The organism is Erwinia sp. 198 (assembly GCF_003937915.1).
Taxonomy (GTDB): domain Bacteria; phylum Pseudomonadota; class Gammaproteobacteria; order Enterobacterales; family Enterobacteriaceae; genus Erwinia; species Erwinia aeris.
The window spans coordinates 113430-171100 of sequence record NZ_RHUM01000001.1 but is presented as its reverse complement, the minus strand read 5'-3'; the positions used below and the strand labels follow the sequence as shown (position 1 = coordinate 171100).

Here is a 57671-nt window from a genome sequence, read left to right as displayed (position 1 = left end):
TGCTTTCCGGCTTATCGCCCTTTTTGGTGAGCGCGCCAGGCGTGCCGATGCGGCCCTGTACGTCGTCAGCTTTCAGCAGCACGGCATAAGCGCCCTCGCCAGAAAGCAGAAAAGGCGTCGCGCCGCCTTTAAATTCGACTTTACCGCTGCCTTTGACGGCGTCGAGTAACGCTGACGTCTGGCTGGCCGACAGCCGCCAGTTCTCGCCAGCCGCCACGAGATCGCCCGCTGGTTTCCCGTCGATCCATAGCGTCAGCTTTTGTACCGGCGCGCTGTCTTCTGCGCCGTCGGCCAGCGTCACCTCGCCCGTCGGCACCGTTCCGGGGCCGGCGGTACGGGTAAGCAAGACGGAGCCGGACGGATCGTCTTCTCTGGCATAACCCGCAACGCGGCAGGTCAGCGTGTTGTCGCAGGCTACTTCCCAGTCTTTGTGTTCAAAGGTTACGCCGCTCTGGCTGGCCAGGGCCGACAGGGAGAGCGTCGCCAGCGCAAAAAACATCGGTTTAGGATTCACTTTATCCCCTCACGTTTTATTTCTGATACCAGCGTGGGTATCTCTCTGTTGCCCAGGGTGCGGGGAAACCAGCAGCCATCGTTGATGGTTGCCAGGCTTTGACGAAACGCGGTGCCATCCCAGACCCATTCTTCTTTGGTCGCGCAGCTGCCGGCACTGCTTCCCATAATGACATTGGCGATCACGCCATCGTGCCAGGTTTGCGCGTCAGTGGTCACGACAACGGGCTTCGCTTTTAGCTGGCTGTCGGTGACCCAGTAACCGTATCCCTGGTTATAGGCCGCCCCCCAGCACTGAGTGGAAAGCAGCGTGTGCGTATCATCCAGCGGCGTGGCGGTAATATCGCCGCTGATAATATTGCCATTAACGTCCTTTTCCCCGACAGAGGTCAGATAATCGCACTGCTGCTCGCTGGTTAAGACGGCAAGCAGCTGCGGCCTGAGCGCTTCAGCCGCTTTTTGGGTTAAGACAGAGGGTTGAGCCTGACTGACTTTCGCCGCCTGAATTACCGGCATGGTCACGGCCTTAGCGACGCGGCTTTCAGGCCTGTCGCCTTTTTTAACCCAGGCGCCTGGCGTGCCGATACGGCCCTGCACGTCATCCACTTTCAGCAGCGCCGCACAGGCGCCCTCGCCGGAAAGCTGGAAGCTTTCGCGATCGCTTTTGAACCCGACCGTGCCGCTGCCTTTAACGGTATCGATCAGCGCCAGCGTTTGCGCTTCTGACAACCACCAGCGATTCGCCTTCTGCGTCGCTTCGCCCGCAGGCTGGCCGTTCAGCCACAGCGTCAGTTTTTTTACCGGCGCCTCGTTTTCCCTGTCTTCCGGCAGGATAATTTCGCCGGCGGTAGCCGTATGCTCGCCAGGTGCCCGCGTCAGCAGCACGCCGCCTGCATTCTCCTGTACGCTATGGCCGCCGATACGGCAGGTTAAGGTGTTATCGCAGGCCACTGCCCACGCCTTATGGTAAAAGGATACGCCGCTTTGCTGGGCGATAACCGGGGCGGCAAACGCTGCCGTAATCATTATCAGCTTTTGAAGAGGATTCACGCTACTTCCTGTTTCCTGAATATCGGGTGGGTGAAATCACAATTTGCTGATAAGCCTATTGCGAGAGTTTGGATCGGGCTCAACGATAGCGGCTATCGTGTAACCGTTTCTTTTTTATTACGCGCTTCAGTCAGCACGCTGTGCAGCTGACCAATGAAGATATCGCGGATAACAGGAGAAGGAATACCGCACGGTCGTCTGCAAAGGTAAGCAGGATCAAAAAAACCGCTACCTTCGCTATCTAAAAGATATTCATTTCCTTTATTGCATATCGGCCAGAAGGAATATCTGATAAGCAATACGATAAAAGCTAACGGCAGCAGGTTGGCAACAGATGGCAAAATCCGATGCATATAAATGACTCGGGCTATCCGGATATTTTCTGATTATATCGAAGAAGACAGATCGCCGTTATCCGTTTTTACCGTCCTGGCCAGCGCTTTCGCCTGCACCGGCCAGCCAGCCGCCCATATCCACAGGCGCTGGCCTCGCCGCACACGACTTTCCTAAACGAAAGCTCAGAAGGGATTTCCCGCCAGCTGCCCGAGCAGCTGCGTCAGCCTCTGCTGAACCTCTTCTTCCGGCTCTTTGCTTCGGGCCTCTGCCAGCATTGCAACGGCTTCCACCGGCAGCAAAGCCTGCGGCCAGGCTTCCAGCGCATTCAGCGCCATATGACGGTTACGCGTTACCGGGCTTTTTAAACCGGTTCGGATCAGCGTCCAGCCCTGTCCGGGAAAACGTTTTAAATCCTGCAGGATAAAGTCGAGCGCCGAATGCTGCTGATACTGTGGCCCCATCCCCAGGGATTTTTGCGGTCCGGAGGCGATGGCGGTCAGATCCAGCTCGCTTTCCGCCAGCGCGATAACCTGCGCGATATAATCCGGATTGTCGGTCTGCATCAGCTGATACCAGAGGCCGCTTTCCCGCCGTTCACGGTACCGATGATAAATAGCCGGCCACGGATCGCCGCCCTGCGCTCTGCAAAGCTGAAGCGCCGTATGAAAAATCATGGCGTCATCATGATGCAGCCCGGCCTCAATCAGCGCGGGCCACTCGGGTAAGGCACGGATCTGTTCGCACAGCGCCGTCAGTCGTTGCCGCTCCGCCTCGTCAGCAAACGCTTCTTCACGCGCCAGCCTGCCGATTTCGCCTGCCACCTCATAATGCAGCAGGTCGGCCGCTGTACCAGGCAGGATATGCGTGAGGTAACGCTCGCAGGCCAGCGCGGCGAAGGGATATTCATCAATACCGGGGCCGGGGTGACCGCTAATCATGCCGCGCAGGATTTCAGCGGCGCCCTTAAGCAACTCTGCATCAACCTCGCCCGCCAATGCTTCGTGCAGCATTCCATGCGCGGCGCAGTGCCAGGCGGTATATTCCACCATTACGGCATTGTTATAGCCCTCCCTTAACAGCCACTGACGAACGGCCCGATCCGGCGCGTCCGGCAGCCGCTCGATCAGCTGGATACGTCCCCAGCCTGTCGTGCGCTTTGCCAGCGCCAGCCATTCCTGCGCGAACTCCTCCGGCGGCAGGATGGCCCGCATCGCCACCGCGGCATAGAGGGTAAATTCATCGTGGCTGCCTAACGTTCGCAGAAGGTCAACGCTTTGCTGGTACGGGAAAAAAGCCAGCAGCGCCATAGCTAATTTCACCACCTGACGATCCGGCGCCTGCGTTGCCAGAAACACCGCCAGCGCCCGAAGGCGGCGAGCGTCAATAGCCTCAGAAGCGGCCATCGTCTTCAGCAGATCGTCAATAAAATTCAGCGGCGTATCCTGTTTTGCCAGTTGATAAAGCGCCTGCATGTTTTTCCTGCTGCTCCGCCGCAGCACGCGAACGATCGCCTGCGTCACCTGCGTCGCTTTGTCCCGATCGCTGCCGTGCGCGATATGATGTCCAAAGGCACCGTCCAGCGCGCCAGGCGCCCAGCGCAGCGTTTCCTCATCTTCTTGCGGCGCAGGCTCGTCCGGCAGCGTCTGTGCCGCTTCAGGCAGCACGCCCGTTTCCTGCGACCACTGCGCCAGCCAGCCATAGATGGCGCGCTGCTCTGTCGGCCATACCACCGGAAAACGCTGGTCGTCAGGCTGGCGGAAGATGTTGGCGATCCACTCTTTCATTTTTTTATCCCCTTTTTAATAAGTTACGCCATGCTCAGCACGGTTTTCAGCAGCAACGCGTCCAGATCGCGGCAGTCGCGCCGCTCGCTATCCGGCAGATCTTCGCTGACGCGGTTCTCGTCCAGCTGCTGGCGGATAAATGCATGGATGCGCTCCTGACGCTCGCCGTATTCCGCTTCGCCTGCGCGCTGCTTGCGCGCCAGCAGCCGTTCAATTTCGGCCAGCAGCAAGGGATCCGTTACCGTCCCTGCCAGCAGCTCTTCAAAACGCATCGGCGGCGCGCCTTTTCCGGCCTCTATCCACTGCACCGCCAGCAGCGGACGCAATACGTAGAAGTACTTTTTCAGCCGCACGCTGTCGCCCTGCAGATAGCTGTAAAAGTTTTTTCTTGCCATCGAGAGATAGTGCCAGCGCGCCCGCAGCGGCGAAAACCAGTCCGGTATTCTTTCCCGTAAATCGGCGACGATGGCCGTTTCCTGCTGGTAGATCACCGGCGAATCCAGCCATTCGATTAGCGTTGGATTGGCTCGTTTCAACAGGGCCAGCGCTTTGCGCCACTCCCAGCCGCAGACGTCCAGCGTATCGTCGATCGGCAGCTCGATAACGTCGCGCGGCGGCTCGATACGCAGATACCACTCCGGTTGATGTACATAGAGAAAACGCACGTCGTAATCGCTGTCCGGTGAGGCAAAGCCCCAGCCGCGGCTGCCCGACTCGCAGGCGTACAGCACTTTTACCGAGTGCTCTTCTTCTATCTGGCGCAGCACGCCCCGTACGCGCTCGCGCATTGCGCTGTCCACGCCATGTAATCCTGTTCTCATCTTTTTATCCTTTTACGCAAACTACCTGCGACAGCGTATGTACCACTTCCACCAGCGAAGACTGGGCGGCCATGACGGCATCGATATCTTTATAAGCCATCGGGATTTCGTCGATGACCTCTTTATCTTTTCGGCACTCCACGTGCGCCGTCGCGCGGCGCTGATCCTCCACGGTAAAGCGGGCTTTCGCCGCCGTGCGGCTCATGGTGCGCCCCGCGCCGTGGCTACAGGAGCAGAAGCTCTCTTCGTTACCCAGGCCGCGCACGATAAAGCTCTTCGCGCCCATCGATCCGGGGATAATGCCCATCTGCCCTTTTTGCGCCGAGACCGCGCCTTTGCGCGTCACCAGCACCGACTCGCCAAAGTGCGTTTCCCGCTCCACGTAGTTGTGGTGGCAGTTCACCGCTTCCAGATGCGTGGTAAAAGGCTTGCTGATAACGCGCGACATCGCCGCCAGCACCCGCTCCATCATGGCTTCGCGATTGTGACGAGCGTAATCCTGCGCCCAGCTCACCGCTTCCACGTAGTCGTTAAAATGCCTGCTGCCCTCTTCAAAATAAGCGAGGTTGCGATCCGGCAGATTGGCGATATGCCGCTGCATATCCTTTTGCGCCAGCGCGATAAACAGATTGCCGATGGCGTTCCCTACGCCACGCGAGCCGCTGTGCAGCATGACCCAGACCTGTTGGCTTTCGTCCAGGCAGACTTCAATAAAGTGGTTGCCCGTTCCCAGCGTTCCCAGATGCTGATAGTTGTTAGTTTTGAACAGCGACGGGTGTTTTTGCGTCAGCGTTTTAAAGCGCGGCGCCAGTCTGGCCCAGTGGCGATCCACCTCCTGCGGCGGCGTCTGCCAGGCGCCCTTATCGCGACCGGAACGGTTATTGGTGCGACCGTGCGGCACCGCCTGTTCAATGGCGCTGCGCACGCCCGACAGATTGTCCGGCAGATCGCAGGCCATCAGCGAGGTGCGCACCGCAATCATGCCGCAGCCGATATCCACGCCGACCGCTGCCGGGATAATTGCGCCTTTGGTCGGGATCACGCTGCCGATAGTAGAGCCTTTGCCCAGATGCACGTCCGGCATCACCGCCAGATGGCGAAAAATAAACGGCATTTTCGCCGTGTTCAGCAGCTGCTCGCGCGCTTCCGGCTCCACCGGCACGCCGTTGGTCCACATTTTTACCGGTACGCCTTTCGCCTGCTGTAGAGTCTGATAGCTGTTTTTCATCATCGTTTTCCTCGTTGCTGTGCCTTAACTATTGCGAATGCTGTGCCAGAAGAGAACAACGCCGCATAATAAATTCTATCTAACTGATTATTAATATAATTTATTGCTGCGTCGTGCCTGCGCATTGCTATTACCGACAGAGCGACTTATCCTGTCGGATAAGTTATTTATCTTATGAGATAAGCATGAAAGCTAACGTAGCGATCGGCGTGCTGGGCACGGTGCTGGATAAACGCGGCAAGCGGGCAAATCGCTGGAGCAAATGGCGGCCAACCGTCGCGCTTTGCCAGCAGGAAGACTTACAAATCGACAGGCTGGAGCTGCTTCATCAACCACGCGATCTCAGTATGGCGCAGCAGGTGGCGGAAGATATCGTTCAGGCCTCGCCCGCTACCCGGGTAGTGCTGCACAGCGTGAAGCTGGAAGATCCCTGGGACTTTGAAGAGGTCTACGGCAGCTTTCTGGATTTTGTCAGCCGCTACTCTTTTGATACCGAACATGAAGAGTATCTGGTGCATATCACCACCGGCACCCACGTGGCGCAGATTTGCTGGTTTCTGCTGACCGAAGCCCGCTATCTGCCCGCGCGCATTTTGCAGACCTCACCGGCCAGCAAGGGTTCGGAGACGCCAACCGCGCTCGGCCACTATTCCATTATCGATCTCGATCTGAACCGATACGCCACGCTGACCAGCCGCTTTCAGCGCGAACAGCAGCACTCCACCTCGTTTTTAAAATCCGGCATTGAGACGCGCAACCCGACGTTTAACAGCCTGATCGAGCAGATTGAGCGCGTGGCGCTGCGCTCGGACGCCCCGATGCTGCTGACCGGCCCAACCGGCGCGGGCAAATCTTTTCTTGCGGAGCGCATCTATCAGCTGCGCCATGCCCGCCACCGGCTGACCGGTAAATTCGTGGCGGTTAACTGCGCCACGCTACGCGGCGACAACGCGATGTCCACGCTGTTCGGCCACGTTAAGGGCGCGTTTACCGGCGCACAGCAGGCGCGCGGCGGTCTGCTGCGGGAAGCCGACGGCGGCATGTTGTTTCTGGACGAGATCGCCGAGCTGGGGCTGGATGAGCAAGCGATGCTGCTGCGCGCCATCGAGGAGAAATGCTTCTTCCCGTATGGCTCGGATAAAGAGGTCAGCAGCGATTTTCAGCTGATTGCCGGCACGCACCGGGATATGCCGCAGTGGGTTGCCGAAGGCCGCTTTCGCGAAGATCTGTTTGCCCGCATCAATATGTGGACGTTTCAGCTGCCGGGCCTGGCCGAACGCCGCGAGGATATCGAACCCAACCTGGATTTTGAGCTGGAACGTTACGCCCGGGAACAGCAGACCCGGGTGCGCTTTGATAAAGAAGCGAGAAGCCATTTTCTGCGTTTTGCCTGCTCGACAGAAGCCAGCTGGCGAGGCAACTTCCGCGAGCTGGGCGCTGCCGTTACGCGGATGGCAACGCTGGCGGAACAGGGAAGGATCTCGCTGGAGCTGGCGGAGGAAGAGATCGCCCGGCTGCGCGCCAGCTGGCGTACTACGGCATCGACAGCTGCCCTGCCTGAACGTTCCGAGTCGCGGTACGATCTCTTTGACGAGTGCCAGCTACAGACGGTGCTGAGCGTCTGCCGCGCGGCCGATTCGCTTTCCGAAGCGGGACGACGCCTGTTTGCCGTCTCCCGCCAGGGAAAAAAACAGCCCAACGACGCCGATCGCCTGCGTAAGTATCTGGCGCGATTTGGGCTGAACTGGGAGGAGGTTAAAGGGTAAAAACGGCTAAAATTCTGTATCGCCTAATGGCCTGTAGCATTGGAAGAACCACGGAAGATTATTCAGCTACCCTCGGTCAAAATGAATATTCAAATACGGCTATTTTGCCCGTGATTAGTCATATAACCATTTCCCGGCTTTTGCTGATTCTATTAACATATTGATCGTGAAGTCGGGTACATCTACCGGTTCGGGTTTCCTGAATGGGTTCCAGGAGAAATTAACCTTGGGGTAATAGTTTTCAAGATGAAAATCAGACATGTCTACGTTGAACGCTTTGGCATAGTCTTCGATCAGTTCTTCAACATCATCCTGATCTAACCACACATCAAAATGGATGCTGGAGGATGCTGTATAGGTGTCGTATTTTTTCTTTCTGAACATGTAAACACCGCTATGATGCGTCACAAGAGTAATTACACGCTGTTCAATGTCGTCTAACATAATTTATCGTGACCTCGTGCTATGGCGTTATAGTCGCGTACAGAGCAGTAAACAATCTGTGATACATCAACGACAAGAACAACTTCACCGATGAGGGGGAGAGTTCGACCAACAAACGTGCTTACCTTCCTGAGCATCTTTAGTTTAACGATCCAGGGCGTATATCCCCCTATCCAGGTGGGCATTTTGATGCCGAAAGGAAACATCGTATTTTTGAGTAACTTTCTGACGCCTTTAGAAACTCCTGAAGTGCCGGGTATGGCGTCGGCAGGTTTGACTCGAGTGGACTGATTATTAACGCTGCTATATAAAGCAGCCACGGCGACAACATCTTTTATCCCGAATCGATCCGCAGTATTTATCACCAACACCATGGAAAAGAGTTCCGCCGCGCTAAGGTTAGCGCGCCCTGCATAAAAATAAGTGCCATTTAGTTCTTCTACTGTATCCACTTCATAATCCCTTATGATTAGCGTGTGAAATGCAATCATAACGGCTACTTTTCGCACAGTCCACGATCTCTTATTTGATTTCACGTAACGAGGCTTTACGCACCTGAAACGCTGGCAGAGCTTAGCTTTACCGCGCAGATGCTGTTGGCTTATTTACCTTTGTCGGCCCTGTTTTCAGAGTTAAATAAAACATTGGCTCTATACCGCGCGGCCGATTCGCTTTCCGAAGCGGGACGACGCCTGTTTGCCGTCTCCCGCCAGGGGAAGAAACAGCCCAACGACGCCGATCGCCTGCGTAAGTATCTGGCGCGATTTGGGCTGAACCGGGAGCAGGTTAAAGGGTAACGTAGCCGACGACAGCCGTAACGCTTTTGCAGCCGGGCCTGAGGCTGCACGGCTGCAAGAGCGGGTAATGCGCTATTGTCCTTCGAAGCCGTAGTATTGCACCGGAAGCCGCTGGCCGTTCACTTCCAGATCGCGCCACGGCTTAACTACGGTTTCAGGTATTTTATCCCGGAGAGCCTGCTCCAGCCTTGCCGACAGCGTCACGCTGCCAATCTGATTCCAGCCTGTGGCCTGGTGGGCATAGAGAGTAATGCTCTGCTGATTGCGGTTATAGAGCAGCACTTCCGGCGTGCCGTCGTTATTCACATCCTGCATCCATACCAGGCAGGAACCGGTATCCACCAGGCAGATACCCGACTCCGGCTCAAGGTGTTGCATCTGCCACCAGCTTTCCGGCGGCGCTTCGCTGCCTGCCCGCAGCGGGATGCTGCGCTGAAGATCGCTAACGGTTGGGGTAGCGCTGTTAGCGTCGCGTTCTGCCAGCAGCCGCACCAGCACGGCTTTTTGCCGGACAGGGTCGTCAAGCCACTGCGGATGACGGCTTATCTTCTGTAACGCCTGCTTCCCCCGACGTCCCGCATCACTGAATAAATAGAGATCCATGTCATCCACTTTTGCCTGGCCCTGCGCAAAACGCGCCAGCTGATTTTTCACGACAATGCGCCACGGATCGGCTACCGGCGTATGCAGTAAAAACCAGCCGCAGGCCGTCAAAGTCAGCATCAGCGCGATAAAAGCGTTCATGCTGCCCGCGCCCTGTGACCGGGCGCGGCGCTGGAACCCTGGCAGCAGCAGCGAGCCAGCCACCGCAAGAAGCGCAATCATAGCGGCGTAGATCCGCTCCACCGTCCAGCCATACTCCGCGACGCGCAGCCACAGCGCCCAGACAGCCAGCCCGGCCAATAGCGGAGTCAGCGCCTGCGCAACCAGCACCAGGCGCGCAACAACACGCTGCCAGCGCGGTACGCCAGGCGAGCTTTCGCCAGCGATGGCGCTGAATGCCAGCATCACCAGCGTCATGGTCAATAACAGCGTGGTGGCTGAAAAAGCTTTGGGAATGATAGCCAGCCCGGTAAAGGGCAAACAGGCCAGAAACAGCAGCAAGGCGACCGCGTGCAAAGGCAGCAGCACGCTTACAGCCCGCGTAACCAGATGCCTGTACAGACCGGCAGCGCCCGGCAGGCGTCGACAAAACACAATGGCCGCCGCGATGACCGCGCCGGTCGCTATCGGCGGGAAGAAACGGTTATCAAAGAAAAGCTGCTCAAACAGCGTGATGCCGATGATGCTGAAGAGATTGCTCCACAGCATCAATACCAGCCAGAACAGCCCGGTCATTACGCCGGTGACCGCCAGGGTAAACGTGTTGCGCCACAGCGTTTCGGCGACGGCTCTGCTCCACGGTGCCCCGCCCTGCTGCTGCTGCGATTTAGTGCAGAAGGCGACCAGCATGGGCATAGCCAGGTTGAGCATCACTATCACGGCGCAGATATTTTTAAAGTGAAATTCGCCCAGCGGCAGCGTGGGAAAATTCCAGCGATACCACCCCGTCATTAAGGCAATAATCGGCAATATCAGCAAGGCGCAGAGCCAGGGCCTGACGGCGCGGAGACGATAAAGCGTGAAGGCCAGAATGCTGGCCATCGCTAACGAGAGCGGCGGCAGATACAGAGAATAACGTTCGTGCAGGCTCAAACCATCCGGCAAAGCCCAGAGCAACCCGGCTATCATCCCGATAACGATAATGGCCCATTTAGTACGGTGAGGGAAAACGTCCTTTTGCAACATAGCGATTCCTTGCTGTTGTATGGGTTGAACAGAAATACCCAACCTGATTTGGATTAAACAGTATTTTTTGTAAAAGCGTTAATGGCAGGCGGCGATTATTTCCCGCGCTGGCGTTTTTTTTCCGCCTTGATCCTGGCTTTTTCTTCGCGAGCGCGAACCTTAAGGATTTTTCGCATACGGAAGGCCAGCTTCATCAGGCGTAGTTCGGTGCTGACGGGAAGATTGCGCCCTTTAGCATGCATCCACAACAATACTGCCAAAATAGCGAGCGTGATGGATAAGGTGATTAGCAGCGCGACCGGATCGCTATCCCGCAGCATAAAGAGCAGCATCATGATGAAGAGAGTGGCCATACCTTTCAGGCTGGTGCTGTCTTCAGCCATCTGGGTAATGGATTCCAGCAGATCGACATCCTTCGTCAGGTCAGGATGGTAGCGCTTTTTAACGATCTTCATATTTGTTTTGAACGCGCTGTAATCCTTCAGCGTAAAGCCATTGGTAAGGATTTGCTGGCGTATTTGCGTTTTTCTGTCCATTAGTCGTCCCTGTTGACCATGCGCAATCTGTGAGAATACGGCCTTTGAATATAAACACGGGCCTTGAAGCGTGGTATTGGCTGCTGAAGCTTAATAAGCGTTGCAGGAAATTAAGATTGTTAAGAAGAGTACAAGCGACTGTACTAATCGGTGGATCTTAAGGTACCTGCTGCGGCATTTATATGCAAAAAAATCTGTATAAAATACCTGACTATTATAACTATTACGCAAATGGAAATTCTTTGAAGTATAAGCCTCCCGAGCCCGGCTGAATATTCATAAGCTGTAGAGCAGAGAATATGAAAAATCCGTCCAAATGCGTTTCGCCAGGCGTAATTCCCTACCCCCTGCGGCAGGATTACCAGAGCGGTGGATTATTTTTCAGGTCTGTTCGATTCCTCACTTACTCCTCCTGATGAACGCTGTCGCGGGCGGTGACCAGCGCTCGATGCAACTGCCCTATTGTAAGATCCCGAATGACCGCTTTGGGAATACCACGCAGCCACTGGAAAAAACGACAGATCCCCAACAGGTCCAGCCCTTCACTGTCGAAAAGATATTCGTTTTCCCTGAGCGCAAAGGCATTATTGAAGCCCTGAGCTGAACTAATATCTACCCTGAACGTTTTTTCAGCTTTCTCCAGAAGTTCTACGCCATCATCGCCGGTAATGCCCAGATCCGCCTCAAGAAAGGTGTTTTGATGGATGGAAGCCAGAGGCGCACAGCAAAACTGATGTACAAAGATAATGACCTGAGACAGTGATGGACTCATCTGTTTAGCTCTCCCTGTTTGAGGGGCTGACGCCAGCCCTTACTCTTTCTTTTGGGCAGTAGGTTACCTTTTCTTTCCACCTGCTTCGATGACTTTTGCTGCGTAATAAAGCTATGCAACGCTTTCTGTTCGCTACCTTCATACTGTCTTTGCGGTTTACATTTATCTACTTTTGTTATGTGATCCTGTTACGTGAATTTTCGAGCCGTCTCGCAAAACAGGATCCTGCATGCGCTTTTACCAGGCCGATCCCCGCCTTGAAAACTACTGGCGCGGCGTTATTCTTTTTGGCAAAAATGTCGCCTCCTATAAATTTGCCCTTGCCCATGCGCTGTACGACCTGAAGCAGCCAGACAAAGATCTGGTTACGCTGGAAGAACTGGCTGTGCCTTTTGTGCGGCATTTATGCGCCCACCTGCGCCATGCCCCAAAGCAGATCACCAGCAAAAGCAGCGAGTTTTTGGAGGCGTGCAGGCAATTCAACGCGGGCGAAATCAACGAAGAACGATTAATTGCCATTACCGTTAAACGGGGTTTCGCTAATGTCATCGATGCCTTTCATAATGTGAATTACGCCGAGATCGACAAACGCTTTTTTCTGGATGAACGCCGAAGTCATAAAGGCATTCGCCTTACGGATAATTTTTATCAGCTGACGGAAAGCGAACAGTTTGCCAGCCTGACAGAGGAAACGGATGCAAGATGGCGGCTGGTTGAAGAAGCCTGGGCAATGAACGTATCACGCCACCTGATCGCCGTGGATTACGACGATAATGACAAGATGCTTTTCAGCCGACAGAGCGGTCGCCGCGTCACCATTACCAGCTGCCGCAGCAGCCTGAACGGCTATCAGAAAGGCCGGTGCTTTTATTGCTTCCGGCCCATTGGCGTGGCCGGTGGCGAGGAGAACCTGGCTGATGTCGATCACTTTCTGCCGCTGATGCTCAGCGAGCAAATCGGCAATCTCAACGGCGTCTGGAACCTGGTGCTGGCCTGTCAGACCTGTAATCGTGGCGTCCAGGGTAAGTTTGCGCGTATCCCTGCGATAACGCTGTTGCAGCGCCTGCACCATCGTAACGAATACTTTATTAACAGCCATTTACCTTTGCGAGAGACTTTACTCCGCCAGACCGGCAATACGCCGCAGCTGCGGCACAGCTTTCTGCAAAAAAACTGGAGTACGGCAAAATTTGCCCTGCTCCACGAGTGGCAGCCAGCGGCACAGGGAGACAGCCTCTTTTGATAAACGAAAACTATTACCGGCAGAACGCCCGGCGGTTTTTTACCGATACGGTAAATGTGGATATGTCTGCCCTTTACCAGCCTTTTATTGTCTGCCTGCCGCCGGGCGCGCGCATCCTTGATGCCGGCTGCGGCTCAGGTCGTGACGTCAAAGCCTTTAGCGAAATGGGTTTTGCCGTCGACGCCTTTGATGCATCGGCGGAGCTGGTTGCGCTGGCTCGTCAATTATCCGGAAAGCCTGTGGAGAGGATGCGCTTTCAGGATGTTGATGCGGCTGAAAAATATAACGGTATCTGGTGCTGCGCGTCGCTGTTGCATGTGACCGAAGCGGAACTACCTGAAGTCATGACCAGGCTGGCTATGGCGCTGAAGCCTGGCGGCATATGGTATCTCTCTTTTAAATATGGCCGCGGCGAACGGGAAAAGGATGGGCGTAGATTTACCGATATGGATGCGGCTGGTTTGCACAGGTTAGTAGACGGGGTTAATGATATTGGCGGTGAAATTTTTGCTGAAAATAAATCGGGGACGAAAAGACAAGCTGGTTATAAGCACAGAAAGAGGAATAACTTCGTTCTTGAGGCAGAAGAAATATGGCAGACCGGTGATTTACGTGTTGGACGCGGTGATGAGGTATGGCTGAATGCGATTATCAGGAAAAAAATTATTTAGTCAATTGATTATACAATAATATATTCCTTATCTGTAAGCAGTTTAAAAAATATAACGATCCGCAGGAAATAATGAAACTAGCCTACAGTTTACATTAACTATCAGAGACGCGTTCCGTTTTTAAATTTTCACCGTCAATAAATCAGGAAAGCAGTCAGTAAAGAGATATAATAACAGGGTTATTTAGCGCAGGCTGAATGTGCGGGAACACATTCAGCCTGCTGACCACAACAACTAACAGGACTAGTTATTATGGCTGAACAGGATTGTAATGCAGCTGCGGCTGCAAAAGAAGTGACGGAGACCACGCTGCGTCACTATACGGTGAGTTATGCGAGCACCTTCCCGGATTATGAGCGTATTCCTTTACTCGCCTTTAAGGGCAAATGGCTGGATGCGGCAGGGTTTGCGACAGGCACGCCGGTTGATGTCAGGGTAATGCCGGGTTGCCTGGTAGTGACCGCTTGCGAGCCGGAACCACAGGAACCGGAACTGATGAAGTCACTGCGCAAGGTGTGTAAGTTTTCTGCGAGGAAGCAGCGCCAGGTGCAGGAATTTATTGAGGTGATCTCAGGTAAGCCAATCCGTTAAGGTGCGAATTTCTTGTGCTGAATTATACCCAGCATCAGGCGGTTTTATGTTGAGTACGTTGATGCTGGTTGCTTACAAGATGTACAAACATTAAAACAGTCATCACCAGATCGGCGCACGTCCCGACTATTTGGATTTTATCAGATCGTCGGTTCAGGGTCTGGCTCCCTTAAAAAACTTTCATTTTAGGAAGTTGCTCAAAAACAATATTATTTTTGTTATCTGACTCAAGGATAAGAGGCCAGGGATGAGTAAACGTTCAGAAATTACAGATGGCAGGCGTACTTCAACTGAAAGATATGGAATAGTTATACCGAAGTACCTGGCTGGATTGACCCTGGCCATGCTCAAGGGGCTGACATTAAAAATTTATTGAGAAACATATCCAGAGGTGAGCTTTCGAAAAAAGAACATTATGATATTACCTGTTCTCAAGGCATGACATCTCCCGGGAGCGTATTCAGAACAGGAAAGTTTACAACCTGGCGTATTAAAGGTGGCCGCCCACATTGGCAACAAATCAGCATAGCGCTGGCAATGATGATGTCAGTGGCACGGGATTTTGAGGATTTCCAGAATTCGTTTCCTAATAACATTATTACCGACAGCGGGTTTAGCGGTGAAGATTTTGTATCCGATCTGTCAGGTTTTTACCGGGCAACTTTAGTACCTGATGCATTTCAAATGTTGAGGCCGGTAAGTAAAGAGAAGGCCCTAAAACACTGGGATTTTTATGGAAAAATTGGGGCTTTCAAGGTTAAAAAATTTACTCCTCTTTTATTTCCAGATCCTGAACGGTTTCCCAACGCCCGACCACGTAAGGGCATTTTGCCGCCGTTTATGAAATCGGTCGTGCCCTATAATGATTTCTTGTCTGGCAACGTGATCCTACCTCCTCGTAACCGGACTTTTATGACAACAGGATCAAGCGGGAGAATGGGGCTTTGAAAAGGATGGTGAAAGGAGCGTTGGCTGTTGCCATCGTCATTGCTGCAGCGTTCGCTTATGGATGGCCATATTTGCGAACGGAGTTAGCCACTAGCGCTTATTACACCGAGCAAGAAAAAAAGAATACGAGTACTACACTCCCGAACTCCTTAAAAATATGCCACGGATTTCAGATGCGTATTCATTTGGGTTCGGCAACGTTAGTGGCCCGGAAGCCCATGTTTATACCATACGGTTTAATGGCGCAAGCGACCAAAGACAGGTTCAGGCTTATCTGACGGCTGCCGGATACAGGCAGCAGTCTGCCTGTGATGTTGAAGCCGAATGCTGGCGTTCGCCGGACACAAAAGATATCGTCACGCTGATTACGTACACCTCACCAGATAGCGTGGTGGTGCAGGTCTATCGTAGTCCTTATGGGGAGTAGATATCCGGGGAAATCACACTAGCTGGTGTGCTGGCTACCCTGAACTGTGTAGGCCAGCACCTGCTTTTGAGGTTCAGGCTGCCATAGCAGCGCCGATTCACTGCATCCGTACTACAGGTAGTAGTGGGATATTCCTACCCTTCCGGTTCGGTCAAAACTCATATTTGACGCCGCCTTCACGAGTCCGCCAAATCATCATAAGCACTTTTTTGTCTATGCAGTTTTGGGGAGGTTTTACATCACGAAAACACAGCCGATCTTCTTTTCCCTCTTCTTTGTAGCCATCTCCGAATGCATATACGGTTATCAGGAATGGCCCTGCATTACCGGAAGGAATATGATATTTATCTCTAACCTTAATTTCATTGCGCAGCCACCATTGGATCTTTTCTGAGTCAGTGAAAGGCAGCTTGTTAACAATGACCTGAGCAGTGCTTCCATCATAATGTGCATCCATAACACAAACAGCCTCTCCTCTGGTAAACAGACAGTAAAAAAGGGCTGATGCTATTGTGAGTGCTGCAATAATAAACATTCGCATCAGCGATTTCCCTCTATATCAATTACGGCATCCATATTGGTTAAAAAAGGCCGAAATCCAAACTTATCATACCGTTGCAGTACAAACCAAATCCTAAAAAATTGAAACTGGTTAAATTTTTTCTTAAGTATATCATCAGTATCCAGACCAAAATGATCCTGGCCTGTAAATTTTACCTGTGCTTTCCATCCGTGCTTATCTACAGTGATACTGATTATATCTACCCTGGTTGCATATACATCATGAACGCAGATGCCTGTTCCATTGATTTTATCAACCGCAATCGAATCAAATTTAGGAAGCACAGAACCCTTAATGGCCGATCTTAGATCATTTAATCTATCCTGCGGAAAGCCCCTGGTATCATAATCAATAAATAAATCGATAGTTTTCTGCATAACAGATTTAGTTTTTTTAGCTGCATAATCTGAGTAAAGCTTGTCACGATAGGCAGCACTCAGTTGAGCATCAAAAAAAGGCGAACCCGAAGAATGCTGAAAGTGTCTAATCATTTGATTGATTAGATATTTGTACTCCCCCACGAAGGAATAGGGTAAAGAAGTGACCTGCATCTCCTCGAACAGTAGCCTTGCACACTCCTGAATACTGACTTTCTCGCCACGATGGACGCCACCATAGACACCTGCAAATCGGGACTGTGGGTTATCGAACGTTGTCAATCGGGTTAATGTATACGGGTCCACCACATTTGATATATTTGTAAGGCCGAACTCTCTCTTCAGCCTCACCTTCGATATATCACCGTAGCACATATCATTCGCGCCGTAATTATTGAAAATTCTTAGTGTCGTAAAAATCGTCTGTGGAAATACAGCATTTGTCATAGAAAGTACTCCCTTACGCATTTCATAAAATACCGCGATAGCGCTATTCCCTTTCGCTATCTGCCAGCGCAGGTGACATCCTTTGCCCATGCTGACGATATGTCCATCTCTGGATGGTCATTCGCATGATATAAAAATTTTTTTATCAAGGATAGTAGTTATGGCTTAATAATTATTTTTTTAAGTATCCCGCATAATTGTGCTATTCATATTTAGAGATCCTTCGGCATAATCAATCTGTCAATAAAGGGGATCGCTATGCATAAAGTCTTTTTTACTAAGCATCAGATCTTTGCCGTGATTAAATCGGTTGAATCCGGACAGACGTTAAAGATGTTTGCCAAGAGGCAGATATTCGGCCATGCTTCGCCTGGATAATGGTCCGGAATTTATCTCGCTGACACTGACTGATGGACAGAGAAACATGCAGTAAAACTGGAAAGTTTATCCAGCCGGGTAAGCCGACGCAAAACGCTTTTATTGAGCACTTTAACAGGACATACCATACAGAAATACTCGATTTTGATCTGTTCAGAACGCTGAATGAAGTGCGGAAAATCACGGAAAATGATTATCAGAATATAATTGTGAACGCCCGCATGAATCGCTGAACAATATGACACCGGAGGAATACCGACAGCACCATTATGCTGCTGGCATCTCAAAAAATGCGTGAAAATAAAACGGGTCTATTTACACTCTCGCCCCTGCCAGTAAAAGACAGCTTATTCACGATTAAGCTTAACTATCTGCCCATCTTTTCCCATCCGATATAGGCCATCATCTAAGGTGAACAGAATATTACCCTGCCGATCTTTTTCAACTGAGAATATCCTATTTTTATCAATGCAGTTGACAGTGGTTTTCATATCAGTGAAACATCGCCGATCGTATTTGCCCTCCTCTTTATAACCTTCGCCAAAATCCCAAAAAACCACAGAGAAAAAACCATCCTGATTTGGCTTAGGAATATGATATTTTTCTTGCAGCATGGCGTTATTATTTACCCACCATTTTATTTTACCATTATTAGTGAGGGGGAAATTTTCAACCAGCACTGAGCTAAACTCATGATCTTTATGTACAGCTTTAATTTCCACCTGACGTGTTGATAACCAGATACTGATGAAAATTAAAAAGCCAGACAACACCAATAGCATAATTACTATTTTATTTTTTAAATTCATCTTTTCTCCCTGTAATTTCAATGGAAGCATCCATGTTAGTCATAAATGGCTTAAAGCCGAAACTCTTGTAATGCTGCAGCAAAAACCAGATGCGGAAAAAATTAAACTGACTGAATTTTAAAGTTAAAATATCATCGTCATCAAGGCCAAAATGGTCCTGCACCTTGTAATTAACAACAGCACGGTAACTATCGCTATCAACATGCAGTGACTTAATCGTAATATGTGTCGCCCAGGTATCGTGGACCGTTATGCCCATCCCATTAACGCTATCTTGTAATCGGTTAAACTTGGGTAACTTACTATCCAGAATAGCTTTACTTAACAGAAAGTTCTTCTTATTGGGGTAGCATTTATTTTCCCAATCTATATTAGTATTAAATACTTTTTCTATTAGTAAGCGAGAGCTGCTGTTCTCCGATTTATCATGAAGTATCTGTTCCTTCAAAGCTCTGTTTAATGATGAATCGCAGAACGGTGTGCCATTGCCGTTCTGCATATGGTCGATCATCTTTCCGATAACGTGCCTGTAGGGCCCATAAACAGCAAACAGATGAGAAAGATGGTAAAATTCATCAAAGAGGATTTTGACACATTGTTGCTTTGTTATCTTTTGTCCCTGACCGTGCATACCATAAAACATGGACTGTGGTCGATTGAAGGAGGTGATTTTTGTCAGCGTATAAGGATTGACTCTGGTGGATACTTCGACCAGATGAAATATCGCTTTTAGTTGCGATTCGGATAAGTCGCCATAGCGCATATCGCTGGCGCTGTAATCATCCATTCGCCTCTTGCTTTTGAAGACACTAAAGGGAAATTGTAAATCTGGCACGGCATCGCTTCCTTGTGCATGGATGTCCATTTAGGTTGTACAAATAGCATACAATCATACGCCGGTAAAACGTGCTGTAAATACTCACGGCCTGGTAAGATGAAATTAAGAGATTTGCCCGATATGAGGCATTATGATGTAAGTATTGCGATAATACGAACCGATCGATTTTCCAAAACCCCCACATTACTAACTTTATGTATAAAGAGAGAAACCATCATCAGAAAATCATAATCCTATGTTCTGTTTCCCGAAATAAAGCTTTAATTTTACAATAGTGTGTCGCCATTTCAGAGTCGTAGGTTTACAGACCGTATTTTAATTGCCGAAGAATCCGACCTCGTTCACCGCCTCTTGTTCACTACGGGTTTCTGGCCATTTCACAGAGACAAAGTACCCGGACTTAGCGGGACCATCTGCATTCTGGTAATAGAGAGCACTGGCTTAAGCATATCCATTGACAGCTTTTCACCGTTGTCAGTGTTGATGGTGATGCTACTGGCAGGCTCAACGGCGCCCTGTACAATACCTACGCCAACGTAGCCGAAAGAAGTTGAGGCAGGCGGTAAGGTGTTGCCGCTTTTCTCTCCGTAGAAATAGCCTCCTGGTTATTTTACTACATAACGCTCAGGTTTTTATTTAAACCCGAACTCGTCTGTGAACTTAATTATATCGCCGTTTTTTTGTAGCTGATACTTCCCGTCATATGTTGTAAAGACCACACCTAAGTTCTTGCTATTACTGACAGAGAAAACAGCATCTTTATCGATGCAATTTAGCGGTGGCGGCATATCATTAAAGCATAACCTGTCATAACCATCACCTTCTTTATACCCCTCACCAAATAGCCAGAAGGTAACAGTAAAATAACCATCTTTGTCAGGCTTGGGGATATCATACTGTTCTTTCAACATATCCTTATTTTTTAGCCACCAATCGATTTTACCTTTATCGGTAAAAGGGAAGTTTTTTATTAAAACAGAACTGAACCCATACTCTCTATGATGAGCAGCGATAATATTAACCGGACGCAGGGAGAGCCAAAAACAATAACCAAAAATCCCCAGCGCAACTAATAAAAGCGCGTACCGAATTTTTTTAATTTTTGCTGTCATTACGGTCCCCTGTGATTTCTATGGTGGCTTCCATATTAGTCATAAAGGGTTTAAAAGCAAACGTGTTGCATCGTTGCAACACAAACCAGATGCGGAAAAAACGAAAGACGTTAAATTTTAGTTTGGCAATATCCTCAACATCTAAGCCGAACTGATCTTGTACTTTGTAATGCACCACTGCCCGATAGCTATCGTTGCTAATATGCAGTGATTTTAGGATAATGTGGGTTGACCATGTATCGTGAACTGTAATACCCATCCCATTAATGTTGTTCTGGAATCGATCGAATTTAGGTAATTTACCGTCAAGTATTGCCCCTCTTAGTTTACCTTTGTTATCTGTGGAACAGGCATTGCTTGTCCAATCAATATTCTCAATTAAAGCGTTTTTTATTTTTGACAACGTACTGTTCTCAGTCCTGTCATTGAGAATTTCCGCCTTCAAAGCACTGTCCAGGTGCATACTGGTGAACGTTTTGCCATTACCATACTGCATATGGGTGATCATCTTTTCGATCAGGTGTTGATATGGGCCATAAATCGAGAACAGGCGCGATAAATCGCGGAATTCATCAAACAGGATATTGATACATTGCTGCCGTGTTATCTTTTCCCCTTCTCCACGGGAGCCGTAAAACATGGACTGCGGCTGATTAAATGGCGTGATTCTGGTCAGGGTATAAGGTTTGGCTCTGGTGGAAACATCCAGCAAATGAAAATGCGTTTTTAACTGTGATTCTGATAAATCGCCGCAGCGCATATCTTTAGCGCTGTAATCGTCCATTCGGTTTTGCGTTTGAAAAATAGTACAGGGAAACTGTAGTGCGGTCATTTTGATACATTCCTTGTGTAATCGTCCGTGGAGAACTTCACAGGGAATAATATGCGGAGACTGGCGGGAATGTAAATCATGCAGTAATCCTGCCCGTAACTTTTAATTCCTAACTTCTTAGTCTGCACATCAACGCCGGACACCGTGTTTTTAAGCTGTCCGCTTTTTCTCGCTTTGGGCAATCCCTTTATCCAGGGCGGAGGCATCCGACGCGAACGTGTAATAAAACACCTCTAACAGGCTAATAGCGCTTTCCTCTGTTTGTAAACGCCAGCGTGGTGCCAGGATAGTGTGCTGGCACGTATGCCATACGCCAAAAGCTAAGCTGTCCTCTTTCTTGTGTGAGGGCGGCGGTGCTTCATTCGCCAGTATTTGGCGCCTCGTGGGGTAGATATAGCCCATACCATCAGCCATCTTATAGCCTTTATCCTGTGGCTTTGCAGTCTCTATCTGGCAGGCCTTTAGTTTCATTTTGGGGGCACAAATAAAGACGTCTATTGATGTTCCGATGGTGCGAAGGCCGGACTCGAGGAGCACCACAACACACTGTTTTTATTATATTTTAAATAAAACCCATACAAGAGTGCCCCCATTTATGCCCCATGATAATTTCCAGCTGTCTTTTTAAAATCAAACAGTTATTTATTTGGTTAAAATCATTCAGTTATCATTGCTATAGAACTCTTGTTCCAGCTCTGTTCTGTGAACCCTGCTGCCGCTGTTACTCCCCAACTTATAATTTCTACTAAGAAAAAATGATTTTAACGAAAAGTGTTCACACTATTCACCTGTAGCGTTTTTACTATATTTTTCATATAGTTAATTAATGAATACCTATATAAATAGTGTTCATCGGTGTTCACCCGAGGTGAACACCGCTCATCTTCAAGCTTAAAATGCGGCCAATATGTTTAACCTTCAAACAGTTAAAATTTGTATCAAAGCACTTTGTAGTTTTACGTTTGAGTATATCAAAACCAAGCTTAAGTTATGGCAATGAGTCATGTTATTGCCCGTGGCCTCAGGTACAAAGCTGCGGGAGCGAGGAAGAGAATTTAGTCACAACTCTTACAGCTAAGGAGCGCATAAGGAGGCAATACAAAGCTTAAATTTCTGTTTTGTTGCACCATAAAATACTAAATCTACGATTAACAGAGGCGTTATTATAATCTTGCCAATTGATAATTTTAGAGTTAATCGCTCCCCAGCCTCACATAACCCATTGAATTAAAACAACATCCCTTCCCTCAATTCAGCATGAATTCTACTTACTAAACACATTTAAGCTAAGTATACAACTTTAGTGTTTCATGATAGAACATTACAGAACATTCTGCTTTACATCCGGTTAATCACCTAACATGGGGACGATATGAACTTGAATATTTATACCGATGAGCCTGCTAAAAAAGATGTGTTTGAAGGTAAAGCGCATGAAAACCTAGCATTGAAACTTGCCGTCATAGCTCAATCGGATGAAATTTCAATTATAGGTTTAGATGGATATTTAGGTTCAGGAAAAAGTACGATCATAGACATGGCTATGGAAAAAATCCAAAATGATGATATACACATAATAAAATTTGATTCCGAGATTTATCATTATGGAGCCACGAAAAAGGCGCTAATTGATATTCTTTACGATGGATTTAAAAAAACTCCGGAGGTAAATCATGAGAATTTATCTCAATGTAAAGATTATGCATTGGGGAATATTTATAATTATAAAAGGAATGTTAATAGCAAGATAAGCCTTTGGACCTTAATATTTATATGCACTTCTGTCATTTGCTTACAAACATTACGCTTCTTAATTACAGATTTCTCCTCCTTATTCACTAGCAGACCTCTTCCATACTCACAATATATAAAAGTTTTTCTAGAATTTCTTTTGGTTATTTCTCCTGTTTTAGTTGGTTGTCTTTATACAAGAAATAAAAAAGAGATCTTGGACAACGGGAAGGTAACCCTGAGCAAGCCATCTTTCGGAGATATACTCAAAAGAAACAGTGAAGATACGATCACCGAAAAGATAATAATCAATAAAGAAGTTGGAACCTTAGAACTAAAATCCGCATTGGAAGGGTTTATTAACTGCACACCTGAAAAAGCTAGAATTATATTGATAATTGATAATCTCGATAGAATATCCCCATCAAAAATAAAGGAAATATGGAGTGATATTGAATTAATTACTGAAATCGCAGGCAGTAAGCTAAAAATATTGATTCCATATTCTGGTAAGCATGTAGCAAAAGCCCTTTCTGAAGATGAAAAAGAAGGCCTTGAATTCATTTCAAAAAGGATCCCAGTTACTCTCTTTGTACCACCATTGATATCAGCAGGTTGGCGAAACGGTTTTTTAAGTTTCTGGGAAGATTCATTGGGTGAGTTAAATAATGAAGAGTGTTATGAGGTATGCGAACTGATTGAAAGGTGGCTACCTAAAAATTACTCTTCAGTTACACCTAGGTTTATGAAAAGAATAATTAACGATATAAAATTAACCAGCCTGACTTCACCCAGCTTTCCTTTACATCGTATTTTAATAGCATTTTATATCCTAATGGTTCGCTATTCATTATTTGATTTTAAAATATTAATATCAAGTTATGATAATATTGAAAAAAAAGAGGGAGACACGCTAGATATAGAGCGAATGAAGGCATCGCATAAACAATTTAATCGCCTGTTTAATTCCGAAGACGAATGGAAAAAAGGGTTAATATGCATACACTTTCAAACGAACTCAGAATTCGCTGTATCTGAGCTTATCGATGAACCTCTTGAGAATTCTATAAGATATAGAGAAGTAAATGAATTTGTCAAACTTTCATCGATGTATGGCTTTGATAAGGCATGGAAAAAATCATTGCATCACGTATCGATTGAAGAAATTATTCATTTTGTTGATTCCTTATCCTCTCAAGACCTCATCATTAGCAATAAAATTTTACCTGCAGTAATAGCTCGTTTTAATAAAGACAACCCCCTAAACAAAGAATATAATGAAGGCTTAGTTCGTGCGCTTGTCAGGATTGATAATAAAATACCCTTCAATCGGAACGAAGCTTTCCTTTCAAACCACATGGGGAATTTAAAAAAGGAAGTAAGCAATTCTGAAGAAGTCATGAGGAAAGATACTAAACCTATCCTTCACTTATTTGAAGAGGTTGATTTGTTTTTAGCAATAACAAAAGAAAAATTCACTGAATGCTTCCCGCCTGTATCAGGCGAGATATTTTTCAGATTCTTACTTGACCAAGAGGGTAAATATCCCAACATAAACATTTGTGATATCTCACTGGATATAGAAAAAATAGTTTTGGGTATGAGGTACGCTATTGAAAATGGTCTTAACTTCAATCTTTTTTCTCCTCAAATAATTGAAGAAATGAAGGTTGATGATGAATATTTTGAAGAATTCATAAAGGAAGATGTTTCCCCTTATATCGAAAATATTTATTCAAATCTTAAAATCAGCAATGCTATTGATTCGATTTTTGATTTCAGGAAGCTTGCCTTAGATAGCAGATGGAGAAGCAGTAATCTTTCATTGTACTTCCTACAGCAAAGTAACATGCTCTCACAAAACCCTAGTGAATATTATGCATCATTTATTGCCCATAAAATAGCATCAGGTGACAAATCACCAATCGCAAACATTTCCGATGTGGAGGTAACTGACGATTTCACTAACACTCTTTATAATTATCTCCACTTTGTTGCAGATTTAGATACTATTGCCTCTTCCTTGTCTAATGAAAATATAAAAGAAATAATATCCCCCGCCGTAAAAAAATTAATAACAAATGGAAAGGTAAGCAGAATTAATACATATGAGTTTATTAGAAACTTATACAACCCAATAAGAGAATTGCTCGGTAGAGATAATGCACTGTTATTTTTTAGCGCTTGGGATGAACATGCTGATGCAGCTTTATCTAATAAAAACCATGAAAAAATAAGTGAGGATTTCATTTGCGACCTATCCAGTAGAAAAGACTTTCCTATTTTTAAAAATGCAATAAAAAAACTTGTAGCTAATAACTTATCTAGTAAGGAAATGATTTATTCTTATATAAGGCAACCACATATAGTTTACCGGGAAATGCTAGGGTTATTATCGAATGACGGTGTAAAAATTGATGTTTCTGTTGACGTTAGAGCCTTTAGCGATTTTTATATTGAAGAGGACATTAAGTCGATAAACAAAGAGGTTTATATAGAAGACATCATTCCAATTTTACATGAAGAAACTTTAAATGAAATAGTGAAAGCATTAATGGATCTTCTTGAAAGAAAAGATTTAGATCCTAAAAGGCAAATATTTGCCATTAGAGATTTTGGCAATCTATTAAACTACGATGTTAATAGCTCTCGCAATGACAATCGAGCAATTGCGAAATTGTTTTCTTATGCCAAAGAATATGAATTTCTAGCTAAATGGTTGGACAATCAAAAATACTATTTTAGCAAATGGAGCGGAGAAGACAAAAAAACAGTTGAGGCCTTTGTTTTGAACAATAGAAATTCATTCCCTAACTTAATAAAAAGCAAGTATTTTAAAAATAGAGTATCGAATCATAACATTGAAATTGATAAGAATTAAATTAAAGGGCAATCAAAAAAAATATCTATTCTCGTTGTTTTTTCCAGTGAGGTAATCATTAATGCTTCCGGGTCTGAAAGAAGCGCCGATTGGTGGCCCTCGCACTTTCATATTTATAAAACTCTTTATCTTCGCTTAATTTCCTTATCATCAGATTGCCATTCAGCTTTTCACTCTAGTTATTAGGCTTGCCCGATCCAATGAAAAAGCCAACTAAAAGATACATACCAACCGGATTTACCCCTTGAATTTCATGATAAACATATCTAACACTTTAATATTAATTTTTATAGTTCATACATATATAGAAAGGAGGCTACCAGTTTCTTAAATGCATTGTATTGATAATGGTTATAGGATTTAACGACAGATTCTGACACAAACCGGCCGAAGCCGGTTTGGTGTTTATTAAATTATTTATGCGTCACACCGCGGCAGCCAGTCGGCCTCGCAGTCTCCGCTCAGCTCCAGGCTGGTCTGGATGCCGTTCTTCGTTTTGCGCTTCAGCAGTTCTATCTCGTACTCCTTCAGCGTCTGCGGCACCGTCTGGCCGAACGCCGTCAGGCTCATGGGATGCTGATGCCCTCTGGCCTCCATAAACGACAGGTAGGCGTGATACACGTAGCGACGCGGGTTCATCGGCCGGATATTCACGTTGCCGATAAACAGCCCGGTCGGGGTACTGAGCAGCGTCAGGTAGCCGCAGAAGTCGACCAGCGGGTCGGTGCTGCGCTTGATTTCCAGCGCCTCCTCCGACGACTGCTGCGCCTGCAACAGCTCGCGGGCGTCGTCCGGCCGGGTGAAGCGCTGCATCAGGTGGCGCACGATAACCGCCAGCTCACCGGCAATCTTCTCCAGCAGCTGCGGGTCACGTTCGTTTGCCGGTATTACGTCCGGGAACGGCAGGATAACCCGGCGACGCGACACGCCGCCGCTGCGGTCGCTTAAGCGCATCGGATTATTATTCACCGCCAGTATTACCGCCGGGATGTGGGTTGAGTAGGCGTCGCGATATTTCGGGCCAATCGCCACGGCGTCGCCGCCGGTAATCGCCTTGATGCCCGCACCGTCGCCGCTCCACTTCTCCTGGTCCGGCAGGATATGTTGTCCTCGCCTGCCAGCAGCCGGGCAATGGACGCCATCACGCTTTTCCCGCTGCCGCCGGGGCCGGTCACCTCAAGGAACAGCTGCCAGTCATAGCGGTTTGCCAGCACCATAAATAACGGGTAAGGAATACGTCTATGCGCATCAGGTAGCTTTCAATGAGTTTGCCGACGCGACCTGGCAGTCGGCGCTGCGCAATGTCAGCCCTTCGCTGTTGTGGGCCATCCGCCTGCGGCTCCAGCGTGAAAAGGTCAATCCACGCGACGACGACGAGCGCAGCGATATGCAGGTCGTGGCGGAGCTGATTGGTAACGCGCTGACCCGCGCGGCGGCCGCTTTGCCGGAGAAGGTGCTGACCGAAGCGCCGGTGCTGGAGAATATCGGCCTGTGGCGTCCGGCGCTCACCGGCGTGGATATGGTGCTGTATGCAAATCCGATTAAGCGCAACAGGGCGTGGGATGCCATCCACGTACACCGTCCGTGGATAAGGGAAGGTAAAAAGAAATGATGCACTGCCCGTACTGCAAAAGCCCGGCGCACGCCAAATCGAGCCGCTATATGTCGGAGCAGGTGAAGGAGCGCTATCACCAGTGCACCAACCTCGACTGCTCCTGCACGTTCAAAACCAGCGAGAGCATCACGAAGGTCATCACCGCACCGCCGCAGCCCGAACCGCATCCCGCAGTCACGCCGGAGCCGGTGAAAGAACGGCAGACGCTCGGGCGCTACGGCTCAGCCTTCCGCACCCTCCATTAGCCACAACGGCCGCTGAAATAAGCGGCTTTTTTGTCTCCGCTTTTCGTCCTTCCAACGCCCTTTTTCTGGCCAGCCCGGTTTGTAAAGAGCGGTGCATGCATGAGGTGCATGGATTTGCATGCAGAATGCATCACTTTAGACAACCCGTCAGCCCAAGCCCGGTACGGCTTCGGCCGGTTCATGCAGCTGCATAAAAAAAGATGCACAAAGCGGGCAGGCGAGGCGGGGGTAGCATTGCGCGCAGGATGGCGTGTACCGTTTTAATCATGATGGCTAACATCTTTCTATTTAGAACAATGATGGTAGCGTGATTATGGTGCATGCGGCTCTTGGTATGCTTCAGGAAAAAATATGTTGGGACGTAAAAACTACCTCGAGGCATCTTCAGTTAACCCTCGCAGACATCCTGCAAGCGGCAAATTTGGCTATTAATTTCCAGCCCAAACCTTACATGTTTTTCCTGCAATAGGCTAAGCTAAATCTAGTATCGCGCATATGAATGAGGTTTTTTTTCATGAGTTCAAGGAAAGTTGGTAATATGGGTCGTGGTGACTTTGACAGACTTTGTAATGCATCGGGTTTGATTTACAACAGCTCCTCTGAAGATGATTCAGGAGGATGGGATGCTATTGTTGAATTCCCTCTAATAAATAGCATAGCCTTATTAAATAGTTTGAACGAACAGCCTATACAATGTTTAGTGCAGATAAAGTCTACTGACGGTGAAAAAAAAGGTGTTCAGGTCAAACTTTCTAACATGAAACGTTTTTGTGATACGCCACTCCCCTGTTTTTTCTTTTTTGCTCGTTATGACGGAAATGAAAGCATTGAATCGGCTTACCTCGTTCATATTAATAGAGACGTCATGTTTCAAGTTTTGAAACGGATTCGTCAAAATGATACAGGAAAAAAATCACCACTTCATAAACTCTCTTTCACGATAAATCACTCTGATGAAGATGAAATATTCCTATTTAATAAAGATGCACTCAAAAACGCCATTGAAAAACATATCCCCTTGGGAATGAAAAGGTACTGCGAAGATAAACTGCGAGATTTAGGTGATATAGGATACAAGGGGACTCGCTATGCGCTAAACTTTAAAATTGCTAGTGAGAATGATTATAAGTCTCTTATTAATGCCAGTCTTGGATATCCGGCCACAATAAATATAAAAGATGTGCAAGGTTGGGATACTAGATTTGATATTAATTTCCGAATGGAAGAGCTGGAAGCTGAAAAGGCCATTATTGAAATAACCTCAGTTGAAGCATTCTCAACAGGCACTATAAGATTCGAAGATGAAAAAGAGGATGCCACTTTTAAGTGTGAATTTTTTATTTCCCCTATTGCTTTTAATGCTCCAGATGATCTGGCAAGCTTTAGGATTAGCTCGGATTTTTTTGATTTAATAGTTGGGGTTAAAAATAATCAAATGAAAATGGATTTTGAATCATATGATAAAGTGTTTCATTTAGCTGATCTCAGAGAATTACTTTTATTAATTAAGATGTTAAATACTCCTAACGGACAGCTTAAATTAACAATAAAAAACAATGAGGGCATCGAAACATCTTTTTTTGCCTCGAATAATTCATTTTCCGCAAATCCAATTGCTAATGAAATTATAAATGCAGAACAAATAGCTTTAACTTTGATGCAAATTGCTTCTTACTTCAGGGTCGATAAAAATTGCAAAGTGAGTTTAAATGAATTAATTAAGAAACAGCAAGATATAGAAAGAATGCACACTTTTATTAGCAAGACTCCGGGTGGCGATCCAATTCTTCGTTTAGAGATTCCAGAACACAATGACAATATTGATTCTGGTAAAGAATTACGAATATTCATTGCCATCCCTTTATTCTTCTCATCTTTTTTTATTTGTCTTGCTTGCGTTGCTAAAGGTTCCTTCACATATAAAAACAAGGTGATGATATTTGATAATTACGAGATAAATATTGAAAAGTTAATTCGTGCAGGCGATCTCATGGAAATTAAGAAGCAATGCCAGGAAGTTTCTGATAAAATAAATCGGAGATTCAAGAATGATGATATGGATTTTTACTTTTACAACTCATTCTCACAGGTAAAACCTTAATTATTAGAGCATATAACTTTAAAATAAAAAAATCACAACCAAACATTATTTTATTTCTAAGTGATTTTCTCAATGATTCATGCAAAAAAAATAAAAATGTTAGATTTTAGTTATTATGGCTGTAAGTTGGATTTAAATAGAATAACATGAAGCGTTTAATGGGTTAAACAAGCTGAACTTTATTCAGTCAGCCTAGGCGAAAGAGGTCTCATATTATACTGGGCTATTTTTCCTTAAGGCTTTTTAGATAAAACCCTCTTTTACAGCATTCTCAATGATTATTTTACTAACGTATATCATTGTGTGTGAAAACTTTATTTTTTACTATCATTTTAGGGTGAACTCCAGCACCTCGCTCTAAAAACCCTCAAAGCTGAACTTGTCATTATTAAAAAAATAATTTAATTTATTCTGTGATTATTTTCTCTCAGCGCTAAAAATAATTTAATATAAAAATTAGTTAAATCCCTTCCCCGTGGTTTTAGCAAACTCATAAGGTGTAATAGTGTTACTTCGATTGGCATTAAGAAAATCCGCCCACCATTGCACCATCAATCTGCGTTCATCTAAATGCTCAGAAGTATGAATGTAAGCAGCACGCACATTGTTACGCTCGGAGTGGCTCAACTGCCGCTCTATCGCATCATCACTCCATAATCCCGACTCACCCAGCGCACCTCGTGCCATTGTCCTAAAGCCATGTCCACAAACCTCGGTCTTCGTGTCATACCCCATAGCACGCAGAGCATTGTTAACCGTGTTTTCGCTCATAACTTTTTTGGGATCGTGATCGCCGGGGAAGAGCCTTTCGTTTTCGCCGCTTAATTGCTTCAGCTTTTCCAACAAGACTAAGACCTGACGGCTTAGCGGTACAAGATGTTCCTCTTTCATCTTCATACCACGGTGAGAGTAACGAACTCCTTCTGTCTCTTTGCGCTGTGCAGGAACCCGCCACAAGGCTCTTTCAAAATCGAACTCATCCCAGCGGGCAAAGCGCAACTCACTGGAACGGACAAAGGTCAACAATGAAAGCTCGACGGCTATACGCTTCATGATACGCCCACGGTATGCGGCAAGGCGCTCAAGAAATTCAGGAAAACGATTGAAAGGTAATGCAGGGTAATGACGAGCCTTAACCGTAGAAAGTGCCCCAGCCATATCAATAGCGGGATTAGATTCTATGTAATCGTTCTGCACGGCATAGCGCATTATCGCCGTAACACGCTGCTGAAGGCGCTGAGCGACGTCATGCCTGCCACTGGCATCAACGGCCTTAATGGGTGCTAACAGCTGGCTGGTTTTCAGCTTACGAACATCTGCCAAACCAATATGAGGAAAAATATACAGCTCAAGATAGCGAAGGATGCGTGAGCGGTGATCGTCACTCCATCGCTTGTTACTGGCGTGCCATTCGCGGGCGATCGTTTCAAAAGTATAAGCCCCCGCATTTTCAGCCTGGGCTTCTTTCTGTTCAGCTTTGGGATCAATCCCCCGCCCTAACATCTTTTTAGCTTCGTCACGCTTAGCACGTGCCTCAGCAAGCGTTACTGTCGGCCAGACGCCAAAGGCAAGCCGGTCTTCTTTTTTGTCGGCTGGCCGTCGGTACTTCATACGCCAGTACTTTGATCCTTTGGTCGTGACCTCAAGGTACAAACCGCCACCATCAGCCATTTTATAAGTTTTTTCTTTAGGCTTTGAGGTGTCGACCCGGCGGGCATTCAGCTTCATTTTGGAGGCACATTTCTTATCGAAGTGGGGATGCCCCCAGTGAGGTCTGGATTGCAACGGATGTGCCCGGACGATGCAGGACGATAAAATCAGCCTGCATGTTGATTTTAAAAGTTTTTTTGGACTTCCCCGGACGGGGATGGACAGGATACTGGTGCCGAAGGCCGGAATCGAACCGGCACGCCTTGCGGCGGTTGATTTTGAATCAACTGCGTCTACCGATTTCGCCACTTCGGCACTGAAGGGTATGCGGAAAACGTTGTGGATTATACCTTTACCCCCTGTTTCCGCAACCCCTATCGGCAGGGGAATGTGCGACTGTTGAAAAAAACGTCATCCCTGTGCGTTTCCCGGGAGCGCTTATATCGTCGTTTGCCGCTTTTAACCACGCTCACTTCCCTGTCCCCGCGCCTTTTCTTCCCTGCTAATCTCTGCTTTTATAAAGCGGTTCAGCCTCTTAAATCCACATAGACTGCCTTCTCCTCCAGGACTACTCTTAAAGCCGGGTTTGCCGAGCCGGGCTGTGGTCCGATACGGAACTCCAGGCTAATCCCGCAGTCCCACTGTGGAGATCGGCGCGCGCCGGGAACAGGTCGTGCCGGACAATTTAAAGAAGGTATAAAAATGAAAGCAATAACTAAGATAGCGTTGGCATTAACGGTTTCTTCTTCCCTGTTCGCTGGCGTGGCTTCGGCCGCAAGCTGGCAGGATCAGCTCAGCAATGCTGCCAACACGCTGAGCCAGAACAATGCTAACTCTGCATCAACTACCACGCAGAATAACGGTATGTCGCTGGGTGCACTGGCCGGCCTGCTGAACGGCGGCAATCAGCAGCTTAGCGCTAACAGCATGACCAATGCCGCAGGCGTGTTGCAGTACTGTGTGCAGAACAACGTGGTAAATAACAATGTGAGTTCCGTAAAGGATCAGCTGCTGAGCAAGCTGGGTCTGACCGACACGGCGAAAGCACAGGAAACCACCGACTATAAACAAGGTCTGATGGGCCTGCTGAATACCGGCAGCGATCAGCAGGTGAACCTGAAAAGCCTGGGCAACACCGAATTAGGCAAGAAGGTGAAAACCAAAGCCTGCGATCTGGTGTTGAAACAAAGCAAGCAGTTTATCTCCTAGGCCATTATCACCAAGCCTCTGCGCCACGGACGGCGCAGACGCCTCCACTCTCTGCACAGACAGATCAACCGATTAGCGAAAGCGTCCTGCCGTGCTCAAAGCAGAAGCTGCTCCGTACTTCAGCCCAAAAGCTACAGCGACTCATTCACCACGCCAAAATCACAGCCGCCCCTTGGTTACGCTCGTAAACCAGACCGAAGCTACAGCAGAACACTAGCGACCCTTGCAGACAATGCCGAACGTTCCCGCTTGCAGACAATGCTAAAAGCCAAAGCAGCCTCACTTATAAACCACATCAAACCCACAACCGTTCACCAGCCAGACTTGCAGACCGCGTCAAAGTCACAATAACCCAAAGACCAGGCTTACAAACCACGTGAAAGCCACAACAGCCCACTGACCAAACTTATAAACCACGCCACAGCCACGGCTGTCCCCCGAGCGATCCTACAGGCCACGCCAAAACGTGAAGTGGCGGGAACACGAGCGGGTTAGTAAAGCGTCCTGCGCCATGGACGGCGCAGGCCGACCGAGCCGGCAGGGACGACGCTTTTTGCGTCTTAACGATCCGATCGTGTTCCCGGCACATGCCCCGATCTCACAGAAAACACGCCCTTTTCTTACAGAGCGCTCCAGGCACCACAGAAAGCAGGCCCTTTTCCTGACGCACTCTCCGCGCCACAAAAATTCGCCCCGTCTCCGTTTCTAAACACGCTCCCCACACAAAACCCGGCCCACAGCAAACCGCTTCTTCCACACACCACCAGCCTTCGAAGTCCCCGCCTTGCCTACTTCACTATCAGCTTGATGCCCAGCGCGGCCATCACGCTGCCGCCGATGCGGTCGAACGTTGCCTTATAGCGCAAATAGGTATTACGCGGCCTGCTGGACGAAAGCGCCCAGGCCACGAAGGCATACCACAGCCCGTCCACCAGCATCGACACTATTGGCAGCGCCACGTACATCGCTGGCGTAATATGGCTCGGCAGCAGCGCGGCAAAAATCCCGGCAAACACCACCGCCGTTTTGGGATTGCTGATTTGCGTAATAAAAGCGGTTAAAAAGGCGCGGCGAAAGCTTTTACCCATGGTGCCGCTGTTCTCCATAGGCAACGGCTCACGCGCGTGACGGAACATCTTAAACGCCATCCACAGCAGATAAAGCCCGCCGCCGGTTTTCAGCACCAGCCACAGCCACGGCACCGCCGCCAGCAGCGTATGCAGCCCCATTAGCGCAATTAATGAAATCACTATCGAGCCGATGCCCATTCCCAGCGCCGCGCCCATACCTGCACGTCGCGAAGAAGCCACCGCCGTACGCGCCACCATAATAAAACTGGGGCCAGGACTGATAGCGCCCAGCGCCAGCGCGCCGCCAATCGTGGCTACTGCAATAATGTTCGTATCCATGTTTTTTCCTCGCCGCAAAAATAAATAAACTACAGAATTTTTCTGCGGCTACCACCTTTGCTATGCACTTTTCTTCACGGCGCGGCGGTTTGCATCTGCGGGCACCAGCCTGCATTATCGTTAACCGCCGACAGTTAACTTTTTCTGTAGTGAGAAAACGATGCATGATCTAACGAAGCTGCTGATAGAGCGTGATACGCAGCAGCACAAGGCCGAGCTGGAAAAGCTGCGCGAGGAAAACCTGCGCCTGCTACAGCAGGTCAGCGACAAAATTGACAACGCTGAAGCAAAAATCACCGAAAGCGCCATCAATAAAACCCTGTCGGTGCTGGATAACAGCCGCAAATGGATTTTGGGCATGTTCGCCGTTTTCGCTACCGTGCTGACGCTGGCGGGCTTTGTCGGTATCTCCGGCGTAAGCAGCAAAATGACGGCTATCGTTACCGATAAGGTCAACGGCTGGCTGCGCTTCGATGATGAAAACAGCGGCGGTTATCGGGTTATGGATGAGCTGCGCACCAGCGCCCTGCTCGACTCGCTGACGCTGCGCTTTGCCAGAGACAACGCGCGTGGCGGCGGCAGCCAGCCTCATCTTAACGCCGCTGAAACACAGCGTCTGATGGCAATCATCCTCAATCCCGCTTCCGACGACTATCAGTTCAGAGACGCGCTGCATCTGATTATCGCCAGCCGGGGCATATTTGGGCGGGTAATGGCGGATGACACCGGCAAAAAGATTGCCGATATCCTCGGTGACAAAGCATTCAACAATGATAAAAAAGTGGCCGTGCTGGAGGCGATGAAAATGGAGCGTTCGCTTTATCCGTTGACGCTGCAAATGCTCGACGATAGCAGCGGTCGCTATGACGAAAGTATTCTGACCGATGCTTTCACCAACGTGCGGCAGTTTGACGAGCAACGCGCGCGCCAGTTTGCGGAGGCAAACCTGAACACCTTTAAGTCGCCCCGTAACCGTGTTGAGCTGGCCAGCTATCTGATTGATATCGGCGCCGATGGCCCTGAGATCGATCGGCTAATCGCCGAGCTGCGTCGGCAACAGCAGGCGCAGCAGCAGGAAAGCTATGTTTGGTCTGGTTATTATCCTTCGCTGATCTTCGCCCGCATCGAACATGGACTGAAAGCTGCCGCGCCGGACGTTCCCGCGCTGGCGAGATTTATCTCCACGCAAATGGATAAGGGGTTGCAGCTGGCCCTTTCCGATTTTAGCAACGGCAAACCCTATCTCCACTTCTCTCTGGATAAAACCAGCAGCGCCGTTAAGCAGCCGGAAAGCCTGTTCGGCAACGCTGCGCTGGTAGACGCCATCGTCAAAGCGCAGCCGCTGACCGCCGGCCGCCTGCAAAAAGTCAGTGATTTTTTCCAGACGACCGATCGCGGCCTGTGGGTAACCACGCTGATGATGACGCCAGCGGCCACCACCCAACTGACCCTCGCCGACGGCCGCAAAGCGCAGGGTGATGAGATTCTGGATCGCGTCTGGCTGCGCGTGGAGGAAAAAGCGGGCCAGCCGGCGCTGATTGCCAGCTGGCGGGAGAAAACCGGCAGCGTATACGAAGGCATCGTCACCGATATCGTCAACGGCGAGCAGGCGCATTTCCTCGTCGAGTTTAACAGCTGGCAGTTAAGCAACTACACCTGGAAAACCGATCCCATTGAAGAGCTATACTGATGCCCGACTAAAATCGGCTCGTTTAATTTTTGCTAAATCCGCCCGGGAGCAGGCAAGCTTTTATGAATAAAGAAACCGAACTGGCGCAAGCCAAACGTCTGCCGCTGCTGCTGTTATGCTTCGCGGCGCTGCTGTTTATCGCCACCGTGCTTTATCCCCTCTGGCAACCGGCGAACCTGTGGATTGGCGCATTAAAAGCCGTGTCGGAAGCGGCGATGGTCGGCGCGCTGGCAGACTGGTTCGCGGTCAGCGCCCTGTTCAGGCGCGTACCGATCCCGCTGGTTGGCCGCCATACTGCAATTGTGCCGCGCAACAAGGATCGTATTGCCGATAACCTGGCGCTGTTCGTACAGGATAAGTTCCTGAACAGCGAGTCGCTGCTGGCACTGATCCGCCGTCACGATCCGGCGCAGATTATCGCCCGCTGGCTGAGCGAACCGGCTAACGCCGCCCGCATCAGCGGCTATCTGCTGAAAGTCGTGCGCGGCTTTCTCGATCTGGCCGACGACTCGCGTATCCAGGCGTTTATGCGGCGCGCTATCCACAAGGCTATTGATAAGGTCGATCTGACGCAGTCGGCGGCGCTGGTGCTGGAGAGCCTGACCAAAAACAACCGTCATCAGGCGCTGCTGGACGACGCCATCAGCCAGCTGCTGCATCTGATCAACAAGCCGGGCACGCACGAATTTATCGCGCAACAGGTAATGCGCTGGCTGAAGCGCGAGCACCCGATCAAAGAGAAAATGCTGCCGACGGAATGGGTAGGTGAAAAAAGCGCCGAGCTGGCGGCTAACGCGGTAAAGTCGATCCTTAACGATATCGAGCAGGACGGCGCGCACGAGCTGCGTCAGGGCTTCAATCGTGCGGTACAGCGTCTGATCGAGCGGCTGCGCAGCGATCCGGAGATGCAGCTGAAAGCGGAAGAGATCAAAACCTATCTCAAGCAGGACGAGACGCTGAACAGCTATATCGCGCAGCTGTGGGGCGATTTACGCAGCTGGCTGAAGCAGGATCTGGATAAAGAAGACTCGGTGCTGCACGGCAAGGTCAGCGCTTCCGCACAGTGGCTGGGCGAAACCTTAACCCAGGATGCACAGCTGCGGGCGTCGCTGAATCAGCATATGGAAGAAGCGGCGATAAGCGTTGCGCCAGAGTTCTCGGACTTTTTAAGCCGTCATATCAGCGATACGGTAAAAAGCTGGGATGCGAAAGAGATGTCGCATCAGGTGGAGTTAAATATCGGCAAGGATCTTCAACGGATCCGCATTAACGGCACGGTAGTCGGCGGCGTGATAGGCCTGATACTCTGGCTGCTGTCGCAGCTGCCTGCTCTGCTATAACGTTGCGGGAGTAAAAAGACGCTGCGGGTTAAACATCAGGATATTTTGCAAGCCTGTCATACCAGCGCCCCGGCTCACGGAGCCGAAGAGTGACAGAAAGCGGCTAAAAATCCGAATTTTTCTGAGCAAGCCGCGCAGCGCTTACTCTGTGGCTTTTCGCCACGTATGATCCCTGTGAAGACATCAGATAATACAAGGAACGTATCACGATGGCCGCACTAAAGTTTCCCTGCACGCTATTTAAAACCCACAACCGGATGGATGACTACGGCGCCAGCGATATGCGCTGCGGGGATCTGACGGAGGCACAGCTGAAAGCCCATTACGGGCTGACCTATATTTCTGATCGGGTCGATCCCTGGACACTGACCCGGCGTTCTGGTTTTGATAATCCACGATCTATGTTCTGTTGCAATATGCGTCCGGCCGGTAAGAAAATTACGCGCCAGCAATGTGCCGCTATCCTGTTTGACGAGTTCCGGCAGTTATCCCGTGAGTTCTCGCTGTATGGACCTTACCGGCATATGATAGTAAAGATGATTACTCATATGCAACTCGGTAAAGGATCGCCTTTTCGGGATATGTTGCTGGACAGGGCATTGGAGGAGCATATTCTCAAAGATCGTTCCGAAAACAGTAGCTTATTGCGTATAAAAAAAACCATTAGAAGTTATATAGACTGGGAATATGAGCTTTATCCATCTATTGAGAAGACAAAACTTTATGAGGCCATATCCGGAGGTAAGCTGCCAAAATTTAACAGGCTCAGGGATAATTTAAACGGTATGGGTATCACTGTTCATGATACCTGGGCAACGCATATCACCCTCAAATCATTACATATAAATAATGGCTGCTATCGGGCATTGGTGCATTACAAAGTACAGGACCACTTTGGGCTGGATGATGATGATATTTTTAAAGGTGAATCCCGTAACTTTAATTTTTTTCGCATCTGGTTTACCCTCCAGCGTTACAATAAATTTAGCTTCAAACCATTCATAACAAATATGGAAGCTACAGTAGAAATTACCGGGAGGCATAATGAAAATTAAGTATAAACTGGTTAGTTACGCCCTGTTACTGGCGGGCATTCTCTTGTCAATTTATGCTCTTTGGCTTACTGCGCGTCCAGTAAAAATTGTGTCGATTCACCATAGAAGCAGCGGTTTCAGCGATGTTTTAGTAAAATCTTTTCCTTTTACAGATAAAAGTAAAATTAATTGGTGGCTGAAAAATAAAAAAATTCTTATGGAAAAATATCATGTCCCCGCGCCTGATAAAAATGGTAATTTTGATCTAACGTTCTGGTCATACGGTGAAGGTTACAAAGAAACCGATGGCTATGACAGGCTATGTTTTGACGATATGAAACCGCCCTTAAATTGCATTGAAAAAGATGCCCTTTTTACCGTAAACAAAAGCCCAAATCTGGGAACCGTTTTTACAGTTTATAATGGCGGTGACTATCGTTTAGACAAAGATGGGAACATTGTTGAGATTAGCCGTAAATAATGCTGATTACCTGACGCCAAGAGCTGAATAAAACAATCTTTCCTCTCCAGCTTGCGCCTGACACAGGAAGGATCCCTAAAACAAAACCCGCGCCTTTCGGCACGGGTCTGCATGTCTTCCACTAAAGCGTTGTCAGAATTAATGGATTACCACTTTTTGTCGACATCGGTCAGCTTGTTCGGCGCTACCTTATCGTCAGTCAGCTCGTTTGCCCGCAGCGCGTTCTCATTACGAGTCGCGTCGTTTTTCAGGGAATCAGCGCCGGTCAGGTTGTTAGCACGGTTTTCATTGGTATGCTCAACCTCCACTTCCTGACGACGCACGCTGTCTTTCACGGTTTCGACGCGAGCGGTTTCTTCGCCGCGCAGACCGACTTCTTCTTTAATGCGCGCGGTTTTCGCGACGGTTGGGATCTCATGGGATTCCTCAACCTCGATGGTTTTTTCTGACCAGTCCACATCGTTCAGATAGGCTGGCTCATCCACCGCGTGACGGAAAACTTCTGCATGCTGGTCGTACAGCGATACATCTTCGGCGACTTCATCTTCCACGGTGAAACGGCGCAGGCGTACGGAACCATCATTAATCTGGCGTTTACCGATATCCACCTGCTCTTCCGCCAGCTTCAGCGAATCGCGGTCGGTTTCAGAAACGGCAAGGTCAGTACGGTCACGATTAAGCAATGAATCCTGCTCGTTACGCAGCGAGTCGCGTTCGTTAATCAGCGTGTCGTCCGCCAGCGTACCGGTGGCACCGGTATTGGACAGCGGCGCAGTAGTGGTATTCAGCGCACCCGTCTGGTCACCGGTAAGCAGGCCGCGATCGTTGGTTTCGCCCGCATAGTTACGGTTAACCGGGTCGCGATCCGTATGGCTCAGTGAAGAGTAGTCGGCGGCAAAGGCGCTCAACTCCTGTTCAATGTGGTCAGCTTCATCTTTCGGGGCGCGAACCGTCAGCAGCACGCCGCCTGAACGGATAGCCTTGCTGTATTCGCTTGCGTAATCATCGTCAACGTCATCGCCAAACAGGCGCTGCCAGAAGCTTGGATGACGGATTTCTTTATCTTCTACGCGTAATCTTTCCCCGGAGATGATATCGATGTTTTTCTCTGCAATACCTTCGACGATCAATTTCTGTTTAGCCGCTTCCGCCTGTGAAACTTCATTAAATGCGGTGACGATTTTTTCATGTGACATAAATAGATCCTCGTTAATAGGTTTAAAGTTTCTGCTTCGTAATTTTTACTTCCTGATTACGCAGAGTGACTTTCTGCTGAAACTCTTCTTTACTGGTATGCTTATGAATATGAATTTCTTCCTTAAGCACCCGCTTAGTGATTATTTCTACCTGCTCTTCAATCACGGGAATAATAAAAACATCCCCTTCCTGACGGATCTCAGCAGAATAATCATCGGCAACCTGATAATTCATAGGAACGTGCTCGATTTCAACATGCTCATGCGTCAGCTCGGTTTCCAGTAATTTCTCCACCTGCTGCGTAGAGCGAGTCAGACTAATCCGACTGTGAACCTTGCGCTGCTTAGAGATGGTAGCCTGCTCTTCAGCAAGCGGCATCGAGACGGCCTCTTTGAATTTTTCAGTAAGCGGCGCGTTTTTATTTCCCATAAAGTTAACTCCTGAGATTTAAAGCCCCACAGACTAAAAAATCTTCTTATCCGGCGCCACGTTTTGTTGCACACGCCATTAATAGTAGTAGACTGTTTCGAGACTGCCTCCCCAATTAACCCGCAAAATGTAACAGATTTTGTAAGCGCTTTAATTATATATACATTAACTATTTTTAAATATTAATTGAACTTTCCCTTCTTTATATTGCCTTGTGCGCGGGCTACTTATATAAGCGGCAACCTTTTGTCTAAGAGCATAAAAATACTGGCAAATAATGCGTACGCCGCTTTTTTGCTGCGCCGACACTGGCGGCTGCTGCATGCGCCTGTCCGGACAACGTTTCCGTACCACTGACCGCGCAGAGATGACAAAACTGACAAAAGACGCAGCAGGCTGCCAGCGTAAAGCGCAAAACGGCAGGCAGAAGACAGCCGGGAGAGCGTTAAGGTCAGCGGAAGCGAGCAACGGCGCAAAAGCGATGGCGCCCGTTGAAAGGAGAAAACAGCAGGAAAGCTACGGCGGCTGACAAAAAGGATAAAGCGGCGGAAGAGCCACGATGACTGCCGTGCAGATAAAAGAGGCTAAAAAGCTACGGCGGTTGGTGCAAAGAAAAGAACACTGGATAGCGCGATGGCTGGCAGGCACAAAAGCGGATAAAAAGCGGGGCTGAACCGCGGCCGCAGGTGGAGCACCTGCGGCCGGGAGCGTTAACGGCGCTTCAGCAGCATATAGACGCTGATAGCCATAAAGGCGGCGCTTGGCAGCAGCGCGCCGAGCACTGGCGGAATGTTATATACCAGGCTGAGCGGCCCGAAGATCTGATCCAGCACGTAAAACAGGAAGCCGAAGCTGATGCCCGTGACCACGCGCATTCCCATCGAGACGCTGCGCAGCGGCCCAAAAATAAACGACAGCGCCATCAGCATCATCACCGCTACCGACAGCGGCTGGAAGATCTTGCTCCACATATTCAGCTGATAGCGGCCCGCAACCTGTCCGCTCTGCTTAAGGTATTTGGTGTAGTTATACAGCCCGCTAATCGACAACGCGTCCGGATCCAACGCCACCACGCCCAGCTTGTCCGGCGTCAGCGAGGTTTTCCATTCGCCGGTCAGCGTCTGGCTGCCGGTAACCTGCTGCGGATTGGTCAGATTAGACTCGTCCACTTCCGACAGATCCCACTGCTTTTTGTCCGTGTTGTATTTGGCAGAAGCCGCATAGCGCACCGACTGTAAACGGCGCTCCTTGTTAAAGTTGTAGATGCTGACGCCGCCCAGCTCGCTGTTATCCTTCAGGCGTTCGATAAAGATAAAGTTATCGCCATCTTTCGCCCACAGCCCGTTCTGCGTGGAGAGCAGCGAACCGCCCAGCAGCTGCTGCGCACGATAGTTACGCGCCATCTGCTCGCCCTGCGGCGCCACGAACTCGCCGATAGCCATCGTCAGCAATACCAGCGGGATCGCCGTTTTCATCACCGAAGCGGCAATCTGCATCCGGGTAAAGCCGGAAGCCTGCATCACCACCAGCTCGCTGCGCTGCGCCAGCGTGCCCAGGCCCAGCAGCGCGCCCAGCAGCGCCGCCATAGGAAAGAAGATCTCAATATCTTTCGGCACGCTGAGGAGGGTGTAAAGGCCAGCGCCGACCACGGTGTAGTCGCCCTGTCCGGTTTTGCGCAGCTGATCGACAAACTTAATGATGCCGGAGAGCGACACCAGCATAAACAGCGTCGCCATAATGGTGTTGAAAATCGTTTTACCGATATATCTGTCGAGAACGCCAAACATCAGACCGATCCTCCCCGGGTGAAGCGGGCGCGCAGACGGCGCATCGGCACCGTATCCCACAGGTTAAGGAGGATAGCCAGCGCCAGATAAGAGAGGTTCACCACCCACATCCAGATAGCCGGATCGAGACGGCCTTTCGAGCCGCTGGAGCGCAGCGAGCTTTGCAGCAGGAAGAACACCAGATACAGCAGCATCGCGGGAAGCATAGAAAGCACGCGGCCCTGGCGCGGGTTCACCACGCTGAGCGGCACCACCATCAGCGCCATCACCAGCACCGAGAACACCAGCGTAAAGCGCCAGTGCAGCTCGCTGCGGAACTCCGGCCTGTCGGAATGGCGCAGCGCGCTGAAGTTCATCTGCTCGGCGTCGTTGGGATCCAGCAGCACTTCCTGATGTCCGACGATGGCCTGATAGTTCTGGAAATCGGTAATGCGGAAGTCGCGCAGCAGCGCCGTGCCTTCAAAGCGCGTGCCTTTATCCAGCGTCACCACCTGTGAGCCGTCAGCGCGCTGCGTCATATGGCCTTTATCCGCCATCACGACGGAAGGACGCGCGTTGCCTTTAGGCCGCAGCTGCGCCAGGAAGACGTTACCGAAATTGTTGCCTTTCACGTTTTCGATAAACAGCACCGACTGACCGTCGCCCGACTGCTGGAACTGCCCGGCAGCCAGCGCCGCCGCGCCAGGGTTGGCCTTGGCGTTCTTTGTTACCTCATTCTGATAGCGCGCCGACCATGGGCCAAGCCAGGCGACGTTCGCCGCGGCGACCACTGCGGTAAACAGCATCAGCACCATCGCCGCCTTCACCAATACGGCCTTGCTCAGGCCGCAGGCGTGCATCACGGTGATTTCGCTCTCGGTGTACAGACGGCCGAGCGTCATCAAAATGGCTAAAAAGAGGCTTAACGGCAGAATGAGCTGCGCCATCTCTGAAACGCCAAGACCTAACAGTGTCAGAACTAAATTTGTGGGAATTTCGCCATCCGCCGCGGCTCCCAGGATCCTGACTAACTTCTGACAAAAGAAGATCAGTAGCAGAATAAAGAGGATAGCCAGCTGGCTTTTGAGCGTCTCTCTTACCAGATATCTAATGATAATCACGCTGAATACGCCTGTGAAAACTTGTCTTTTTGCAGGAAAATCGATAGTTTCATCGCTTATACGCCATTTTTTCTCATCAATGGCCTCGGTCGTAGCTAAACTAGTATGACAATAATCGCGTTCCGGTGATGCAAAAAAAAACGTTTACCCGATTATTCCTAAGGGGCATCACCCGAACAAAATCCGACGCCCGTAACGCTACACGGCGCGTTGCCCCGGCATTATGCGGTTAACAAGCGCTATATTCTAGCCGCAGCAAGCGCCGTTGTCTTTAAGATTCAGGAGAGTGCATGGAGTTCAGTGTAAAAAGCGGTAGCCCGGAAAAGCAGCGCAGTGCCTGCATTGTGGTAGGCGTGTTTGAGCCGCGCAGGCTGTCACCCATTGCTGAACAGCTGGATAAAATCAGCGATGGCTACATCAGCGCCCTGCTGCGCCGCGGCGAACTGGAAGGAAAAGTCGGCCAGACGCTGCTGCTGCATCATGTGCCGAATATTCTCTCCGAGCGCATTTTACTGATCGGCTGCGGCAAAGAGCGCGAGCTGGACGAACGCCAGTACAAGCAGGTGATCCAGAAGACAATTAACACCCTGAACGATACCGGCTCGATGGAAGCGGTCTGCTTCCTGACTGAACTGCACGTGAAAGGCCGCAACACTTACTGGAAAGTCCGCCAGGCGGTGGAAACCTCGAAAGAGACGCTTTACAGCTTCGATCAGCTGAAAAGCAACAAAGTCGAACCGCGTCGCCCGCTGCGTAAAATGGTGTTTAACGTGCCGACCCGTCGCGAGCTGACCAGCGGCGAGCGTGCCATCCAGCACGGCCTGGCCGTGGCCGCCGGCGTAAAAGCCGCCAAGGATCTCGGCAATATGCCGCCGAACATCTGCAACGCCGCCTATCTCGCCTCTCAGGCGCGCCAGCTGGCGGACGGCTGGAGCAACGTCACCACGCGCGTGATCGGTGAACAGCAAATGAAAGAGCTGGGCATGAATGCCTATCTTGCCGTCGGCGCCGGTTCGCAGAACGAATCGCTGATGTCGGTGATTGAATACAAAGGCAATCCGGACGCGGACTGCCGCCCTATCGTGCTGGTCGGCAAAGGCGTGACCTTTGACTCCGGCGGCATCTCAATTAAGCCCGGCGAAGCCATGGACGAGATGAAATACGATATGTGCGGCGCGGCCTCCGTTTACGGCGTGATGCGCATGGTGGCGGAGCTGAAACTGCCGCTGAACGTGGTTGGCGTGCTGGCGGGCTGTGAAAACATGCCTGGCGGCCGCGCCTATCGTCCCGGTGACGTGCTGACCACCATGTCCGGCCAGACCGTTGAAGTGCTGAATACCGATGCGGAAGGCCGTCTGGTGCTGTGCGACGCGCTGACCTACGTCGAACGTTTCGACCCGGACGTGGTCATCGACGTGGCGACGCTGACCGGCGCCTGCGTGATTGCGCTGGGCCATCACGTCAGCGGCCTGCTGTCGAACCACAACCCGCTGGCGCACGAGCTAATCGGCGCTTCTGAACAGGCGGGCGACCGCGCCTGGCGTCTGCCGATGGCCGACGAATATCAGGAGCAGCTAGATTCTAACTTCGCCGATATGGCGAACATCGGCGGCCGTCCCGGCGGCGCGATCACCGCAGCCTGCTTCCTGGCTCGCTTTACGCGCAAATATAACTGGGCGCATCTGGACATCGCCGGTACGGCATGGCGCTCCGGCAAGGCCAAAGGCGCTACCGGTCGTCCGGTTGCCCTGCTGTCGCAGTTCCTGCTGAACCGCGCCGGTCTGAACGGCGACGATTAAATCATGAAAAACGCCACCTTCTGGCTGTTGGAAACCAACACCCCGGTTGACGGGCTGAGCGCGCTGGAAGCGCTGGTCTGCGACCTGGCGGAAACGCGCTGGCGCGAGGGAAAGCGCGTGCTGGTTGCCTGCGAAGATGAAGCGCAGGCGATCCGCCTGGATGAAGCGCTGTGGCGTCGTCCGGCCAGCGCCTTTGTGCCGCACAATCTGGCGGGTGAAGGGCCGAAATACGGCGCGCCGGTCGAGCTGGCCTGGCCGCAGCGCCGCGGCAACGCGCCGAGAGATCTGCTGATCAGCCTGCTGCCGCAGTTCGCAGATTTTGCCACCGCTTTCCAGGAAGTGATAGACTTCGTGCCTTACGAAGAAGAATTGAAACAGCTGGCGCGCGATCGCTATAAAGCCTATCGCAGCGTCGGATTCCACTTGAATACGGCCACGCCGCCCGTGCCCCCAACGACATAGCAGAAATGGAAAAGACATATAACCCGCAAGATATCGAACAGCCGCTCTACGAGCACTGGGAACAGCAGGGCTACTTTAAGCCAAACGGCGACACCAGCCAGGAAAGCTTCTGCATCATGATCCCGCCGCCGAACGTCACCGGTAGCTTGCATATGGGTCATGCGTTTCAGCAAACCATCATGGATACCATGATCCGCTACCAGCGTATGCAGGGGAAAAACACCCTGTGGCAGGCGGGCACGGACCACGCGGGCATCGCCACGCAGATGGTGGTGGAGCGCAAAATCGCCGCTGAAGAAGGGAAAACGCGTAAAGACTACGGTCGCGACGCCTTTATCGAAAAAATCTGGCAGTGGAAGGCAGAATCCGGCGGCACCATTACCCGTCAGATGCGCCGTCTGGGCAACTCCGTGGACTGGGAGCGCGAGCGTTTCACCATGGACGACGGCCTTTCCAACGCGGTCAAAGAAGTCTTCGTGCGCCTCTACAAAGAGAACCTGATTTACCGTGGCAAACGCCTGGTGAACTGGGATCCGAAACTGCGCACCGCTATCTCCGATCTGGAAGTGGAAAACCGCGAGTCTAAAGGCTCTATGTGGCACATCCGCTATCCGCTGGCCGACGGCGCAAAAACCGCTGACGGCAAAGATTATCTGGTTGTGGCCACGACCCGTCCTGAGACGGTGCTGGGCGATACCGGCGTAGCCGTTAACCCGGAAGATCCGCGCTATAAAGATCTGATTGGTAAATTTGTCGTGCTGCCGCTGGTCAACCGCCGTATTCCAATCGTGGGCGACGAGCACGCCGACATGGAAAAAGGCACCGGCTGCGTGAAAATCACGCCAGCGCACGACTTCAACGACTATGAAGTTGGCCGTCGTCACCAGCTGCCGATGATCAACATCCTGACCTTTGATGGCGACATCCGTGAAGCCGCTCAGGTTTACAACACCAACGGCGAAGAGTCTGACGCCTACAGCAGCGACATTCCGGCAGAGTTCCAGAAGCTGGAGCGTTTTGCCGCGCGTAAGGCTATCGTTGCCGCCGTGGATGCGCTGGGCCTGCTTGACGAAATCAAACCGCACGACCTGACCGTGCCTTACGGCGATCGCGGCGGCGTGGTGATCGAGCCAATGCTGACCGACCAGTGGTACGTGCGTACCGCGCCGCTGGCGAAAGTCGCGGTGGAAGCCGTAGAGCAGGGCGAGATCCAGTTCGTGCCTAAGCAGTACGAGAACATGTACTTCTCCTGGATGCGCGATATTCAGGACTGGTGTATTTCCCGTCAGCTGTGGTGGGGACACCGTATTCCGGCCTGGTACGATGCCGAAGGCAACGTCTACGTCGGCCGCACTGAAGAAGAAGTGCGCGCGGAAAACAACCTGGGCGCGGACGTGGCGCTGAACCAGGACGAAGACGTGCTGGATACCTGGTTCTCCTCCGGGCTGTGGACGTTCTCCACGCTGGGCTGGCCGGAAAAGACGCCGGATCTGAGCACCTTCCATCCGACCAGCGTGCTGGTCAGCGGCTTCGACATCATCTTCTTCTGGATTGCCCGCATGATCATGCTGACCATGCACTTTATCAAAGATGAAGACGGCAAGCCGCAGGTGCCGTTCAAGACCGTTTATATGACGGGCCTGATCCGCGACGAAGAAGGCCAGAAGATGTCCAAGTCGAAAGGCAACGTCATCGATCCGCTGGATATGGTTGACGGTATTTCGCTGGAAGATCTGCTGGAGAAACGCACCGGCAATATGATGCAGCCGCAGCTGGCGGAGAAAATCCGCAAGCGCACCGAGAAGCAGTTCCCGAACGGTATCGAACCGCACGGCACCGACGCGCTACGCTTTACGCTGGCGGCGCTGGCCTCTACCGGTCGTGATATCAACTGGGATATGAAGCGCCTGGAAGGCTACCGCAACTTCTGTAATAAGCTGTGGAACGCCAGCCGGTTTGTGCTGATGAACACTCAGGAGCAGGACTGCGGCTTTAACGGCGGCGAGCTGGCGCTGTCGCTGGCGGATCGCTGGATCCTCGCCGAATTCAACCAGACGGTGAAGGCTTACCGTGGCGCGCTGGACAGCTACCGCTTCGATATCGCCGCCAACATCCTGTATGAGTTCACCTGGAACCAGTTCTGCGACTGGTATCTGGAGCTGACCAAGCCGGTGATGAACGGCGGCACTGAAGCCCAGCTGCGCGGCACCCGCAATACGCTGGTAGTTGTTCTGGAAGCGCTGCTGCGCCTGGCGCACCCGATTATTCCGTTTATTACCGAAACCATCTGGCAGCAGGTGAAAGTGCTGAAGAACATCAGCGACGACACCATTATGCTGCAACCGATGCCGGAATTTGAAGAGGCGAAGGTGGATGAGGCGGCGCTGAGCGATACCGAATGGCTGAAGCAGGCGATTGTCGCGGTGCGTAATATCCGCGCCGAGATGAACCTTTCACCATCTAAACCGCTGGATGTGATGCTGCGCGGCGCCAGCGCCGACGTGGTACGTCGCGTGACCGACAACCATAACTTCCTGAAATCGCTGGCGCGTCTGGACAGTCTGACCTGCCTGGCAGCTGGCGAGAAAGGCCCGGTATCGGTCACCAAGATCATCGACGGCGCAGAGCTGCTGATCCCCATGGCGGGCCTGGTGGATAAAACCGCCGAGCTGGAGCGTCTGGCGAAAGAAGTCAGCAAGCTGGAAGTGGAAATCGGCAAGATCGAAGGCAAGCTTTCTAACGAAGGCTTTGTCGCCCGCGCGCCGGAAGCCGTGGTGGCGAAGGAGCGTGAGCGCATGGCCGAGTTCGAGCAGGCTAAGCTCAAGCTGATCGAGCAGCAGGCCGTTATCGCCGCGCTGTAACAAGGCCAGCCAGACGGCGATAATCGCGCCGTTAACCCCTGACGCTCCGTAGCCTGTTTACGGAGCGTTTTTTTATGCGTTAAAAACGCAGCCAAACAAATCTTTAAGAAAGCGGTGATACATTAGCGGTCTGTTATTTTTTTACGGATAAAACCATGTCTGACAACTACGCCAGGCCGCAGATCGCGCTCCACTGGCTGACCGTACTCCTGCTTACCGTCGCCTACGCCACCATTGAACTGCGGGGCTTTGCCCAGCGAGGTTCCTGGCAAGGGTTCGCCATGATTATTACGCACTTCAGCGCAGGATCTGGCGTACTGCTGGTGATGCTGACACGCCTCTTTCTGCGCTTTCGCCACCGCAGCCCGGCTATTGCGCCGCCGATAGCGGGCTGGCAAAAAGGGCTTTCACACCTGATGCACGCCACGATGTACGCCTTGTTTATCGTGCTGCCGCTGCTGGGCCTCGCTTCGCGCTATCTCTCCGGACGACAGTGGTGGCTGTTTGGCGCGACTATGCCGGTATCGGCAACCCCCGATCCGGCGCTGGCGAGAACGCTTATCCACTGGCACGAGACGCTGGCGCCGTTTGGCTACTGGCTGATTGGCCTGCATGCGCTGGCCGCCCTCTTCCATCACTATTTTCTGAAAGATGACGCTCTGGCGCGCATGATGCCCGCGCGGCGCGCCACAAAGTCGTAAAGGCGACTTTGGTCTGCGCCGCCTGCTTTCCCACCCTTATTTTCCCGATCAGGTTCCCCTTTTGCGTGAAAGCGGAAGATTGCATCCTTGCCCAACGGATGGTATTACACTGCCAAACTATCTGAAAAACGGCCCCAGGTTATGACCAGCACCTCTTCAGCCGATATCCGGGTTCGGCTTATTCAACCCGCTGATAATCCGCATATCGCTTACGTTATCCGTCAGGTTTCGGCGGAGTTTGGCCTGACCGCCGACAAAGGCTTTACGATCGCCGATCCCAATCTTGACCAGCTTTGCGAGCTTTATCGCCAGCCCAACAGCGCCTACTGGGTAATTGAGCTGGACGGAAAAATCATGGGCGGCGGCGGCGTGGCTCCGCTTCAGGGTAGCGAAGCGGACGTTTGCGAGCTGCAAAAAATGTATTTTATGCCCGAGCTGCGCGGTCTGGGCGTGGCGAAAGCGCTGGCGTTGCGGGCCATGGATCACGCGCGTAAGCTGGGCTTTAAGCGCTGCTACCTGGAGACCACCGCGTCGCTGACCCGCGCCGTGCGGCTTTATGAGCATTTGGGTTTTCAGCATATTGACGGGCCAATGGGCAACACCGGCCACGTCGATTGCGAAGTCACCATGCTGCGTTCGCTGTAGCACAGCGGACGCAGGCTGTTGCGTTCGCCGCATCGCTGATATCGCTGTAGCACAGCGGACGCAGGCTACCCGGCCAGCTGTGAGCCTTTTTGCACGTAGCTTAAGTCGTCGATTGCTTCAATAATAAACTTTCCGGCATCGGTATAGCGGATACGGGTGACGCTGGCATTGCTGAGCGAATGCGTCATGTTTTTATCGCCCAGCTCGTGCAGCAGCGTCATAATGGTCATGCCGTGCGTGACGATCAGCACGTTGCCGCCGCCCTGCTGCTGCGCCTGCCGGGCAATATCCTTAATTACCCTGTTAACGCGCTGCGCCACCTGCGGGTAGTTTTCCGCCTGGCCTGAAGGATCGGCCGCGTGGATCATCTGCACGATCGCCTCAATACCGATTTTTTTGCCGTTGAAAGCCGCCATCAGCTGCGCTGTCGAAGCATAGCCGCCCTTTTTAGCCGCCGCCGCCTGCATATTCTCATCGGTGTCGCCTTCAAAAGAGCCAAAAAAAACTTCTCTTAACGCCTGGCTCTCGTGCACGGGCAACGGCTTATCACGCGCTGCCAAAATCAGCCGTGCAGTTTCCCTGGCCCGGCCCGAATCGCTGCTCCATGCGGCAATAAAGTCTACCGGCTTCAGCCCACGCCCCGCCTGCCTGGCCACTTCCACCCCTTCCGCCGTTAAGGGCGTATCGCTCCAGCCCTGCGCGCGATGCACGGTGTTGAATAAGGTTTTGCCGTGGCGCACCACATAAAGCTCTACGTCCGCGGCAAAACAGCCAACGCTGCTAAACAGCGCCAGAAAAAAGAGTACCGTTTTTTTCATATTTCCCCCGATTATAAAAGACCGAACTTCCAGGTTACGCCGACTTCAGCAGAAAGGCTCGGCGAACGCTGATACTCGCCCGCAGAATTAAGGATCGGCGTGGCATTATTATTTTTATATGACCAGCCATAGCCTAACTGTGCGGCCAGCGTTAAATCTTTTAGCTGCCCCTCACGTGGCTGCCAGCGATTCAGCCAGGCAATTTCCCCGGTGCGGACTTTATTATTTTTATAAGAAAACTGGCCGTAGTTGATCTGAATACCGCTGGCTAAGCTTTCAGTAAACTGATATTCGGTAAAAGAAGTCAGCGCCAGTTCGCCGTCGCGCAGATAATCTTTTCCGGCGGACGTTAAGGCATTAAACCTGCCACGGGTATTTTTCCCTAAATAGCGATCGTAATAGCCCAGCCCGTTGCGCTTTTCTGCTCGCGTCCAGGCAACACCGATTTTCTGTATCCAGCTATCATCCTGCCAGCGGACTTCTCCGGCATAGTGCCAGGCGCTGTGGTTAAACTGTTTTTTACTTTGCGGCATCGCTTTGTATTTTTCCAACGCCTGGCTGCCGTAAATCTGTGATGCCAGCGCCCATTTCGGCGTCAGCGGATACGTAATTTCCAGCAGGTGGCGGCGCAGATAATCCTTCGACTCGCCCCATGCCCAGGCAAACACAGCGTGTTGTTTTTCCCAGCTCAGGCCGCCGGTCAGGATACTGTCGATTTCTTTGCCGTCCAGGGTAAGAAAACGCACGCTATCGGGCGAATCATACATGATGGAGCGTGTTACCCAGGCCATCTCCAGCTGCAGGTTCTGCCAGCGCAGCGAGCCGCTGTAGCCCTGATAGCTGTTGCGCGACAGGCGGTAAGTATTGGTCAGCACACCCACGTTTTTCAACTGGTGCCAGCCGCCTTTTGCTTTCAGCCCGAAAGCGTCGTCACCCAGCTTTAGCTTAAGATAGCGCTGCCCGAAACGGCTGAAGCCGCCGGCGTTGTTTTTATGGAAGCCCGTACCGTGATTGTAAAGGATGCCGCGCGTGGCGAAGTAGTCGCTGGCCGCCAGCTTAGCGGCTCTGGTGTAGCTGGCGTCGAAGCCCAGCGTATCAGCCAGCCAGCCCGAGCGAAAATCCAGCGTGGTTGCGGCCCCCCAGGCGTTGTGCACCGCTTTGGGCTGCGCTTCATTCTCTTTCAGGTATTTCCAATGGTTGCGCAGCGTAAGATCAAGCTGCGTCTCCTGTAAAAATCGCTGGAAATCGCCGCTGCTTTCTTCAGCATGGGCGGCCACGGCGGCGAGCAGCGCCAGTAAAAAAACGTTCCTGTTTTTCATTACAGTCTTCCTTGTCAGCCGTTAAATAAATGACTCCATCTAAAAGAAACAAAAAAACCCGATCCTGTTGCGGTAATAATATCGCAAGCGGGATCAGGTTTTGCCGGTTGGTAACAATCCTGATAATGGCAGAAATATACGCCTGAAAATAATCTCAGCCATAATAAAAATCAGGTTATGTGAGGCGTACCGCAAAATAAAAAAGCAGCGGGACTGCAAAAAAAACAGGTTACTCGTGAGCGTTATTATTTAATTTAAATAAGTAGCGTCATTAAAACTATCTATTAAAGGCGCTAACGCTAATAAACCTCACCCTGAAATAACAGCATCAAAATAAAGCTGTAAATATTATCACCAGGCAGGCATCCCGCTATGAAAACGCAGCTCATTATCAGGTTCGCTAATTAATTTTGCTTCCGTTTCGCCTATTTTACGTACGCGGGAAGTAATATCTGTCGCTGATATCTCGGCGGCCAGCGCCAGATAATCCTGATAGTGCCGCGCTTCCGAGCGCAGCAGCGAAAGATAGAAAGCGGCCAGCTCCTTATCCAGGTAAGGCGCCAGGCTGGCGAAGCGTTCACAGGAGCGCGCTTCGATATAGGCGCCGCATATGAGTTTGTCCACCAGCGTCTGCGGCTCGTGCGTAGTGACCTCTCGCAGCAGCCCTTTGGCATAGCGGCTGGCGGTGATTTTCACATAGGGAATGGCGCGCGCCTGCATAATTTCCAGCACCTGATAAAAATGATGCAGCTCTTCTTTTATCAGCAACACCATCTTATCCACCAGCGTATCACCGTAGGGCACATCCGTACGGCTGATAATGGCTTTCGACAGCCCCTTATGCTGTTCCAGAAAGGCTAAATCCGCGTTTTCGCTGTGCACAAACTGCTCCCACGGCTTTAGCCAGGCCAGCAGCGCGTCGCCGCTCTCTTTATCCGCCACGTATTTGCGGATCAGCCACATGGCGGTTTGGGCGGCCTTCAGCTCGCAAACAAGATGGTCGGTGAGCAGCAGCGGCAGGTTGTCCGGCTTGCGGGCTTCGTCGATCCATTTTTGCGGCGTACGGCAGTGCAGGAAAGCGTGAACGGGAGCAAGGAGGTCTTCGGTGATCATGCGGGCAAACAATCCGTAAAAATCAGGTTAAAAACGTTGCGCCGCTCTGCGGGGAGCAGGCCGGCGCAAACGGGCGGAACGGCGTCCGCCCACGGGCATCAATGGCGCGTGCCGTTGTCTTCTTCGTCGATAAGGTCGTCGTCGCCTTCGTCTTCGTCCTCGGCGTCCGGATCCTCAAAGTAGGTGCCCCAGCCGTCATAGTCCACGTTGTACTTCGCGACCAGATCGATCAGCTGTTCGACCTGTGCGTCGATCAGTTCGGCGTTCAGCGCGCCTTCACTCAGAATATCGCAGCACATCACTTTCGTGCCGTCCTCCAGCTCCAGTTCTTCCGGCTCGGTAACTTCGTAGCCCAGCTTAAACGCATCAACCGCCGCCTTTTCCAGCGCGTCGAAGCTGTCGCAGGAGAGGTGGTGTTCGATGGTGTAGAGCGCATCCGGGTCGCTGCCATCATCCAACAGCTCTTCAATAATCAGCCGCGTCTCTTCACGCTGCTCTTCCAGCAATGCTTCATTTGCCATGATCCGTTCCTCTGTGTGTGGCCTGTCTGTTAAGTATTTTCCCACACTGTCCTCTGCGCCACTACCTTTATACAAAAGTTTCTGCACGCCAGGGTTGAAAATGCATATTAATACAGTTAAGTTGAATTTAAATTCATTAATTATCCTCTGGAGCGCTCTATGAGTCAGTTATATCAACGCCACTTTCTCAGGCTGCTTGATTTTACGCAGGCTGAAATTACCGCTTTACTCGCGCTGGCCGCACGGCTTAAAACCGACAAGAAAAATGGCGAGGAAGTGCAGCACCTGAAAGGTAAAAACATCGCGCTCATCTTCGAAAAAGACTCGACCCGTACCCGATGCTCTTTCGAAGTTGCCGCTTACGATCAGGGCGCCAACGTCACTTACCTTGGCCCAAGCGGTAGCCAGATCGGCCATAAAGAATCAATGAAGGATACCGCGCGCGTGCTGGGGCGCATGTATGACGGCATTCAGTATCGTGGTCACGGGCAGTCGCTGGTGCAATCGCTGGCGGAACATGCGGGCGTGCCGGTGTGGAACGGCCTGACCGATGAGTTCCACCCGACGCAGCTGCTGGCGGATTTACTGACTATGGAAGAGCATCTGCCAGAAAAACCCTTCAGCGAGATGGTTTTCGCCTACGTGGGCGACGCGCGCAATAATATGGGTAATAGCATGATGGAGGCCGCCGCGCTGACAGGCCTGGATTTGCGCCTGGTGGCGCCGAAAGGCTGCTGGCCGGACGAGGCGCTGGTAAACGAGTGCCGCCAGGCGGCGCAGGCCAGCGGCGGAAAAATCACGCTGACGGAAGATATTGCCGAAGGCGTGAACGGTGCGGATTTTATCTATACTGACGTCTGGGTGTCGATGGGCGAGCCGAAAGCGGTGTGGCAAGAGCGTATCGCCCTGCTGCGGGATTACCAGGTTAACAGCAGGATGCTGGCGCTTACCGGCAATCCTGAGGTGAAATTCCTGCATTGCCTGCCCGCTTTTCACGACGATCAAACCACGCTGGGCCAGCAGATGGCCGAGCAATACAACCTGCACGGCGGCATGGAAGTTACCAATGAGGTGTTTGAATCCAGGCACAGCGTGGTATTTGACCAGGCGGAAAACCGGCTGCATACCATCAAGGCGGTGATGGTGGCTACGCTGGCCCGGCTGCCCTGAATCAGCGCCAGGCAATCGATTACTTTTGCTTGCCGCCGCTGACCGAATGCGTATAATGCCCCCCGTTTGTCTGGAGGATGCATGAAACTGACCACTGCTGACATGGAAAAAATGACGCGCCTGAATGCAGGCCGGCAGTGCCGTTTTTCCTCCTTCCCGATCTGTAGAAAAAGCCCCTCATTGAGGGGCTTTTTTTTGCCCATTTTTCCGCTTATCGGCACGCGTAGAGGAGAGTGAACATGGCTAACCCGCTGTATCACAAACATATTATCTCAATTAACGATCTCAGTCGTGAAGAGCTGGAGCTGGTGTTGCGTACCGCCGCCAGCCTGAAGGCTAAGCCGCAGCCGGAGCTGCTGAAACATAAGGTTATCGCCAGCTGCTTTTTCGAGGCCTCTACCCGTACGCGCCTGTCGTTTGAGAGCGCCATGCATCGTCTGGGCGCATCCGTGGTGGGGTTTGCCGACGGCAGCAATACCTCGCTGGGCAAAAAAGGCGAGACGCTGGCGGATACGCTCTCCGTTATCAGCACCTACGTGGACGCCATTGTTATGCGGCATCCGCAGGAGGGCGCGGCGCGTCTGGGCACGGAGTTTTCCGGCGGCGTGCCGATCCTGAACGCGGGCGACGGCGCTAATCAGCATCCAACGCAAACGCTGCTGGATCTCTTTACCATTCAGGAAACCCAGGGCTGCCTGAGCAATCTGAATGTCGCCATGGTCGGCGACCTGAAATATGGCCGCACCGTGCACTCGCTGACGCAGGCGCTGGCGAAGTTCGAAGGCAATCGCTTTTTGTTTATCGCGCCCGACGCGCTGGCGATGCCCGCGTATATCACCGATATGCTGGATGAGAAAGGCATTGCGTGGAGCCGCCACGACAGCATTGAGGAAGTGGTGCCGCAGGTGGATATTCTTTATATGACGCGCGTACAGAAAGAGCGTCTGGATCCGTCCGAGTACGCCAACGTCAAAGCGCAATTCGTGCTGCGGGCTTCCGATCTGGTCGGCGCGCGTGAAACCATGAAGGTGCTGCACCCGCTGCCGCGCATTGATGAGATTACGACGGATGTCGATGCCACGCCGCACGCCTGGTATTTCCAACAGGCGGGCAACGGCATTTTTGCCCGCCAGGCGCTGCTGGCGCTGGTGTTGAACAGCGAACTGGCTCTGTAAGAGGGACTGACCATGACACAAGATAATAAATTACAGGTTGAAGCGATTAAACGCGGCACGGTAATCGATCACATTCCGGCGCAGATTGGTTTTAAGCTGCTGTCGCTGTTTCGCCTGACGGAAACCGATCAGCGCATCACCATCGGCCTGAATCTGCCCTCCGGCGAGATGGGCCGCAAAGATCTGATCAAAATTGAAAACACGTTTCTGACGGACGATCAAATCAACCAGCTGGCGGTTTACGCGCCGCACGCCACGGTGAACCGCATCGATAACTACGACGTGGTCGGCAAAATTTCGCCAACGCTGCCGGACACCATCGAACGCGTGCTGATCTGTCCCAACAGCAACTGTATCAGCCGCAGCGAGCCGGTCAACTCCAGCTTTGCGGTGAAAAAGCGTAACGATAACGTGCAGTTAAAGTGCAAATACTGCGAGAAAGAGTTCGCGCGGCACGTGGTAATGGCGAACTGGTAATCAGTTTCGGGCGGCTTATAATGGGGCGGATCCGGGCTTTTACCGGCCTCATTTAACATGGAGAAATTATGTCTCGCGAAATCAGCACCGAAAACGCACCGGCGGCTATCGGCCCCTACGTGCAGGGCGTCGATCTGGGCAGCATGATCATCACTTCTGGCCAGATCCCGGTCGATCCGAAAACCGGCGACGTGGCAGAAGACGTTACCGCGCAGGCTCGTCAGTCGTTGGAAAACGTCAAGGCCATCGTGGAAGCGGCGGGCCTGAAGGTAGGCGACATCGTTAAAACCACGGTATTCGTGAAGGATCTTAACGATTTCGCTACCGTGAACGCGGCCTATGAGGCTTTCTTTACCGAGCACCAGGCCAGCTTCCCGGCGCGCTCGTGCGTAGAAGTGGCGCGCCTGCCGAAAGATGTCAAAATTGAGATCGAAGCGATCGCCGTACGTCGCTAAAGCCTTCTCCTCTCCCGTCGGGAGAGGAAGGTTTTTCCCGACCGTTCTGTTTTTATTCTCTCTTTGTGCGCCTTTCGGCCTCGCCTAAAAAATTTTCACTGCGCCTGCATCTCCACTTGCCAGTTAATAGCTAACCTTAGGAAAGAACAAAAAGGCGATAACAGCGCAAACGGACCTTTTATATCGGGATTGAGCAATGACTAAAAATCCACCATGGTGGCAGAACGGCGTTATCTATCAAATTTATCCCAAAAGTTTCCAGGACACTACCGGCAGCGGAACGGGCGATCTGGCCGGCGTGATCCAACATCTGGACTACCTGAAAAAGCTGGGCGTGGACGCCATCTGGCTGACGCCGTTTTATATCTCGCCGCAGGTAGACAACGGCTATGACGTGGCGAACTACACCGCCATCGACCCGTTATTTGGCACGCTTAACGACTTTGATAACCTGGTGGAAGAAACCCACCGGCGCGGGATGCGGCTGATCCTGGATATGGTGTTTAACCACAGCTCCACCCAGCACCACTGGTTTCATGAGGCGCTCGACCCCGAAAGCCCCTATCGCTCTTACTATATCTGGCGCGACGGCACGCCGGCCGAGCCGCCGAATAACTGGCAGTCGAAGTTTGGCGGCCATGCCTGGCGCTGGCACCCGGAGAGCAACCAGTACTATATGCATCTGTGGGCGCCGGAACAGGCGGATCTGAACTGGGAAAACGATAATCTGCGCGCCGAGCTGAAGCAGATCGTTAATTTCTGGGCCGATCGCGGCATCGACGGGCTGCGGCTGGATGTGGTGAATCTGGTGTCCAAGGACCAGGATTTTCCCAACGACCCCAACGGCGACGGGCTGCGGTTCTATACCGACGGACCGCGCATCCACGAGTACATGCGCGAAATGAGCCGCGACGTGTTCCGTCCGCGTGAATTGATGACGGTAGGCGAGATGTCTTCCGCCACGCTTGAGCATTGCCAACAGTACGGTTCGCTGGAGGGCGAAGAGCTGTCGATGGTGTTCAGCTTCGATCACGTCGAGGTCGATTTCTTTAACGGCCAGAAATGGACGCTGACGCCGCTGGATCTGGTGGCGCAGAAGGCTATCTTCACCCACTGGCAGCATGGCATGCACAATAAAGCGTGGAACGCGCTGTTCTGGTGTAACCATGACCAGCCGCGTGTGGTT

At 50.9% G+C, this 57671-nt stretch carries 53 protein-coding genes, 1 tRNA gene and 5 pseudogenes (2 of these 59 cut by a window edge); 28 read left to right on the top strand and 31 right to left on the bottom strand.

Translation table 11 applies throughout. The annotated features are described in order from the left end of the window. From EGK14_RS00835 to EGK14_RS00810, 6 genes are all read right to left on the bottom strand, one after another. Positions 1 to 499 carry the start of a DUF1176 domain-containing protein gene (locus EGK14_RS00835; RefSeq protein WP_125287490.1) on the bottom strand. Its footprint begins 533 nt before the window's first position, so the window shows 499 of its 1032 coding nt (coding positions 1-499); it begins with the start codon at positions 497 to 499; its stop codon lies off the left edge, out of view. Positions 500 to 510: 11 nt separating this feature from the next. Then, positions 511 to 1563 carry a DUF1176 domain-containing protein gene (locus tag EGK14_RS00830; protein WP_125287178.1) on the bottom strand — a complete coding sequence of 351 codons (1053 nt, stop codon included), beginning with the start codon at positions 1561 to 1563 and terminating at the stop codon, positions 511 to 513. A 92-nt stretch (positions 1564 to 1655) separates the two neighbouring features. Continuing rightward, complete coding sequence (locus EGK14_RS00825) at positions 1656 to 1916, bottom strand: hypothetical protein (RefSeq protein ID WP_125287177.1); 261 nt, start codon at positions 1914 to 1916, stop codon at positions 1656 to 1658. Positions 1917 to 2081: 165 nt separating this feature from the next. Continuing rightward, a complete protein-coding gene (locus EGK14_RS00820; protein ID WP_233598403.1) occupies positions 2082 to 3683 on the bottom strand; it encodes a hypothetical protein in 1602 nt (533 codons plus the stop codon). 23 nt (positions 3684 to 3706) lie between these two features. After that, positions 3707 to 4504 (bottom strand): nucleotidyltransferase domain-containing protein, encoded by a 798-nt coding sequence (locus tag EGK14_RS00815; RefSeq protein WP_125287176.1) that lies wholly within the window; start codon positions 4502 to 4504, stop codon positions 3707 to 3709. 4 nt (positions 4505 to 4508) lie between these two features. After that, positions 4509 to 5735 (bottom strand): RtcB family protein, encoded by a 1227-nt coding sequence (locus EGK14_RS00810; RefSeq protein WP_125287175.1) that lies wholly within the window; start codon positions 5733 to 5735, stop codon positions 4509 to 4511. A gap of 182 nt (positions 5736 to 5917) precedes the next feature. Here EGK14_RS00810 and rtcR point away from each other — a divergent pair, with 182 nt between their 5' ends. Further along, positions 5918 to 7498, top strand: coding sequence for an RNA repair transcriptional activator RtcR (gene rtcR, locus EGK14_RS00805; protein ID WP_125287174.1), 1581 nt, complete (start codon positions 5918 to 5920; stop codon positions 7496 to 7498). A 114-nt stretch (positions 7499 to 7612) separates the two neighbouring features. Here the strand turns inward: rtcR and EGK14_RS00800 are convergent, their stop codons facing one another. Together EGK14_RS00800 and EGK14_RS00795 are read right to left on the bottom strand one after the other, a co-directional pair. Further along, positions 7613 to 7942: a DUF1493 family protein gene (locus tag EGK14_RS00800; RefSeq protein WP_125287173.1), complete on the bottom strand. Its 330-nt coding sequence runs from the start codon at positions 7940 to 7942 to the stop codon at positions 7613 to 7615. Further along, positions 7936 to 8394 (bottom strand): STM2901 family protein, encoded by a 459-nt coding sequence (locus tag EGK14_RS00795; RefSeq protein ID WP_125287172.1) that lies wholly within the window; start codon positions 8392 to 8394, stop codon positions 7936 to 7938. The genes EGK14_RS00800 and EGK14_RS00795 overlap by 7 nt, the downstream gene beginning before the upstream one ends. Positions 8395 to 8586: 192 nt before the next feature. Here EGK14_RS00795 and EGK14_RS00790 point away from each other — a divergent pair, with 192 nt between their 5' ends. After that, positions 8587 to 8739: a hypothetical protein gene (locus EGK14_RS00790; protein ID WP_370255936.1), complete on the top strand. Its 153-nt coding sequence runs from the start codon at positions 8587 to 8589 to the stop codon at positions 8737 to 8739. A 72-nt stretch (positions 8740 to 8811) separates the two neighbouring features. Here EGK14_RS00790 and EGK14_RS00785 read toward each other — a convergent pair whose 3' ends face one another. From EGK14_RS00785 to EGK14_RS00775, 3 genes are all read right to left on the bottom strand, one after another. Beyond that, complete coding sequence (locus EGK14_RS00785; RefSeq protein WP_125287171.1) at positions 8812 to 10527, bottom strand: DUF4153 domain-containing protein; 1716 nt, start codon at positions 10525 to 10527, stop codon at positions 8812 to 8814. A 95-nt stretch (positions 10528 to 10622) separates the two neighbouring features. Beyond that, complete coding sequence (locus EGK14_RS00780; protein WP_125287170.1) at positions 10623 to 11063, bottom strand: hypothetical protein; 441 nt, start codon at positions 11061 to 11063, stop codon at positions 10623 to 10625. Between the two features lie 403 nt (positions 11064 to 11466). Next, a complete protein-coding gene (locus EGK14_RS00775; protein ID WP_125287169.1) occupies positions 11467 to 11835 on the bottom strand; it encodes a hypothetical protein in 369 nt (122 codons plus the stop codon). A 229-nt stretch (positions 11836 to 12064) separates the two neighbouring features. Here EGK14_RS00775 and EGK14_RS00770 point away from each other — a divergent pair, with 229 nt between their 5' ends. The 4 genes and pseudogenes from EGK14_RS00770 to EGK14_RS00755 all read left to right on the top strand — a co-directional run bounded on the left by EGK14_RS00770 (position 12065) and on the right by EGK14_RS00755 (position 15288). Continuing rightward, complete coding sequence (locus EGK14_RS00770; protein WP_125287168.1) at positions 12065 to 13078, top strand: HNH endonuclease domain-containing protein; 1014 nt, start codon at positions 12065 to 12067, stop codon at positions 13076 to 13078. Then, a complete protein-coding gene (locus tag EGK14_RS00765) occupies positions 13078 to 13749 on the top strand; it encodes a bifunctional 2-polyprenyl-6-hydroxyphenol methylase/3-demethylubiquinol 3-O-methyltransferase UbiG (RefSeq protein WP_125287488.1) in 672 nt (223 codons plus the stop codon). The genes EGK14_RS00770 and EGK14_RS00765 overlap by 1 nt, the downstream gene beginning before the upstream one ends. Before the next feature lie 252 nt (positions 13750 to 14001). Further along, the gene (gene symE, locus EGK14_RS00760; protein WP_125287167.1) at positions 14002 to 14340 is read left to right on the top strand and encodes an endoribonuclease SymE; all 339 of its coding nucleotides are present in this window, start codon (positions 14002 to 14004) and stop codon (positions 14338 to 14340) included. A 247-nt stretch (positions 14341 to 14587) separates the two neighbouring features. Then, positions 14588 to 15288 (top strand): annotated as a pseudogene (locus tag EGK14_RS00755) (hypothetical protein). Between the two features lie 578 nt (positions 15289 to 15866). Here EGK14_RS00755 and EGK14_RS00745 read toward each other — a convergent pair. Continuing rightward, the gene (locus tag EGK14_RS00745) at positions 15867 to 16256 is read right to left on the bottom strand and encodes a DUF943 family protein (protein WP_125287166.1); all 390 of its coding nucleotides are present in this window, start codon (positions 16254 to 16256) and stop codon (positions 15867 to 15869) included. After that, complete coding sequence (locus tag EGK14_RS00740; protein WP_370255896.1) at positions 16256 to 17191, bottom strand: DUF3289 family protein; 936 nt, start codon at positions 17189 to 17191, stop codon at positions 16256 to 16258. Before EGK14_RS00740 ends, EGK14_RS00745 begins: the two co-directional genes overlap by 1 nt. Positions 17192 to 17459: 268 nt before the next feature. Here EGK14_RS00740 and EGK14_RS00735 point away from each other — a divergent pair. Next, positions 17460 to 17777: pseudogene (locus tag EGK14_RS00735) on the top strand (transposase); the annotation flags it as partial. Positions 17778 to 17826: 49 nt separating this feature from the next. Here EGK14_RS00735 and EGK14_RS00730 read toward each other — a convergent pair. From EGK14_RS00730 to EGK14_RS00705, 6 genes and pseudogenes are all read right to left on the bottom strand, one after another. Beyond that, entirely contained in the window at positions 17827 to 18288 is a 462-nt protein-coding gene (locus EGK14_RS00730; protein ID WP_125287165.1) for a DUF943 family protein, read from the bottom strand. Further along, positions 18272 to 19123: a YPO3983 family protein gene (locus EGK14_RS00725; protein ID WP_233598401.1), complete on the bottom strand. Its 852-nt coding sequence runs from the start codon at positions 19121 to 19123 to the stop codon at positions 18272 to 18274. Before EGK14_RS00725 ends, EGK14_RS00730 begins: the two co-directional genes overlap by 17 nt. Before the next feature lie 228 nt (positions 19124 to 19351). Beyond that, a pseudogene (locus EGK14_RS21470) lies at positions 19352 to 19671 on the bottom strand (nuclease); the annotation flags it as partial. Positions 19672 to 19758: 87 nt separating this feature from the next. Next, the gene (locus EGK14_RS00715) at positions 19759 to 20238 is read right to left on the bottom strand and encodes a DUF943 family protein (protein ID WP_125287163.1); all 480 of its coding nucleotides are present in this window, start codon (positions 20236 to 20238) and stop codon (positions 19759 to 19761) included. Continuing rightward, entirely contained in the window at positions 20222 to 21070 is an 849-nt protein-coding gene (locus tag EGK14_RS00710; protein WP_125287162.1) for a DUF3289 family protein, read from the bottom strand. The genes EGK14_RS00715 and EGK14_RS00710 overlap by 17 nt, the downstream gene beginning before the upstream one ends. A 300-nt stretch (positions 21071 to 21370) precedes the next feature. Beyond that, positions 21371 to 21541, bottom strand: a pseudogene (locus EGK14_RS00705) (DUF4102 domain-containing protein); the annotation flags it as partial. Positions 21542 to 22442: 901 nt separating this feature from the next. On the opposite strand from EGK14_RS00705, the gene EGK14_RS00700 reads away from it, so the two are divergent. Then, on the top strand, positions 22443 to 25682 hold the full coding sequence (locus EGK14_RS00700) for a P-loop NTPase fold protein (protein ID WP_125287161.1): 3240 nt from the start codon (positions 22443 to 22445) through the stop codon (positions 25680 to 25682). A gap of 417 nt (positions 25683 to 26099) precedes the next feature. Here EGK14_RS00700 and EGK14_RS00695 read toward each other — a convergent pair. Continuing rightward, a pseudogene (locus EGK14_RS00695) lies at positions 26100 to 26905 on the bottom strand (primase-like DNA-binding domain-containing protein); the annotation flags it as partial. A 95-nt stretch (positions 26906 to 27000) separates the two neighbouring features. Here EGK14_RS00695 and EGK14_RS00690 point away from each other — a divergent pair. From EGK14_RS00690 to EGK14_RS00680, 3 genes are all read left to right on the top strand, one after another. Beyond that, positions 27001 to 27294, top strand: coding sequence for a hypothetical protein (locus tag EGK14_RS00690; protein ID WP_199746321.1), 294 nt, complete (start codon positions 27001 to 27003; stop codon positions 27292 to 27294). Next, complete coding sequence (locus EGK14_RS00685) at positions 27291 to 27542, top strand: ogr/Delta-like zinc finger family protein (RefSeq protein WP_125287160.1); 252 nt, start codon at positions 27291 to 27293, stop codon at positions 27540 to 27542. Before EGK14_RS00690 ends, EGK14_RS00685 begins: the two co-directional genes overlap by 4 nt. A gap of 538 nt (positions 27543 to 28080) precedes the next feature. Continuing rightward, a complete protein-coding gene (locus tag EGK14_RS00680) occupies positions 28081 to 29643 on the top strand; it encodes a hypothetical protein (protein ID WP_233598400.1) in 1563 nt (520 codons plus the stop codon). Positions 29644 to 30099: 456 nt separating this feature from the next. Here the strand turns inward: EGK14_RS00680 and EGK14_RS00675 are convergent, their stop codons facing one another. Both EGK14_RS00675 and EGK14_RS00670 read right to left on the bottom strand, forming a co-directional pair. Beyond that, a complete protein-coding gene (locus tag EGK14_RS00675; RefSeq protein ID WP_125287158.1) occupies positions 30100 to 31371 on the bottom strand; it encodes an integrase arm-type DNA-binding domain-containing protein in 1272 nt (423 codons plus the stop codon). 152 nt (positions 31372 to 31523) lie between these two features. After that, positions 31524 to 31608, bottom strand: a tRNA-Leu gene (locus tag EGK14_RS00670). 387 nt (positions 31609 to 31995) lie between these two features. Between EGK14_RS00670 and EGK14_RS00665 the strand changes: the two genes are divergently transcribed. Then, positions 31996 to 32502 (top strand): DUF2501 domain-containing protein, encoded by a 507-nt coding sequence (locus EGK14_RS00665; RefSeq protein WP_125287157.1) that lies wholly within the window; start codon positions 31996 to 31998, stop codon positions 32500 to 32502. Positions 32503 to 33290: 788 nt separating this feature from the next. Here the strand turns inward: EGK14_RS00665 and EGK14_RS00660 are convergent. Further along, complete coding sequence (locus EGK14_RS00660) at positions 33291 to 33911, bottom strand: LysE family translocator (protein ID WP_125287156.1); 621 nt, start codon at positions 33909 to 33911, stop codon at positions 33291 to 33293. A gap of 160 nt (positions 33912 to 34071) precedes the next feature. On the opposite strand from EGK14_RS00660, the gene EGK14_RS00655 reads away from it, so the two are divergent. From EGK14_RS00655 to EGK14_RS00640, 4 genes are all read left to right on the top strand, one after another. Next, complete coding sequence (locus EGK14_RS00655; protein WP_125287155.1) at positions 34072 to 35601, top strand: hypothetical protein; 1530 nt, start codon at positions 34072 to 34074, stop codon at positions 35599 to 35601. Between the two features lie 62 nt (positions 35602 to 35663). Next, on the top strand, positions 35664 to 36941 hold the full coding sequence (locus tag EGK14_RS00650) for a DUF445 domain-containing protein (RefSeq protein ID WP_125287154.1): 1278 nt from the start codon (positions 35664 to 35666) through the stop codon (positions 36939 to 36941). Positions 36942 to 37150: 209 nt separating this feature from the next. Further along, the gene (locus EGK14_RS00645; RefSeq protein ID WP_125287153.1) at positions 37151 to 37996 is read left to right on the top strand and encodes a DUF3289 family protein; all 846 of its coding nucleotides are present in this window, start codon (positions 37151 to 37153) and stop codon (positions 37994 to 37996) included. Beyond that, entirely contained in the window at positions 37986 to 38456 is a 471-nt protein-coding gene (locus EGK14_RS00640) for a DUF943 family protein (RefSeq protein WP_125287152.1), read from the top strand. Before EGK14_RS00645 ends, EGK14_RS00640 begins: the two co-directional genes overlap by 11 nt. A gap of 146 nt (positions 38457 to 38602) precedes the next feature. Here the strand turns inward: EGK14_RS00640 and EGK14_RS00635 are convergent, their stop codons facing one another. Together EGK14_RS00635 and EGK14_RS00630 are read right to left on the bottom strand one after the other, a co-directional pair. Continuing rightward, positions 38603 to 39652: a YsnF/AvaK domain-containing protein gene (locus tag EGK14_RS00635; protein WP_125287151.1), complete on the bottom strand. Its 1050-nt coding sequence runs from the start codon at positions 39650 to 39652 to the stop codon at positions 38603 to 38605. 22 nt (positions 39653 to 39674) lie between these two features. After that, positions 39675 to 40082 carry a YsnF/AvaK domain-containing protein gene (locus EGK14_RS00630; protein ID WP_125287150.1) on the bottom strand — a complete coding sequence of 136 codons (408 nt, stop codon included), beginning with the start codon at positions 40080 to 40082 and terminating at the stop codon, positions 39675 to 39677. Positions 40083 to 40449: 367 nt separating this feature from the next. Here EGK14_RS00630 and EGK14_RS21190 point away from each other — a divergent pair, with 367 nt between their 5' ends. Further along, a complete protein-coding gene (locus EGK14_RS21190; protein WP_158616016.1) occupies positions 40450 to 40611 on the top strand; it encodes a hypothetical protein in 162 nt (53 codons plus the stop codon). A 181-nt stretch (positions 40612 to 40792) separates the two neighbouring features. Here EGK14_RS21190 and lptG read toward each other — a convergent pair whose 3' ends face one another. Both lptG and lptF read right to left on the bottom strand, forming a co-directional pair. After that, positions 40793 to 41869 (bottom strand): LPS export ABC transporter permease LptG, encoded by a 1077-nt coding sequence (gene lptG, locus EGK14_RS00625; RefSeq protein ID WP_125287149.1) that lies wholly within the window; start codon positions 41867 to 41869, stop codon positions 40793 to 40795. Continuing rightward, complete coding sequence (gene lptF, locus EGK14_RS00620) at positions 41869 to 42969, bottom strand: LPS export ABC transporter permease LptF (RefSeq protein ID WP_125287148.1); 1101 nt, start codon at positions 42967 to 42969, stop codon at positions 41869 to 41871. Before lptF ends, lptG begins: the two co-directional genes overlap by 1 nt. Positions 42970 to 43259: 290 nt before the next feature. Between lptF and pepA the strand changes: the two genes are divergently transcribed. From pepA to EGK14_RS00595, 5 genes are all read left to right on the top strand, one after another. After that, positions 43260 to 44768 carry a leucyl aminopeptidase gene (pepA, locus tag EGK14_RS00615; protein WP_125287147.1) on the top strand — a complete coding sequence of 503 codons (1509 nt, stop codon included), beginning with the start codon at positions 43260 to 43262 and terminating at the stop codon, positions 44766 to 44768. A gap of 3 nt (positions 44769 to 44771) precedes the next feature. Then, entirely contained in the window at positions 44772 to 45230 is a 459-nt protein-coding gene (locus tag EGK14_RS00610; RefSeq protein WP_125287146.1) for a DNA polymerase III subunit chi, read from the top strand. A gap of 5 nt (positions 45231 to 45235) precedes the next feature. Then, the gene (locus tag EGK14_RS00605) at positions 45236 to 48091 is read left to right on the top strand and encodes a valine--tRNA ligase (protein ID WP_125287145.1); all 2856 of its coding nucleotides are present in this window, start codon (positions 45236 to 45238) and stop codon (positions 48089 to 48091) included. A 155-nt stretch (positions 48092 to 48246) separates the two neighbouring features. Next, positions 48247 to 48792 (top strand): cytochrome b561, encoded by a 546-nt coding sequence (gene cybB, locus EGK14_RS00600; protein WP_125287144.1) that lies wholly within the window; start codon positions 48247 to 48249, stop codon positions 48790 to 48792. A 141-nt stretch (positions 48793 to 48933) separates the two neighbouring features. Next, positions 48934 to 49437 carry a GNAT family N-acetyltransferase gene (locus tag EGK14_RS00595; protein ID WP_125287143.1) on the top strand — a complete coding sequence of 168 codons (504 nt, stop codon included), beginning with the start codon at positions 48934 to 48936 and terminating at the stop codon, positions 49435 to 49437. Positions 49438 to 49502: 65 nt separating this feature from the next. Here EGK14_RS00595 and EGK14_RS00590 read toward each other — a convergent pair whose 3' ends face one another. From EGK14_RS00590 to rraB, 4 genes are all read right to left on the bottom strand, one after another. Further along, positions 49503 to 50255: a histidine phosphatase family protein gene (locus tag EGK14_RS00590; protein WP_125287142.1), complete on the bottom strand. Its 753-nt coding sequence runs from the start codon at positions 50253 to 50255 to the stop codon at positions 49503 to 49505. Positions 50256 to 50266: 11 nt separating this feature from the next. Further along, positions 50267 to 51574, bottom strand: a complete 1308-nt coding sequence (locus EGK14_RS00585; RefSeq protein ID WP_125287141.1) for a hypothetical protein — start codon at positions 51572 to 51574, stop codon at positions 50267 to 50269. A gap of 351 nt (positions 51575 to 51925) precedes the next feature. Next, positions 51926 to 52687: a tRNA isopentenyl-2-thiomethyl-A-37 hydroxylase MiaE gene (gene miaE / locus EGK14_RS00580; protein WP_125287140.1), complete on the bottom strand. Its 762-nt coding sequence runs from the start codon at positions 52685 to 52687 to the stop codon at positions 51926 to 51928. Positions 52688 to 52785: 98 nt separating this feature from the next. Then, complete coding sequence (gene rraB, locus EGK14_RS00575) at positions 52786 to 53208, bottom strand: ribonuclease E inhibitor RraB (RefSeq protein WP_125287139.1); 423 nt, start codon at positions 53206 to 53208, stop codon at positions 52786 to 52788. A 159-nt stretch (positions 53209 to 53367) separates the two neighbouring features. On the opposite strand from rraB, the gene argF reads away from it, so the two are divergent. The 6 genes from argF to treC all read left to right on the top strand — a co-directional run. Beyond that, positions 53368 to 54378 (top strand): ornithine carbamoyltransferase, encoded by a 1011-nt coding sequence (gene argF / locus EGK14_RS00570; protein ID WP_125287138.1) that lies wholly within the window; start codon positions 53368 to 53370, stop codon positions 54376 to 54378. 81 nt (positions 54379 to 54459) lie between these two features. After that, positions 54460 to 54615: a hypothetical protein gene (locus EGK14_RS21185; RefSeq protein ID WP_158616015.1), complete on the top strand. Its 156-nt coding sequence runs from the start codon at positions 54460 to 54462 to the stop codon at positions 54613 to 54615. 2 nt (positions 54616 to 54617) lie between these two features. Then, positions 54618 to 55553: an aspartate carbamoyltransferase gene (gene pyrB / locus EGK14_RS00565; RefSeq protein WP_125287137.1), complete on the top strand. Its 936-nt coding sequence runs from the start codon at positions 54618 to 54620 to the stop codon at positions 55551 to 55553. A gap of 12 nt (positions 55554 to 55565) precedes the next feature. Next, positions 55566 to 56030, top strand: coding sequence for an aspartate carbamoyltransferase regulatory subunit (gene pyrI / locus EGK14_RS00560; protein WP_125287136.1), 465 nt, complete (start codon positions 55566 to 55568; stop codon positions 56028 to 56030). A 68-nt stretch (positions 56031 to 56098) separates the two neighbouring features. Next, positions 56099 to 56485 carry a 2-iminobutanoate/2-iminopropanoate deaminase gene (gene ridA / locus EGK14_RS00555; protein ID WP_125287135.1) on the top strand — a complete coding sequence of 129 codons (387 nt, stop codon included), beginning with the start codon at positions 56099 to 56101 and terminating at the stop codon, positions 56483 to 56485. Between the two features lie 196 nt (positions 56486 to 56681). After that, a protein-coding gene (treC, locus tag EGK14_RS00550) for an alpha,alpha-phosphotrehalase (RefSeq protein WP_125287134.1) crosses the window boundary here: on the top strand, positions 56682 to 57671 show its 5' portion. It continues 693 nt past the right edge of the window; only the first 990 of its 1683 coding nucleotides appear in the window; its start codon is at positions 56682 to 56684; the stop codon falls past the right edge of the window.

Coding starts and splice junctions, on each gene's coding strand:
- miaE (WP_125287140.1), bottom strand. CDS start 52,687: ATGATCACCGAAGACCTCCTTGCTCCCGTTCACGCTTTCCTGCACTGC.
- EGK14_RS00825 (WP_125287177.1), bottom strand. CDS start 1,916: ATGCATCGGATTTTGCCATCTGTTGCCAACCTGCTGCCGTTAGCTTTT.
- cybB (WP_125287144.1), top strand. CDS start 48,247: ATGTCTGACAACTACGCCAGGCCGCAGATCGCGCTCCACTGGCTGACC.
- pyrI (WP_125287136.1), top strand. CDS start 55,566: ATGACACAAGATAATAAATTACAGGTTGAAGCGATTAAACGCGGCACG.
- EGK14_RS00810 (WP_125287175.1), bottom strand. CDS start 5,735: ATGATGAAAAACAGCTATCAGACTCTACAGCAGGCGAAAGGCGTACCG.
- EGK14_RS00780 (WP_125287170.1), bottom strand. CDS start 11,063: ATGGACAGAAAAACGCAAATACGCCAGCAAATCCTTACCAATGGCTTT.
- symE (WP_125287167.1), top strand. CDS start 14,002: ATGGCTGAACAGGATTGTAATGCAGCTGCGGCTGCAAAAGAAGTGACG.
- EGK14_RS00715 (WP_125287163.1), bottom strand. CDS start 20,238: ATGACAGCAAAAATTAAAAAAATTCGGTACGCGCTTTTATTAGTTGCG.
- EGK14_RS00680 (WP_233598400.1), top strand. CDS start 28,081: ATGGGTCGTGGTGACTTTGACAGACTTTGTAATGCATCGGGTTTGATT.
- EGK14_RS00595 (WP_125287143.1), top strand. CDS start 48,934: ATGACCAGCACCTCTTCAGCCGATATCCGGGTTCGGCTTATTCAACCC.
- EGK14_RS00675 (WP_125287158.1), bottom strand. CDS start 31,371: ATGAAGCTGAATGCCCGCCGGGTCGACACCTCAAAGCCTAAAGAAAAA.
- EGK14_RS00640 (WP_125287152.1), top strand. CDS start 37,986: ATGAAAATTAAGTATAAACTGGTTAGTTACGCCCTGTTACTGGCGGGC.
- EGK14_RS00775 (WP_125287169.1), bottom strand. CDS start 11,835: ATGAGTCCATCACTGTCTCAGGTCATTATCTTTGTACATCAGTTTTGC.
- EGK14_RS00610 (WP_125287146.1), top strand. CDS start 44,772: ATGAAAAACGCCACCTTCTGGCTGTTGGAAACCAACACCCCGGTTGAC.
- EGK14_RS00650 (WP_125287154.1), top strand. CDS start 35,664: ATGAATAAAGAAACCGAACTGGCGCAAGCCAAACGTCTGCCGCTGCTG.
- EGK14_RS00740 (WP_370255896.1), bottom strand. CDS start 17,191: ATGGGCAAAGGATGTCACCTGCGCTGGCAGATAGCGAAAGGGAATAGC.
- EGK14_RS00800 (WP_125287173.1), bottom strand. CDS start 7,942: ATGTTAGACGACATTGAACAGCGTGTAATTACTCTTGTGACGCATCAT.
- EGK14_RS21185 (WP_158616015.1), top strand. CDS start 54,460: ATGAAACTGACCACTGCTGACATGGAAAAAATGACGCGCCTGAATGCA.
- EGK14_RS00710 (WP_125287162.1), bottom strand. CDS start 21,070: ATGACCGCACTACAGTTTCCCTGTACTATTTTTCAAACGCAAAACCGA.
- EGK14_RS00635 (WP_125287151.1), bottom strand. CDS start 39,652: ATGTCACATGAAAAAATCGTCACCGCATTTAATGAAGTTTCACAGGCG.
- EGK14_RS00785 (WP_125287171.1), bottom strand. CDS start 10,527: ATGTTGCAAAAGGACGTTTTCCCTCACCGTACTAAATGGGCCATTATC.
- EGK14_RS00815 (WP_125287176.1), bottom strand. CDS start 4,504: ATGAGAACAGGATTACATGGCGTGGACAGCGCAATGCGCGAGCGCGTA.
- EGK14_RS00645 (WP_125287153.1), top strand. CDS start 37,151: ATGGCCGCACTAAAGTTTCCCTGCACGCTATTTAAAACCCACAACCGG.
- pyrB (WP_125287137.1), top strand. CDS start 54,618: ATGGCTAACCCGCTGTATCACAAACATATTATCTCAATTAACGATCTC.
- EGK14_RS00745 (WP_125287166.1), bottom strand. CDS start 16,256: ATGCGAATGTTTATTATTGCAGCACTCACAATAGCATCAGCCCTTTTT.
- rraB (WP_125287139.1), bottom strand. CDS start 53,208: ATGGCAAATGAAGCATTGCTGGAAGAGCAGCGTGAAGAGACGCGGCTG.
- EGK14_RS00685 (WP_125287160.1), top strand. CDS start 27,291: ATGATGCACTGCCCGTACTGCAAAAGCCCGGCGCACGCCAAATCGAGC.
- EGK14_RS00605 (WP_125287145.1), top strand. CDS start 45,236: ATGGAAAAGACATATAACCCGCAAGATATCGAACAGCCGCTCTACGAG.
- argF (WP_125287138.1), top strand. CDS start 53,368: ATGAGTCAGTTATATCAACGCCACTTTCTCAGGCTGCTTGATTTTACG.
- pepA (WP_125287147.1), top strand. CDS start 43,260: ATGGAGTTCAGTGTAAAAAGCGGTAGCCCGGAAAAGCAGCGCAGTGCC.
- EGK14_RS00660 (WP_125287156.1), bottom strand. CDS start 33,911: ATGGATACGAACATTATTGCAGTAGCCACGATTGGCGGCGCGCTGGCG.
- EGK14_RS00770 (WP_125287168.1), top strand. CDS start 12,065: ATGCGCTTTTACCAGGCCGATCCCCGCCTTGAAAACTACTGGCGCGGC.
- EGK14_RS00630 (WP_125287150.1), bottom strand. CDS start 40,082: ATGGGAAATAAAAACGCGCCGCTTACTGAAAAATTCAAAGAGGCCGTC.
- EGK14_RS00700 (WP_125287161.1), top strand. CDS start 22,443: ATGAACTTGAATATTTATACCGATGAGCCTGCTAAAAAAGATGTGTTT.
- EGK14_RS00665 (WP_125287157.1), top strand. CDS start 31,996: ATGAAAGCAATAACTAAGATAGCGTTGGCATTAACGGTTTCTTCTTCC.
- EGK14_RS00585 (WP_125287141.1), bottom strand. CDS start 51,574: ATGAAAAACAGGAACGTTTTTTTACTGGCGCTGCTCGCCGCCGTGGCC.
- ridA (WP_125287135.1), top strand. CDS start 56,099: ATGTCTCGCGAAATCAGCACCGAAAACGCACCGGCGGCTATCGGCCCC.
- EGK14_RS00655 (WP_125287155.1), top strand. CDS start 34,072: ATGCATGATCTAACGAAGCTGCTGATAGAGCGTGATACGCAGCAGCAC.
- EGK14_RS21190 (WP_158616016.1), top strand. CDS start 40,450: ATGACAAAACTGACAAAAGACGCAGCAGGCTGCCAGCGTAAAGCGCAA.
- EGK14_RS00820 (WP_233598403.1), bottom strand. CDS start 3,683: ATGAAAGAGTGGATCGCCAACATCTTCCGCCAGCCTGACGACCAGCGT.
- EGK14_RS00730 (WP_125287165.1), bottom strand. CDS start 18,288: ATGAATTTAAAAAATAAAATAGTAATTATGCTATTGGTGTTGTCTGGC.
- EGK14_RS00590 (WP_125287142.1), bottom strand. CDS start 50,255: ATGAAAAAAACGGTACTCTTTTTTCTGGCGCTGTTTAGCAGCGTTGGC.
- lptG (WP_125287149.1), bottom strand. CDS start 41,869: ATGTTTGGCGTTCTCGACAGATATATCGGTAAAACGATTTTCAACACC.
- rtcR (WP_125287174.1), top strand. CDS start 5,918: ATGAAAGCTAACGTAGCGATCGGCGTGCTGGGCACGGTGCTGGATAAA.